The sequence below is a fragment of the Acinetobacter sp. 24-47-66 genome (assembly GCF_056779755.1).
Map to the genome: position 1 here is coordinate 57,672 of NZ_JBWYIL010000002.1, position 57,671 is coordinate 115,342.

The 57,671-nt window shown below is 38.7% G+C and carries 55 protein-coding genes, 4 tRNA genes and 1 other RNA gene (2 of these 60 cut by a window edge); 29 read left to right on the plus strand and 31 right to left on the minus strand.

What is annotated here, in order from left to right:
- The 4 genes from lon to AC1M84_RS02595 all read left to right on the plus strand — a co-directional run.
- Positions 1 to 886, plus strand: partial view of an endopeptidase La gene (gene lon / locus AC1M84_RS02580; protein WP_035269773.1) — the final stretch only. It extends 1,541 nt beyond the left edge of the window; the window shows 886 of its 2,427 coding nt (coding positions 1,542–2,427); its start codon lies beyond the left edge, outside the window; its stop codon occupies positions 884 to 886.
- Between the two features lie 155 nt (positions 887 to 1,041).
- Positions 1,042 to 1,524 (plus strand): 23S rRNA (pseudouridine(1915)-N(3))-methyltransferase RlmH, encoded by a 483-nt coding sequence (gene rlmH / locus AC1M84_RS02585; protein WP_035268469.1) that lies wholly within the window; start codon positions 1,042 to 1,044, stop codon positions 1,522 to 1,524.
- Between the two features lie 100 nt (positions 1,525 to 1,624).
- Positions 1,625 to 2,401 (plus strand): DODA-type extradiol aromatic ring-opening family dioxygenase, encoded by a 777-nt coding sequence (locus tag AC1M84_RS02590; RefSeq protein ID WP_481593066.1) that lies wholly within the window; start codon positions 1,625 to 1,627, stop codon positions 2,399 to 2,401.
- Positions 2,402 to 2,554: 153 nt separating this feature from the next.
- Positions 2,555 to 3,331: an META and DUF4377 domain-containing protein gene (locus AC1M84_RS02595; RefSeq protein WP_035268475.1), complete on the plus strand. Its 777-nt coding sequence runs from the start codon at positions 2,555 to 2,557 to the stop codon at positions 3,329 to 3,331.
- A gap of 50 nt (positions 3,332 to 3,381) precedes the next feature.
- Here AC1M84_RS02595 and gdhA read toward each other — a convergent pair whose 3' ends face one another.
- A complete protein-coding gene (gdhA, locus tag AC1M84_RS02600; protein ID WP_481593067.1) occupies positions 3,382 to 4,725 on the minus strand; it encodes an NADP-specific glutamate dehydrogenase in 1,344 nt (447 codons plus the stop codon).
- A gap of 340 nt (positions 4,726 to 5,065) precedes the next feature.
- Here gdhA and AC1M84_RS02605 point away from each other — a divergent pair, with 340 nt between their 5' ends.
- Both AC1M84_RS02605 and nth read left to right on the plus strand, forming a co-directional pair.
- Positions 5,066 to 5,857 (plus strand): RnfABCDGE type electron transport complex subunit B, encoded by a 792-nt coding sequence (locus tag AC1M84_RS02605; protein ID WP_481593068.1) that lies wholly within the window; start codon positions 5,066 to 5,068, stop codon positions 5,855 to 5,857.
- Positions 5,858 to 6,559 (plus strand): endonuclease III, encoded by a 702-nt coding sequence (nth, locus tag AC1M84_RS02610; RefSeq protein WP_481593069.1) that lies wholly within the window; start codon positions 5,858 to 5,860, stop codon positions 6,557 to 6,559.
- On the opposite strand, the gene AC1M84_RS02615 is transcribed toward nth, so the two are convergent.
- The 4 genes from AC1M84_RS02615 to AC1M84_RS02630 form a co-directional block, all read right to left on the minus strand.
- On the minus strand, positions 6,556 to 6,708 hold the full coding sequence (locus tag AC1M84_RS02615; RefSeq protein ID WP_481593070.1) for a hypothetical protein: 153 nt from the start codon (positions 6,706 to 6,708) through the stop codon (positions 6,556 to 6,558). The two genes, nth and AC1M84_RS02615, sit on opposite strands and share 4 nt — an antisense overlap.
- A gap of 76 nt (positions 6,709 to 6,784) precedes the next feature.
- Positions 6,785 to 7,444 (minus strand): adenylate kinase, encoded by a 660-nt coding sequence (gene adk, locus AC1M84_RS02620; RefSeq protein ID WP_035268488.1) that lies wholly within the window; start codon positions 7,442 to 7,444, stop codon positions 6,785 to 6,787.
- Positions 7,445 to 7,519: 75 nt separating this feature from the next.
- Complete coding sequence (locus AC1M84_RS02625; protein WP_481594371.1) at positions 7,520 to 8,836, minus strand: hypothetical protein; 1,317 nt, start codon at positions 8,834 to 8,836, stop codon at positions 7,520 to 7,522.
- A 64-nt stretch (positions 8,837 to 8,900) separates the two neighbouring features.
- Positions 8,901 to 9,416, minus strand: a complete 516-nt coding sequence (locus AC1M84_RS02630) for a hypothetical protein (protein WP_035268492.1) — start codon at positions 9,414 to 9,416, stop codon at positions 8,901 to 8,903.
- 236 nt (positions 9,417 to 9,652) lie between these two features.
- Between AC1M84_RS02630 and mrdA the strand changes: the two genes are divergently transcribed.
- Positions 9,653 to 11,698 (plus strand): penicillin-binding protein 2, encoded by a 2,046-nt coding sequence (gene mrdA / locus AC1M84_RS02635; protein WP_481594372.1) that lies wholly within the window; start codon positions 9,653 to 9,655, stop codon positions 11,696 to 11,698.
- Positions 11,699 to 12,250 (plus strand): 16S rRNA (guanine(966)-N(2))-methyltransferase RsmD, encoded by a 552-nt coding sequence (rsmD, locus tag AC1M84_RS02640; RefSeq protein WP_481593072.1) that lies wholly within the window; start codon positions 11,699 to 11,701, stop codon positions 12,248 to 12,250.
- A 4-nt stretch (positions 12,251 to 12,254) separates the two neighbouring features.
- On the opposite strand, the gene AC1M84_RS02645 is transcribed toward rsmD, so the two are convergent.
- From AC1M84_RS02645 to sdhC, 10 genes are all read right to left on the minus strand, one after another.
- Positions 12,255 to 12,734, minus strand: coding sequence for a hypothetical protein (locus AC1M84_RS02645; protein ID WP_481594373.1), 480 nt, complete (start codon positions 12,732 to 12,734; stop codon positions 12,255 to 12,257).
- Positions 12,735 to 12,810: 76 nt separating this feature from the next.
- The gene (sucD, locus tag AC1M84_RS02650; RefSeq protein WP_481588922.1) at positions 12,811 to 13,701 is read right to left on the minus strand and encodes a succinate--CoA ligase subunit alpha; all 891 of its coding nucleotides are present in this window, start codon (positions 13,699 to 13,701) and stop codon (positions 12,811 to 12,813) included.
- 12 nt (positions 13,702 to 13,713) lie between these two features.
- Positions 13,714 to 14,880 carry an ADP-forming succinate--CoA ligase subunit beta gene (gene sucC, locus AC1M84_RS02655; protein ID WP_035268500.1) on the minus strand — a complete coding sequence of 389 codons (1,167 nt, stop codon included), beginning with the start codon at positions 14,878 to 14,880 and terminating at the stop codon, positions 13,714 to 13,716.
- A 167-nt stretch (positions 14,881 to 15,047) separates the two neighbouring features.
- Entirely contained in the window at positions 15,048 to 16,481 is a 1,434-nt protein-coding gene (gene lpdA / locus AC1M84_RS02660) for a dihydrolipoyl dehydrogenase (RefSeq protein ID WP_035268502.1), read from the minus strand.
- Positions 16,482 to 16,541: 60 nt separating this feature from the next.
- Positions 16,542 to 17,762, minus strand: coding sequence for a 2-oxoglutarate dehydrogenase complex dihydrolipoyllysine-residue succinyltransferase (gene odhB, locus AC1M84_RS02665; protein WP_035268505.1), 1,221 nt, complete (start codon positions 17,760 to 17,762; stop codon positions 16,542 to 16,544).
- A gap of 17 nt (positions 17,763 to 17,779) precedes the next feature.
- Positions 17,780 to 20,602 (minus strand): 2-oxoglutarate dehydrogenase E1 component, encoded by a 2,823-nt coding sequence (locus AC1M84_RS02670; protein ID WP_035268518.1) that lies wholly within the window; start codon positions 20,600 to 20,602, stop codon positions 17,780 to 17,782.
- Between the two features lie 737 nt (positions 20,603 to 21,339).
- Positions 21,340 to 22,050 carry a succinate dehydrogenase iron-sulfur subunit gene (locus AC1M84_RS02675; protein WP_035268507.1) on the minus strand — a complete coding sequence of 237 codons (711 nt, stop codon included), beginning with the start codon at positions 22,048 to 22,050 and terminating at the stop codon, positions 21,340 to 21,342.
- A gap of 14 nt (positions 22,051 to 22,064) precedes the next feature.
- Positions 22,065 to 23,963, minus strand: a complete 1,899-nt coding sequence (sdhA, locus tag AC1M84_RS02680; protein ID WP_035268510.1) for a succinate dehydrogenase flavoprotein subunit — start codon at positions 23,961 to 23,963, stop codon at positions 22,065 to 22,067.
- Positions 23,964 to 23,975: 12 nt separating this feature from the next.
- Positions 23,976 to 24,341: a succinate dehydrogenase, hydrophobic membrane anchor protein gene (sdhD, locus tag AC1M84_RS02685; RefSeq protein ID WP_035268511.1), complete on the minus strand. Its 366-nt coding sequence runs from the start codon at positions 24,339 to 24,341 to the stop codon at positions 23,976 to 23,978.
- Positions 24,341 to 24,739 (minus strand): succinate dehydrogenase, cytochrome b556 subunit, encoded by a 399-nt coding sequence (gene sdhC, locus AC1M84_RS02690; RefSeq protein WP_179997761.1) that lies wholly within the window; start codon positions 24,737 to 24,739, stop codon positions 24,341 to 24,343. Before sdhC ends, sdhD begins: the two co-directional genes overlap by 1 nt.
- 1,041 nt (positions 24,740 to 25,780) lie before the next feature.
- On the opposite strand from sdhC, the gene gltA reads away from it, so the two are divergent.
- Complete coding sequence (gltA, locus tag AC1M84_RS02695; protein ID WP_035269948.1) at positions 25,781 to 27,055, plus strand: citrate synthase; 1,275 nt, start codon at positions 25,781 to 25,783, stop codon at positions 27,053 to 27,055.
- 158 nt (positions 27,056 to 27,213) lie between these two features.
- On the opposite strand, the gene AC1M84_RS02700 is transcribed toward gltA, so the two are convergent.
- From AC1M84_RS02700 to AC1M84_RS02710, 3 genes are read right to left on the minus strand one after another with little or no spacing between them, the layout of a single operon-like run.
- Positions 27,214 to 28,791, minus strand: coding sequence for a flavin-containing monooxygenase (locus tag AC1M84_RS02700; protein WP_481594374.1), 1,578 nt, complete (start codon positions 28,789 to 28,791; stop codon positions 27,214 to 27,216).
- Positions 28,792 to 28,806: 15 nt separating this feature from the next.
- The gene (locus AC1M84_RS02705) at positions 28,807 to 29,631 is read right to left on the minus strand and encodes an SDR family NAD(P)-dependent oxidoreductase (RefSeq protein ID WP_481594462.1); all 825 of its coding nucleotides are present in this window, start codon (positions 29,629 to 29,631) and stop codon (positions 28,807 to 28,809) included.
- A 37-nt stretch (positions 29,632 to 29,668) separates the two neighbouring features.
- A complete protein-coding gene (locus tag AC1M84_RS02710; RefSeq protein ID WP_481594375.1) occupies positions 29,669 to 30,622 on the minus strand; it encodes a metal-dependent hydrolase in 954 nt (317 codons plus the stop codon).
- A 282-nt stretch (positions 30,623 to 30,904) separates the two neighbouring features.
- Between AC1M84_RS02710 and AC1M84_RS02715 the strand changes: the two genes are divergently transcribed.
- The 3 genes from AC1M84_RS02715 (at position 30,905) to AC1M84_RS02725 (ending at position 34,372) form a co-directional block, all read left to right on the plus strand.
- Complete coding sequence (locus AC1M84_RS02715; protein WP_092766833.1) at positions 30,905 to 31,393, plus strand: hypothetical protein; 489 nt, start codon at positions 30,905 to 30,907, stop codon at positions 31,391 to 31,393.
- A gap of 341 nt (positions 31,394 to 31,734) precedes the next feature.
- Positions 31,735 to 33,360: an NAD+ synthase gene (locus AC1M84_RS02720; protein WP_481594376.1), complete on the plus strand. Its 1,626-nt coding sequence runs from the start codon at positions 31,735 to 31,737 to the stop codon at positions 33,358 to 33,360.
- Positions 33,353 to 34,372 carry a hypothetical protein gene (locus tag AC1M84_RS02725; protein WP_481593079.1) on the plus strand — a complete coding sequence of 340 codons (1,020 nt, stop codon included), beginning with the start codon at positions 33,353 to 33,355 and terminating at the stop codon, positions 34,370 to 34,372. The genes AC1M84_RS02720 and AC1M84_RS02725 overlap by 8 nt, the downstream gene beginning before the upstream one ends.
- 35 nt (positions 34,373 to 34,407) lie before the next feature.
- On the opposite strand, the gene AC1M84_RS02730 is transcribed toward AC1M84_RS02725, so the two are convergent.
- Positions 34,408 to 34,484: transfer RNA gene (locus AC1M84_RS02730), tRNA-Met, on the minus strand.
- Positions 34,485 to 34,740: 256 nt separating this feature from the next.
- On the opposite strand from AC1M84_RS02730, the gene AC1M84_RS02735 reads away from it, so the two are divergent.
- Positions 34,741 to 35,049 (plus strand): hypothetical protein, encoded by a 309-nt coding sequence (locus AC1M84_RS02735; protein WP_481594377.1) that lies wholly within the window; start codon positions 34,741 to 34,743, stop codon positions 35,047 to 35,049.
- Positions 35,050 to 35,106: 57 nt separating this feature from the next.
- Here the strand turns inward: AC1M84_RS02735 and AC1M84_RS02740 are convergent.
- The 4 genes from AC1M84_RS02740 to coaD form a co-directional block, all read right to left on the minus strand.
- A tRNA-Met gene (locus tag AC1M84_RS02740) sits at positions 35,107 to 35,183 on the minus strand.
- Between the two features lie 72 nt (positions 35,184 to 35,255).
- Positions 35,256 to 35,637, minus strand: an RNA gene (gene rnpB / locus AC1M84_RS02745) — RNase P RNA component class A.
- Between the two features lie 28 nt (positions 35,638 to 35,665).
- Complete coding sequence (locus AC1M84_RS02750; protein ID WP_481593080.1) at positions 35,666 to 35,929, minus strand: YfhL family 4Fe-4S dicluster ferredoxin; 264 nt, start codon at positions 35,927 to 35,929, stop codon at positions 35,666 to 35,668.
- A 1-nt stretch (position 35,930) separates the two neighbouring features.
- Entirely contained in the window at positions 35,931 to 36,422 is a 492-nt protein-coding gene (gene coaD / locus AC1M84_RS02755; protein ID WP_035269911.1) for a pantetheine-phosphate adenylyltransferase, read from the minus strand.
- 139 nt (positions 36,423 to 36,561) lie between these two features.
- On the opposite strand from coaD, the gene smpB reads away from it, so the two are divergent.
- A complete protein-coding gene (gene smpB, locus AC1M84_RS02760) occupies positions 36,562 to 37,038 on the plus strand; it encodes an SsrA-binding protein SmpB (RefSeq protein ID WP_035269908.1) in 477 nt (158 codons plus the stop codon).
- Positions 37,039 to 37,067: 29 nt separating this feature from the next.
- Here the strand turns inward: smpB and AC1M84_RS02765 are convergent, their stop codons facing one another.
- The 4 genes from AC1M84_RS02765 to rluD all read right to left on the minus strand — a co-directional run bounded on the left by AC1M84_RS02765 (position 37,068) and on the right by rluD (position 42,062).
- Positions 37,068 to 38,363 carry a hypothetical protein gene (locus tag AC1M84_RS02765; protein ID WP_481594463.1) on the minus strand — a complete coding sequence of 432 codons (1,296 nt, stop codon included), beginning with the start codon at positions 38,361 to 38,363 and terminating at the stop codon, positions 37,068 to 37,070.
- Positions 38,364 to 38,623: 260 nt separating this feature from the next.
- Positions 38,624 to 39,919 (minus strand): hypothetical protein, encoded by a 1,296-nt coding sequence (locus AC1M84_RS02770; RefSeq protein ID WP_481594378.1) that lies wholly within the window; start codon positions 39,917 to 39,919, stop codon positions 38,624 to 38,626.
- Positions 39,920 to 40,251: 332 nt separating this feature from the next.
- The gene (pgeF, locus tag AC1M84_RS02775; RefSeq protein ID WP_481594379.1) at positions 40,252 to 40,992 is read right to left on the minus strand and encodes a peptidoglycan editing factor PgeF; all 741 of its coding nucleotides are present in this window, start codon (positions 40,990 to 40,992) and stop codon (positions 40,252 to 40,254) included.
- Between the two features lie 17 nt (positions 40,993 to 41,009).
- Positions 41,010 to 42,062, minus strand: a complete 1,053-nt coding sequence (rluD, locus tag AC1M84_RS02780) for a 23S rRNA pseudouridine(1911/1915/1917) synthase RluD (RefSeq protein WP_481590212.1) — start codon at positions 42,060 to 42,062, stop codon at positions 41,010 to 41,012.
- A gap of 71 nt (positions 42,063 to 42,133) precedes the next feature.
- Here rluD and AC1M84_RS02785 point away from each other — a divergent pair, with 71 nt between their 5' ends.
- Positions 42,134 to 43,150 carry an outer membrane protein assembly factor BamD gene (locus tag AC1M84_RS02785; protein ID WP_481594380.1) on the plus strand — a complete coding sequence of 339 codons (1,017 nt, stop codon included), beginning with the start codon at positions 42,134 to 42,136 and terminating at the stop codon, positions 43,148 to 43,150.
- 129 nt (positions 43,151 to 43,279) lie between these two features.
- On the plus strand, positions 43,280 to 45,175 hold the full coding sequence (locus AC1M84_RS02790) for a DNA primase (protein ID WP_481594381.1): 1,896 nt from the start codon (positions 43,280 to 43,282) through the stop codon (positions 45,173 to 45,175).
- 23 nt (positions 45,176 to 45,198) lie between these two features.
- On the opposite strand, the gene hemA is transcribed toward AC1M84_RS02790, so the two are convergent.
- Entirely contained in the window at positions 45,199 to 46,482 is a 1,284-nt protein-coding gene (gene hemA, locus AC1M84_RS02795) for a glutamyl-tRNA reductase (protein WP_481594382.1), read from the minus strand.
- A gap of 76 nt (positions 46,483 to 46,558) precedes the next feature.
- On the opposite strand from hemA, the gene AC1M84_RS02800 reads away from it, so the two are divergent.
- The 9 genes from AC1M84_RS02800 (at position 46,559) to panD (ending at position 52,462) form a co-directional block, all read left to right on the plus strand.
- Positions 46,559 to 48,271 carry a tetratricopeptide repeat protein gene (locus AC1M84_RS02800; RefSeq protein ID WP_481594383.1) on the plus strand — a complete coding sequence of 571 codons (1,713 nt, stop codon included), beginning with the start codon at positions 46,559 to 46,561 and terminating at the stop codon, positions 48,269 to 48,271.
- A 6-nt stretch (positions 48,272 to 48,277) separates the two neighbouring features.
- Complete coding sequence (gene lolB / locus AC1M84_RS02805) at positions 48,278 to 48,862, plus strand: lipoprotein insertase outer membrane protein LolB (RefSeq protein WP_481593087.1); 585 nt, start codon at positions 48,278 to 48,280, stop codon at positions 48,860 to 48,862.
- Between the two features lie 12 nt (positions 48,863 to 48,874).
- Positions 48,875 to 49,705: a 4-(cytidine 5'-diphospho)-2-C-methyl-D-erythritol kinase gene (ispE, locus tag AC1M84_RS02810; protein WP_481593088.1), complete on the plus strand. Its 831-nt coding sequence runs from the start codon at positions 48,875 to 48,877 to the stop codon at positions 49,703 to 49,705.
- 5 nt (positions 49,706 to 49,710) lie between these two features.
- A tRNA-Gln gene (locus tag AC1M84_RS02815) sits at positions 49,711 to 49,785 on the plus strand.
- A gap of 91 nt (positions 49,786 to 49,876) precedes the next feature.
- Positions 49,877 to 49,951: transfer RNA gene (locus AC1M84_RS02820), tRNA-Gln, on the plus strand.
- Positions 49,952 to 49,987: 36 nt separating this feature from the next.
- On the plus strand, positions 49,988 to 50,941 hold the full coding sequence (locus AC1M84_RS02825; protein ID WP_035269283.1) for a ribose-phosphate pyrophosphokinase: 954 nt from the start codon (positions 49,988 to 49,990) through the stop codon (positions 50,939 to 50,941).
- 98 nt (positions 50,942 to 51,039) lie between these two features.
- Positions 51,040 to 51,336, plus strand: a complete 297-nt coding sequence (rplY, locus tag AC1M84_RS02830) for a 50S ribosomal protein L25 (RefSeq protein ID WP_179997745.1) — start codon at positions 51,040 to 51,042, stop codon at positions 51,334 to 51,336.
- Positions 51,337 to 51,355: 19 nt separating this feature from the next.
- Entirely contained in the window at positions 51,356 to 51,934 is a 579-nt protein-coding gene (gene pth / locus AC1M84_RS02835; RefSeq protein ID WP_035269278.1) for an aminoacyl-tRNA hydrolase, read from the plus strand.
- Between the two features lie 147 nt (positions 51,935 to 52,081).
- Entirely contained in the window at positions 52,082 to 52,462 is a 381-nt protein-coding gene (panD, locus tag AC1M84_RS02840; RefSeq protein WP_035269276.1) for an aspartate 1-decarboxylase, read from the plus strand.
- A 57-nt stretch (positions 52,463 to 52,519) separates the two neighbouring features.
- Here the strand turns inward: panD and AC1M84_RS02845 are convergent, their stop codons facing one another.
- Positions 52,520 to 53,026: a DUF1289 domain-containing protein gene (locus AC1M84_RS02845; protein WP_180027954.1), complete on the minus strand. Its 507-nt coding sequence runs from the start codon at positions 53,024 to 53,026 to the stop codon at positions 52,520 to 52,522.
- Between the two features lie 91 nt (positions 53,027 to 53,117).
- Between AC1M84_RS02845 and trhO the strand changes: the two genes are divergently transcribed.
- From trhO to AC1M84_RS02860, 3 genes are all read left to right on the plus strand, one after another.
- On the plus strand, positions 53,118 to 54,050 hold the full coding sequence (gene trhO, locus AC1M84_RS02850) for an oxygen-dependent tRNA uridine(34) hydroxylase TrhO (RefSeq protein ID WP_481594384.1): 933 nt from the start codon (positions 53,118 to 53,120) through the stop codon (positions 54,048 to 54,050).
- Positions 54,051 to 54,244: 194 nt separating this feature from the next.
- Positions 54,245 to 54,586 (plus strand): hypothetical protein, encoded by a 342-nt coding sequence (locus AC1M84_RS02855; protein ID WP_481594385.1) that lies wholly within the window; start codon positions 54,245 to 54,247, stop codon positions 54,584 to 54,586.
- Between the two features lie 67 nt (positions 54,587 to 54,653).
- Positions 54,654 to 55,262 (plus strand): DedA family protein, encoded by a 609-nt coding sequence (locus tag AC1M84_RS02860; protein WP_481594386.1) that lies wholly within the window; start codon positions 54,654 to 54,656, stop codon positions 55,260 to 55,262.
- A 26-nt stretch (positions 55,263 to 55,288) separates the two neighbouring features.
- Here AC1M84_RS02860 and AC1M84_RS02865 read toward each other — a convergent pair whose 3' ends face one another.
- Positions 55,289 to 55,813: a YecA/YgfB family protein gene (locus AC1M84_RS02865; RefSeq protein ID WP_179997742.1), complete on the minus strand. Its 525-nt coding sequence runs from the start codon at positions 55,811 to 55,813 to the stop codon at positions 55,289 to 55,291.
- Between the two features lie 66 nt (positions 55,814 to 55,879).
- The gene (locus tag AC1M84_RS02870; protein ID WP_092766845.1) at positions 55,880 to 56,086 is read right to left on the minus strand and encodes a PA3496 family putative envelope integrity protein; all 207 of its coding nucleotides are present in this window, start codon (positions 56,084 to 56,086) and stop codon (positions 55,880 to 55,882) included.
- 297 nt (positions 56,087 to 56,383) lie between these two features.
- Here AC1M84_RS02870 and rpoD point away from each other — a divergent pair, with 297 nt between their 5' ends.
- On the plus strand, positions 56,384 to 57,671 hold the 5' portion of the coding sequence (gene rpoD / locus AC1M84_RS02875) for an RNA polymerase sigma factor RpoD (RefSeq protein ID WP_228133303.1). 650 nt of this gene lie beyond the right edge of the window; the window shows 1,288 of its 1,938 coding nt (coding positions 1–1,288); it begins with the start codon at positions 56,384 to 56,386; its stop codon lies off the right edge, out of view.

Genomic DNA, 57,671 nt, shown 5'->3' on the forward strand with positions numbered 1-57,671 from the left:
TGAGCGTTACTTAGTACCTAAAGCAATCAAGAATAATGGCTTACGTGCTAAGGAATTAAGTGTACACGAAGAAGCAATTCGAGATATCGTACAACGCTATACACGTGAAGCTGGTGTTCGAAGTTTAGAGCGTGAAGTCTCTAAAATCGCACGTAAAGTGGTTAAAGAAGCGGTTAGTAAAAAAGCGAAAAATCTTCAAATTGAAGTTAATTCGGCAAATCTACCTGACTACTTAGGGCCGCATAAATTCGATTTTGGTATGGCGGAAGAAGAAGCTCAAGTCGGTCGTGTTAATGGTCTAGCTTGGACTTCAGTTGGTGGTGAACTACTGACAATTGAAGTTGCAGCAATGAAAGGTAAAGGCAAATTTGTAACCACTGGTTCTTTAGGTGATGTTATGAAGGAGTCTATTACTGCAGCGATGACCGTAGTGCGTACACGAGCTGATGCTTTGGGTATCGATTCTACTCGCTTTGAAGAAACCGATATTCACGTGCACTTACCTGAAGGCGCTACGCCTAAAGATGGTCCTTCAGCTGGTCTTGCTTTGACGACAGCATTAGTTTCAGCGTTTACTGGCATTGCGATTCGACCTGATATTGCAATGACTGGTGAAACTAGCTTGAGTGGCCGTGCAATGCGTATTGGTGGTTTAAAGGAAAAATTACTGGCTGCACATCGTGGCGGTGTAAAAATGGTCTTTATTCCACAGGAAAATGCACGTGATTTAGTCGAAATTCCTGATAATGTGAAAGAAGGTTTAGATATCAAAGTTGTAAAATCAATTGATGAAATTTTACCACTAGCATTAACCTCTATGCCTAAACCATTAGTAAAAACACCCATTGTGAAAGCAGTTGACGAATCAAAATCTGCACGACACTAATCGGTCTTTTAAGTGAAGAAAGAGAGCTTAGGCTCTCTTTTTTATAAGATGTCAATGGATGCAAAATTAACAACCCATTATGTTTTAACTTTTGAATTTATAAATTCATCACTTTGAAATGTATAATATCGTGAAACTTCTAGTGACACATTTTCATGAAAATTCGTATCTTGACCATTGGTCAAAAAATGCCAGCATGGGTTCTTACTGGTTTTGAAGATTATTTCAAAAGAATTCAACCTTTTGTACAAACTCAAATTGTTGAGCTTCCTATGGCGAAACGCGGAAAGAATGACTCTGAAGCTGATATTTTAAAATACCGTAATATCGAAGGCGATAGCATTTTAAATGCACTGAAAGGAAATGAACTTTTAATTGCACTTGAAGTGGGAGGAAAAGAGTTTAGTACAGAAAAATTAGCTGAAACCATGAAAGGTTGGATGCTTGAAGGGAATGATGTTGTACTCGCGATTGGTGGACCTGATGGACATTCTGATGCAGTTCGTAAAGCTGCTGCTTGGCACTGGTCTTTATCTAAATTAACGCTACCCCACCCTATGGTTCGCATTCTGTTGATTGAACAACTTTACCGTGCCATGAGCATTAATCATAACCATCCGTACCATCGTGCTGGATAATCGTTCCGAATTTGCAACATGATGTTCAAATTTAAATGGTTACTCTGACTTCTAAAATTTGCGATGATCACCTCATACACCTAAGAATGGAACCAACCTCATGACTATTCAAACGCTACCTGGCTTATTCATCTCACATGGCTCTCCAATGCTGGCTTTGAATCCTGAACAGGTTGGTCCAGCTTTACATCGCTTGAGTCTCAATTTGCCCAAACCTAGAGCGATAATCGTCATGTCTGCACATTGGGAAAGCAATGCACTCGAAGTAAGTACGGGGGCTAGACCTGAAACATGGCACGATTTTCGAGGTTTCCCAGATGAACTGTATGAAATTCGCTATCCTGCCCCTGGTGCTCCAGATGTTGCTGAACAAGTTTTAAATTTATTCGCTGAGGCACAAATTACTGCACATGCCAATAGTACACGACCTCGTGATCATGGCGTATGGATGCCTTTATTACATATGTATCCAGAAGCTGATATCCCCGTAGTCGAAATCTCTTTACCCATGACGATGTCTGCTGAAGCGATATTTAAAATTGGTCAAGCTCTCGCTCCATTAAGAGATCAGCAAATATTATTAATTGGCTCGGGAAGCATTACTCATAATTTAAGAGAGCTTGCTTGGCATGGTGAAACGAGTGAAGTTCCAGAATGGGCATCAACTTTTAGAAACTACGTGGTGCAGCAGCTCACTCATTCGGATTATCCTGCTATTTTAGCGTGGAATACGATTCCTTTTGTTCATCGTAACCACCCTACGATAGAACACTTTGCACCTTTATTTTTCTCTATGGGCACTGGTGATCGTTTTAGCATTGTACATAGTAGTTTTACCATGGGTGCTTTAGGAATGGATATTTATCGCTTTGATTGAGAGAAAATAAAATATCATTTTTTAAATGACCATCACGAAATAATCATCGATCAATGGATACATTTTGATACTGAAAAGTGCAGAATGTATCCATAATTTTTTAGATCTCCTGCGTTATCCTTCCTCGGATCAATACAATTTAGAAAACTTGTTATGAAATTAAAATTAATTGCCTTGGCTATTTTGCCTATCACACTTGCTGCGTGTCAGACTTCCGATCTACAAAAAGCTGGGGATTTAGCTGTGTCTGTGCTTCAACAACAAAATGCTGATCAAACTCTCTCTGCATACCAATGGCAAGCCAATCCACAAAATGCGCCTCAACCAATCACTTTAAACTTCACCACTGATAAAAAACTTTCAATTCATACGAGCTGCAATACTTTATTTGGCGGGTTTGAGCTAAAAAACAATACTATCGTAGCTGCTCAACTTGCATCTACCATGAAGGGATGTAATGGTTTGGCTGCCGAACAAGAACGCTTTGCTGGAAATCTATTTTCCCAAGCTGCTGTTCCTTTCGTGCTTAATTTAAATGATCGTGATAATCCAACGTTGACTTTGGTACAGCCGAATGGTGAAAAGATTATCTTCACGGGTAAAATGACACCTGAAACCAAATACAAAACTCAAGGTGAAACCATATTTCTTGAAATTTCGCCAGAAACTAAACAATGTACAGGTGTAGCTCCCCAAACTTGTCTACAAGTCAGAGAAATAAAATACAACGATAGTGGTATTAAAACGCAAGTCGATAAAGACTGGACTTTATTCTACGATCAAATTGAAGGTTTTTCTCATAGTCCGAATGAACGTCAAATCATTCGTGTAAAACGCTATGAAATCAAAAATCCTGCTGCAGATCAGTCTAAGTATGCTTATATTTTTGATATGGCTGTAGAGCGAGAAGCTGTAAAAGGTTCTCTATAAATAATAAAAAACCGAGGCTAAGCCTCGGTTTTTTATTCTTGAATATATTCTTAGAATACACCCTGAGCTAACATCGCATCAGCAACTTTTACGAAACCAGCAATGTTCGCACCATCTACGTAATTCACAGTACCATCTTCTTGAGTACCAAATTTTACGCAGTTACGGTGAATTTCTTTCATGATTGCATGTAAACGCTCATCTACTTCTTCGAAAGACCAACCTAAACGAAGCGCATTTTGAGACATTTCAAGACCAGAAGTTGCAACACCACCTGCATTGGATGCCTTACCTGGAGCATAAAGAATTTTTGCTTCAACGAATTTTTCAACTGCTGCAAGTGTAGAAGGCATATTTGCACCTTCAGCTACGCAAATCACACCATTTTCAAGCAATTTATCCGCATCATCAGCATCTAATTCATTTTGTGTTGCACATGGAAGTGCGATATCACACTTAATACCCCAAGGACGTTGCCCTTCAAGATATTCAAAGCCATGTTTCGCTGCAAACTCTGAGATACGACCACGTTGAACGTTTTTAAGCTCCATTACTTCAGCTAAAAGCTCTGGAGTTAAACCATCTTTAATGTATACAGTACCAGCTGAATCTGAAAGTGAAACAACTTTTGCGCCCAAATACATTGCTTTGTCAGCAGCAAACTGTGCAACGTTACCCGAACCAGAAATTGTAACTACCTTGTCTTTGAAACTGTCGTTACGAGTCTTAAGCATTTCCTCAGCGAAATACACTGTACCGTAACCAGTTGCTTCAGGGCGCGCTAGTGAACCACCAAAAGTTAAACCCTTACCTGTAAATACGCATGAAGTGTCATTGCTGAGCTTCTTCATCATACCCGCCATGTAACCAACTTCGCGGCCACCAACACCAATATCACCCGCAGGAATATCTGTGTCAGAACCTAAGTGACGGTATAACTCGATCATGAGTGCTTGGCAGAAACGCATGATTTCGCCTTCTGATTTACCTTTAGGGTCAAAATCAGAACCACCTTTACCACCACCCATTGGTAGTGTAGTTAACGCATTTTTGAAAGTCTGTTCAAAACCTAAGAATTTTAGGATTGAAAGGTTCACTGAAGGGTGGAAACGCATACCACCTTTGAATGGACCAATTGCTGAGTTGTACTGAACACGGAACGCACGGTTAACGTGTGTTTGACCTTGATCATCAACCCAAGAAACGCGGAATTGAATCGCACGTTCAGGTTCAACTAAACGTTCTAATAAACCATGAGCTGCATACTTAGGGTTCTTTTCAATAAAAGGCCATAAGCTTGTCATCACCTCTTCAACAGCTTGAAGAAATTCTGGTTGATGTGCATCACGTGTTTTAACGTAGTCTAGGAAGTCGTTAAGGCTGTTGTATTTCAACGCTTAATCCTCAGCAGAAAATGGATCAAAATTGGTCAAAATTTCAATATATTGATAAGTTTTGGCGCAAAGTATTAAATATCTTTTACAGGCACTGTACAATAGTTTTCATAATTTTTTTTAATATTTTTTTAATTTCAATTACTTAATTATAGTATTTAATAATTTTAAATTATCAAATTCATTACTTTTAATTATGTATTGATGCTTATTCAGCGCTTTTATTGCGCAATAAATGACCCATAACAGCGCACCCCAAACTAATACTAATCATGTTAAAATCATTCATATTTCGCACCTATGATCGATCTCCTTTTCGCTTGATTAAGTTTTAACGTACATGCACGCACAAATCTCATTGATACAACAAGTTGATGCTTTCCTACCTCAAACCCAATGTGGCCTATGTGGCCACCGTGATGGTTGTTTACCTTATGCTAAAGCTATTGTAGAAGGAGAAGACGCAAATAAATGTGTACCTGGCGGTCAACCTGTTGCTGACGCAATTGCTCACGTACTGAATCGCCCTAAGCTTAAAGCTGAAGAAAGCGTTTGGCCAATTCAGTCTGATGGTCGTCCACAGCGTATGAAAGCAATCATACGTGAAGACGAGTGTATTGGTTGCACTAAATGCATCAGTGCTTGCCCTGTTGATGCCATTATTGGATCAGGAAAATTAATGCATACTGTGTTAACTGATCTTTGCACTGGATGCGAATTATGTATTCCTCCTTGTCCAGTCGACTGTATCGATCTCGTTGAAGATTTACAGCCCATACCAAATGAGCAAGCCCGCATCCTAGAACAAAACGATCTTAGAAATCGATATTATGCTCATATTCAACGTGAGGAAAATCGCAGACTTCATCGCAAAGGTCCTGTCGTTAAAGCTGAAATTGATACTGCACTTTTTGCTCAATTTTCAAAACAATTACAATCCGTACCTACTATTCAAACAATAGAAAAAACAGCACTTCATAAGACATTAGATGCAAAATCTACAATCGAACTTGCCAAATTACGTACACAAATTAAAAAGCTTGAAAAACAACTTTCTTTACGTGAGAGCCTCGATAAGCGAGAGCAACTCAATACTTTATATGAAAAACTCAATTCAATTGAGGGTGTTTAAATGACCGTTAAAACACCTAAGACAGTAAAAAACATGACAAAAAAGCAAATTCAAATTTTTTTTGAAAGATTAAGAGCTCAACGCCCAAACCCTAAAACAGAGCTGAATTATTCTTCACCCTTTGAATTGTTAGTTGCAGTGACATTATCAGCACAAGCCACTGATGTAAGCGTAAATAAGGCCACAGATAAGCTTTTCCCTGTAGCAAACACACCTGAAGCAATCTATGCCTTAGGTGTAGAAGGATTAAAATCTTATATTAAAACGATAGGTCTCTATAACTCTAAAGCTGAAAATGTCATCAAAGCTTGTGAAATATTGATTAAACAACACAATAGTATTGTTCCTAACAACCGTGCTGATTTAGAAGCACTTCCAGGCGTAGGTCGAAAAACTGCAAATGTGGTATTGAATACGGCTTTTGGTCAACCAACCATGGCAGTTGATACCCACATCTTTCGATTAGGTAATCGTACTGGACTTGCTGTAGGAAAAAATGTACTCGAAGTTGAACACCGTCTAGTGAAAGTGATTCCAAAAGAGTTTATTGTAGACGCTCATCATTGGTTAATTTTACATGGACGTTATTGCTGTATTGCGCGGAAGCCAAAGTGCAACGAGTGTGTTGTAAGTGATGTGTGCAATTGGCCTGAACGTTTCGAATATGGAGCGATAAGACAGATCGATTTAAAACAGATTTAACGATCAATAGATTTTTTTTGATCTTTTTTCTCTTTATCTAATTTCATCTGTTTTTGACTATCGCGAAGTAATTTAAAACTTATAAATACCAAAAAAGACAATACTGCCAAGCATGCAAGCATCAATAAAATAATGGCAATATTTTGCACTTGTTTACCTTCACATCATAAAAAAAGAAGCCCTAATATGACTTAGGGCTTCTTTTTTGTCAAAGCTGAATAATGATTATTTAGTTTGATCTAAAATTGCAAAAAGTTCTTTTTGAACTTCTTCAATAGGACGAAGTCCATTCAGCTTATCATACGTTGGCGCATTTTCACCTGAAGCTGCACGCCCTTGGTAAAAGCCAACCAATTGTTCAGTTTCAGTATGATATGAACCTAAGCGCTTACGAATTGTTTCTTCTTGGTCATCTGGACGCTGAACTAAATCTTCACCAGTTTCATCATCTTTGCCTTCCACTTTTGGTGGGTTGTAGACGATATGATAAACACGACCTGATGCTGGATGTTGGCGACGACCCGATAAGCGTTTAACGATTTCTTCATCAGGCACATCAATTTCGATCACGTGATCAATATCAATGCCTTCTTTTTCCAAAGCTTCAGCTTGAGGAATCGTACGAGGGAAACCATCAAAGATACAACCATTTGCACAATCTGGTTGTGCAATACGCTCTTTAACCAGACCAATAATCAGTTCGTCAGAAACTAGACCACCATTGTCCATTACAGATTTTGCCTGTAGACCGAGTTCAGTTCCTTCACGAATTGCAGCACGGAGCATATCACCGGTTGAAATTTGTGGGACATTGTAGCGCTTGCAGATCAACTGAGCTTGAGTACCTTTACCTGCTCCAGGTGGTCCGAGTAATATAATGCGCATAAATAAACATCCTCATTTTAACTATATCGACGATACTTGGTTAATGTCTTTGGTAGGCACCAATCCAGCATCTATTTATAAGAAAGCCACAAATAAATGAATCAGACCCGCGAAGAAACCTGTTACCCCACCTAGCACAATTAAGATCCATTCGTCTTCCTGGAATGCAGGACGTAATAGATTTTGAAACTCGCGCGGCGTTAATTCACGGATACGTTCTTTAAACATTTGATAGATTTTCTGTGCACGGCTCGCATTAAAAGCTGGGTCGCATACAGGCACCATCGTAATTTCAATTGAGCGATCGATCAAGTCTGTCTTGAGTTTTGCATACTCTTTTGGACCTAAAGACAGCTGTAATGATGTACGAACCAATGGTGTTTCCATGATTTCATTGATATGACGTTTGACAATACGGCGTGTTTTGTCTTTTTTTCCACCATACATCATTTCCATCATAATAGATTTCAATGTAATCAAATCTTCAGTCACTACACGGGCAAATACATCTGATACTTCTTCTTGGCGCTTCATAAACGCACCTTGAATATTATAAGAACCAATGCGTGGAGTAACAGGTTTTATCCAAGGGAATTTACGATCTTGAGTTAACTCAAAGAATTGTGGATAACGAATATAATGTGGCTCAACTGGATTAAATACCATCCAAATTGCAATCCAATTCGTTAAAAAGCCCCAAATTGCTGCCCAGAATGGTACGGTCCAATGCCAAGGCACGACAAACCAAACGATCATTTGGAAGATACCGAAGAACATACCGATTAATGCACTGATATGCCAAATGAAATTAATTTCTTTTTGACCCACTTTTAAGAACATATTAACCATCAATTGACGGTCGCCTTCCATTTGACTCACTACCATCGCACGCATATCCACGAGCGACTCAACATTTAAAGTTAATTCAGTTACGAGCTCTTTCAAAACATTTGGAAGTTGCTTATGTGCTTGCGCATAAATACGTCGCTTGATTGAGTAAGGTAAGTTTTCCCATAGAACCGCATTGCGATCCATCATCACTTCATCAATTAAGTGCTCTAACTCAAAGCCAACCTGTTCACCAATGATACGAGCAGTATCCTCGGGATCCATCGCATCTAAGAACTCTCGTAAGGAGCCAAGTTTTGATAGTGTATTGTCGGTAATAATACCCGATATACGTCCTGCCTTACGTGGAACAATTCCTTGCCATCCCACCGGAAGCGGACCTAAGTGAAAACCCCAAAACTTAATTGGATAAAACACCATCTTGAGTGCCATCCAGACGTGAGCCCAAGTCACAAATGCGGTTACTGGGATAATACTCAGTACTGCATAAAAATCAGGTCGATTGACGAAGGCTTGCCACAAATCACTCACATATCCAAACATTCATGACTCTCATATTCATATATCTAATTGCAGTCGAACTTGAGGTATAAAACCATAAAGCTTTCTAAAATCCTACACTTAAGGTGTAGGCAAACTGTAGTTCTGGTTTAGTTTCAAAAATCACTTGGTTTCCTTGCGTGATTTCCTCTCCTGCTTTTATCCCTACACTAAATGTACTAATTCTTTCTTTATTCAGCATGACATAAGATAAATCTATACCACCACCGAGTTGAGATTCCTTTTCACCATTGACTGTTTTTGATTTTAGATGACCAGCAAATGCACCTAAATAAAATCCATTTAAGTCCTTAGTTCCGAGAATTATTGGGTAACGAAAACCGACTTGAGCACCCACATCGTGGTCGTCATTTAAGAAAGCGCCAAGCTTTCCGTATCCAATACCGTATGGAGTGACGTATTCTAAATTCCCATGCGCTAACCGTTGTGTAACACCAGCACCCACATTTATTTTAGAAAATTGTTCTGGTTTCAATTTTGCTTCAGGATAAAACGATGAAAAATCTGCGTATGCTAAATTCCCTACCCACATCATGACAGCAAAGGAAACGATTTTTCTCATTATTTTCTCCATTCTCTCAAACTGAGAACAATATTATTATTCATCCATAGTGCTTCGACTTTAACAGAATAATTTTCGTTCTTATATACAACAAGCTTTAAAATTAGTGTCTATTTGGTCAAATTTTAATTTTTATAACATACGAACTATTTATTAATTTTTCAAATTTTATAGTCAATCTGAGTTAAAATACTTTGATATAAAGTCAGCTTTTACCCGCAAAAAAGTAAAGATCTATGAAGCAGCAGTTCCCACTGAAGAATGTACAACAAGAAAAGCGAATTTTTCGTAGTCGAGTGGTGTTTGCTATTTGCGTGGTAATCTTTTTTTTACTTGTTCTATTGTCTCGATATGCTTATTTGCAAATTGTGCATTACGACCAATTTAAAGATGCATCGGACAAAAACCGAATTCGTTTACAACCGATTTCCCCTGCCCGCGGTTATATTTTTGATCGTAACGGCATTCTATTGGCTGACAATTATCCAGTTTTTACGGCTACATTAAGTAAAGCGGATGTGCCTGATATTGAAGACACGGTAGAACGCCTTAGAAAGATTATTGACTTGAGCGAAGAAGACATCGAACGCTTCATGAGTCGTGTGAAAACCGCAAAAAAGACTGAACGTGTAACGCTTAAACTAAACTTAACTGAAACAGATATCGCTAAATTTAGTGAAGTAAAGTTTAAATTTCCTGGTGTTTCTATTGAAACCCAAATGACGCGTTATTACCCGCATGGTGAATTATTTGCCCATGTTATTGGGTATGTCGGTCGTATTAACGATAAAGAACTCAAAAGCATTGATAAAGATGCTTACGCAGGTACAAACCTGATCGGTAAAATTGGTGTAGAAAAATTTTATGAAGACCTGTTGCATGGCTCACCTGGCTTTGAGTCTATTGAGACAGATGCTTTCGGTAATGTCTTACGGAAATTAGGGCGTAAAGATTCTGTACGCGGTAATGACCTCTATTTATCACTTGATTATGGTCTCCAAACAGTAGCTGCTGAGCAACTTGCGGGGCGTCGTGGTGCAATTGTTGCAATGGATCCACGTACAGGTGAAATTTTGGCACTCGTTTCGAGTCCAAGTTTCAACCCAAATTTATTCGTGACTGGTATCAGTCATACAGACTATAGTGCGCTGCGTGACAATTTAGATCAGCCGTTGTATAACCGCGCAGTTCAAGGGACTTATCCACCAGGTTCTACCATTAAGCCTATGGCTGCATTAGGGGGTATTCACTACGGTATTGTCGATTGGTCAACTGCTATTTCAGATCCAGGTTATTTCCACTTACCAGGAGATTCTCACAAATTCCGCGACTGGAAAAAAATGGGGCATGGTGTAGTCAATATGCACAAGTCCATTGTTGTCTCATGTGATACTTACTATTACGTTCTTTCTTACCAGATGGGGATCGATCGTATGAACACATGGATGCGTCAGTTTGGATTTGGTGAGAAAACGGGTGTAGACCTTCCTAGCGAAAGTACAGGATTGTATCCTTCGCCAGAATGGAAAATGCGTACTCGCAATTCTAAATGGCTCAAAGGGGAAACAATCTCAGTCAGTATTGGGCAAGGTGCGTTCACTTCTACCCCCTTGCAACTTGCGATGGCAACTGCAATTACTGCAAATCATGGCGCCCATGTTACACCGCATGTATTACGTGAAACCAAAGGAACAAAGCAATTCAAAGTCCACAATGCACCAGATTATAAAATTGCCTTCAATGGTACTGATGAAGATTGGATTAAGATGCGTGATGCCATGGTGGATGTGATCCAATCTGGAACAGGTAAAGGGATTCGTGGTGGACTGCAATATCAAATTGCGGGTAAAACAGGTACCGCTCAGGTCAAGAGTATTGCGCAAGGTAAAAAGTATAACGAAGCTTTATTAACTGAACGTCAACTCGATCACGGCTTATTTGTAGGCTTCGCCCCTGCCGACAACCCAGAAATAGCGATTGCAGTGATATGGGAAAATGGTCGTGGAGGTTCAGGAGCAACCGCGCTCGCACGTCCTGTATTAGATTATTGGTTACTCCATCGTGATCGTAAGCCAATAAAGCCGATGAATCATGTTGTCAGCGGCGGCTTAATGACAGCAGGCATTAAGCCTGGTGAATTACCTAGCGGATCTAGTAATTTATCAGCCGATCCAAATGCACTTCCTCGTGAACTCCAAACATCACGTAACAGCAACAGTGCAACGAATGCAACGAATGCAACGAATGCAAACACTGACACTCAACGTAACACGAGTCAATAAATGAAAAATCAACTCCGCATCATTGGTGGTGAATGGAAACGCCGTGTATTACCTTTTGCCACTATTGAGGGTTTAAGACCAACACCAGATCGTGTACGCGAAACTTTATTTAATTGGTTAATGTGGGATATTCAACAAGCGCAGGTGCTAGATGTTTGCGCTGGATCTGGTGCATTAGGTTTTGAAGCGCTATCTCGAGGGGCAGCTCATGTCACGATGATCGAACCTAATTTAGAGCAAAATAAATTTTTAAAATCAAACTTAGCGCTTTTAAATGTGAATAATGCAAAACTGATTCAAAGCACTGCCCAAATCGCGCTAAAACAACTCTCAAACAATCAATTCGATGTAGTTTTTTTAGATCCTCCCTATAGTTTAAATCTTTGGGAGGAGTTGGCTTCATTGATTGACCCAAAACTCAAAACAGATGCATTTATTTATGTCGAAGCCGATCAACCATTGTCATCACTTAATCTACCTTCTTCATGGCACCTCATAAAAGAAACCAAAGCTGGAACAGTTAAATCAGGCCTTTATCGAAAAATAGATTAGACATTTAAAATGTCTGATTCCAAAAAATCCGAATCAATCTGCCTCGATCGTAGGGAAACGAGGATAAAAACTCGTACCCTATCGTTTGATTCTGTTTCAGCAAATACTCAACACCATATCCAAACGTAATGCTTAATTGTTCCAGATTTGATAAGTCAAAATGACCTGTATCAAGTTTATTCTTCAATTCATTCCGATCAAAAGCTGTGAAATTAAAAAACTTAATACGTTCGGATTGAAAAATTGAATGCGTCAATACATCAAATCTCGAATATTCTTTCTCATTTAATTCTGCAATCTTGGTCTGTTCACTATTTAAATCTTCTATGGCAGGCTCATAGTGAAGTTCTTGCTGAGCTTCAAAAAAATTAAAAATGAGATTTTGATCTTTCGTATTTTCATCATGATCCAAGGAGTTCGCGTGAACAGCAGAAATAGAAAAAATCATCAAAGCTTGTAAATAAAGTTTAAAATTTTGAATCATATTAATTTTACGTTTCTATATCTTATTATTATGCATGAAAAAAGCCTCCACTCAGGAGGCTTTTTTACTTAAAGGATTAAGCTAAACCTTTTTCTTTGAGTACTTCTAACATCGTTGAACCAAGTTCAGCTGGGCTACGTGTATATGCCATTCCAGCACGCTCAAATGCAGCAAATTTTTCTTCTGCTGTGCCTTTACCACCTGAAATAATAGCACCAGCATGACCCATTCGCTTACCTTTCGGTGCAGTCACACCAGCAATATAACCAACAACAGGTTTGGTCACATTTGATTGGATATATTCTGCCGCTTCTTCTTCAGCTGTACCACCAATCTCACCAATCATAATAATTGCATCTGTGTCTGGATCATCTTGGAACAGTTTCAAAGCATCAATCTGATTCATACCAGGGATTGGATCTCCACCAATACCAATACACGTTGATTGTCCTAATCCTAACTTCGTAGTTTGTGCAACAGCTTCATAGGTCAACGTACCAGAACGCGAAATAATACCGATTCGTCCTGGCTGATGAATATGTCCTGGCATAATACCAATCTTACATTCACCCGGCGTGATAACACCTGGACAGTTTGGACCCACTAAGCGAGCACCATTTCCATTGGTTTCTAGATAGCGTTTCGCTTTCAGCATATCAATGGTTGGTACACCTTCAGTGATAACAACAATCAGTCCAACGCCAGAGTCAACTGCTTCAACGATAGAATCCAATACAAATGGTGCAGGAACGTAAATGACCGATGCATCAGCACCAGTCTCTTTCACTGCATCTTTCATTGTATTGAATACAGGTAGATTTAAATGAGTTTGACCGCCTTTACCTGGAGTCACACCCCCCACAACCTTAGTACCATAAGCCAAAGCTTGTTCTGAGTGGAATGTACCATTTTTACCCGTAAAGCCCTGTACCAATACTTTAGTGTCTTTATTAATTAATACGCTCATGATTGATACTCCTTATGCTTTTACTGCAGCAACAATTTTTTCTGCGGCATCAGATAAGCCGTTTGCAGAAATTAGTTTAAGACCAGATTCATCAAGTAATTTTGCACCTAGTTCTGCATTATTCCCTTCTAAGCGAACAACAACAGGCACTGTTACATTTACTTCTTGAACCGCTGCAATAATTGCTTCAGCAATCATGTCACAACGCACAATACCACCGAAGATATTGATCAGCACACCTTGTACTGACTGATCCGCTAAAATGATCTTGAATGCTTCAATTACACGCTCTTTGGTTGCGCCACCACCTACATCCAAGAAGTTTGCTGGTTGACCACCATAGAGTTTAATGATGTCCATGGTTGCCATTGCAAGACCTGCTCCATTCACCATACAACCAATATTACCTTCTAAAGCAACATAGTTAAGGTCAAACTCAGATGCCTTGAGCTCACGCTCATTTTCTTGCGATTTATCTCTTAAAGCAGAAACTTCTGGCAAACGATATAAAGCATTCGAATCAATACCGACCTTGGCATCAACACACAAAATTTCACCATTTTCACGGACTGACAAAGGATTGATTTCAAACAATGCGAAATCATTTTCTACGAACGCTTGATAAGCTGCAGACATAATTTTAACAAATTGATTAATCTGTTTATCTTTCAGCTCTAAAGCAAAAGCGACTTCACGAGCTTGGAAAGGAAGTAAGCCAACCAATGGATCTACTTCAACTTTAATAATTTTTTCTGGAGTTTCTTCAGCGACTTTTTCAATTTCGACACCACCTTCAGTAGAAGCCATGAAAGTAATACGACGTGATGAACGATCAACAACTGCGCCTAAATACAATTCACGCTCAACTGGATAGACATCTTCTGCAACGAGTACACTGTTAACTGGTTGCCCATTTGCATCCGTTTGATATGTAACTAAACGAGTACCAATAATTTGCGAAGCATATTCTTTTGCTTCATCAGCTGACTTAACGACTTTAACGCCGCCAGCTTTTCCACGCCCACCGGCATGTACTTGTGCTTTCATAACAGCGAATTTGCCGCCTAGCTGTTCAAATGCTTTTACTGCTTCCTCTGCATTTGTAGCGATGATGCCTTCCTGAACTGGCATACCATATTTTTTTAACAGCGATTTCGCCTGATACTCGTGTAAATTCATTGTTTTACCTTTTACTACTTTTCACTTTTTATGACACACCAATATTTAAACTTCCTTCGCAATAAATATTGGCATTTATTAAATTTAGTATTCTAGTTTTAGATGATTATTCAAACAAAAACAACCACCAAATGCAAAAAGAGCGGCCTCAGCCGCTCTTTTTTGTGTTATTTACGTTTACGCTGAATCGCGTGAATCGCTCGCCCATCTACTGCTAGCGCAGCTTCATGAACTACTTCAGAGAATGTTGGGTGACCAAATGTCATTAATTGAAGATCTTCAACGCTTGATACAAATTCAAGTGCGATCATGCCTTGGTGAACGATATCGGACGCAGCAGGTCCAATCACGTGCATACCAAGCAAACGATCCGTTTTAGCGTCAGCAACAAATTTCACGAAACCAGCATTTTCTCCAGCTGCCATCGCACGACCATTCGCTGCGAAACCGAATTGACCTGTTTTAACTTCGTGACCTTTTTCTTTCGCTTGTTCTTCTGTTAAACCAACCCACGCCGCTTCAGGGTGTGTATAAATCACAGAAATAATCGTGTCATAGTTCACTTGAGCTGCGTGACCATGAATACGTTCAACAGCCATTACGCCTTCTTCCATTGCTTTATGTGCAAGCATTGGACCACGTACTAAGTCACCAATTGCATATACACCTTCAACAGAAGTTGCACACCAATCATTTACTTCAACCAAACCACGTTCAGTTAGTTTAATGCCAGAATCTTCTGCTAATAAACCTTCTGCATACGCTTTACGACCCACGCAAACGATCAATTTGTCGAAAGTCTGAGTTTTGTCTTCGCCACCTTGAGTGTACTTTACTGTCACTTCACGACCATTGATTTCTGTACCAGCTACTTTTGCGCCAACACGAATATCAAGACCTTGCTTAGTTAATACTTTTTGGTAATCTTTTGCCAAAGCTTTATCAGCCATTGGTAAAAATGCATCCATTGCTTCAAAAACAACAACTTCTGCACCCAAACGACGCCATACTGATCCAAGTTCAAGACCAATGACACCTGCACCAATTACACCTAAACGCTTAGGTACTTCTTGGAATTCAAGCGCGCCAGTAGAATCAACGATAAGATCTTGATCTACAGGAGCAACAGGAATATTTACAGGAACAGAACCGGAAGCAAGAATGACATATTTAGGTTCTAAAATCTGAGTTTCGCCCTCATGTGGAACAAACTCAACTTTTTTACCAGCTAATAATTTACCTGTACCCTGCAACCATTCAATACCGTTACCTTTCAACAGGCCATCAATACCCATTGTAAGTTGGTTAACGATTTTATCTTTACGAGCAAGTAACTTTTGAAGATCAAATTTTACTTCGCCCGTTGTAATACCATGATCATCTAAATGATGAACAGTATCTTCATAACGATGTGAAGAGTCTAAAAGTGCTTTAGATGGGATACAACCCACGTTCAAGCAAGTACCACCTAAAGAGGGTTTTCCTTTATGAATACGCTTTTCAATACACGCAACTTTGAAACCCAGTTGTGCTGCACGAATAGCAGCTTCATAACCACCTGGACCACCGCCGATTACTACTAAATCAAATTGTTGAGACATTCTTCTCTCCAAAAATGGGCCTAGAGGATCGCTCTAAGCCCATGGATTTATTCTTTAGAATTAAAGATCAAGGATAAGTTTAGCTGGTTCTTCTAACAATTCTTTGATTGTTACAAGGAAACCCACTGCTTCTTTACCATCAATTAAACGGTGGTCATAAGAAAGCGCTAAATACATCATTGGTAAGATTTCAACTTGACCATTTACCGCCATTGGACGCTCTTGGATTTTATGCATACCCAAAATTGCAGTTTGTGGCGTATTTAAAATTGGTGTTGAAAGCAATGAACCGAAAGTACCGCCATTAGTGATCGTGAATGTACCACCTGTCATGTCTTCAATGCCCAGCTTACCATCACGTGCTTTGAATGCGTAATCACGGATACCATTTTCAACTTCAGCATAGTTCATGCGATCAGTATCACGTAATACTGGAACTACTAAACCACGGTCAGAAGATACCGCTACACCGATGTCATAGTAACCGTGATAAACGATATCATCTCCATCAATTGAAGCATTTACAGCTGGGTAGCGTTTAAGTGCTTCAGTTGCAGCTTTAACAAAGAATGACATAAAGCCTAAACGAGCACCATGACGCTTTTCAAAAGCATCTTTGTACTGAGCGCGCATGTCCATGATTGGCTTCATGTTGACTTCGTTGAACGTCGTTAACATTGCTGTTTCTTGCGTTGCAGCAAGTAAACGCTCAGCCACACGCTTACGAAGACGTGTCATAGGAACACGTTTTTCAATACGCTCACCTACAGCTACGCTTAATGGTGCAGCAGCAGGAGCAGCAGGTTTAGATTGGTGATTCGCCACATCTTCTTTAGTGATACGGCCACCACGACCTGTACCTGAAACTTCTGATGCATTAATACCAGTTTCAGTTAATGCCTTACGAACAGCTGGAGCTTGATCTTGAACAGGAGCTTGAGCGCGTTCAACAACAGGAGCAGCACCCGCTTCTGTAGCAGCAGCAGCTTGCTCAACTTTCTCTTCAGATTGAACAGCTTGAGTTTGAGAAGCACCTGAAACAGCACCTGCTTCAAATGTAGCAATTACTTCATCAGAAAGAACTGTGTCGCCTTCGCCTTTAATGATATTTGCAATCGTACCATCTGCAGGAGCAACAACTTCAAGTACAACTTTATCCGTTTCGATATCACAGATCACTTCATCACGTGATACCGCTTCACCTGGTTGTTTGTGCCAAGTTGCAATTGTTCCGTCTGCAACTGACTCTGGGAATACCGGTGCTTTAATTTCGGTTGCCATTCTTAAGATTCTCCTGATTATTCTGCTACGATCGCAAGCGCTTCGTTAACGAGTTGTGCTTGTTGTTTTGCATGTAAATATGGTGAGCCACAAGCCGGTGCAGCAGATGCTTCACGTCCTGCATAGCTGATTTGAATTTGTTGACCTGACTTCATAACACCTTCGTATAAACGTGGTGCGATGAATAACCATGCGCCTTGGTTCTTCGGTTCTTCTTGCGCCCAAACAAGCTCTTTCATATTTGGATATTGTGCAAGTACTTCCGCTAAACGTGCTTCTGGATATGGGTACAATTGTTCAACACGAACAATAGCAGTGTTGTTCAATTCATTTTCACGACGTTTTTCAAGTAAATCGTAATAAACCTTACCACCGCAAAGCACTACACGAGTCACATCCAACTTATTAATGTTATCAACTTCATCAATCACGGTTTGGAAAGTACCGTTCGCCAATTCATCAAGATTAGATACCGCTAATTTGTGACGTAATAATGACTTTGGAGACATGATAATCATTGGTTTACGAATTGGGCGAATCGCCTGACGACGTAAAGCATGGAAAATCTGTGCAGGAGTTGTAGGCGTCATCACTTGCATGTTTTCTTCAGCACATAGCTGTAAGAAACGCTCTAAACGTGCAGATGAGTGTTCTGGGCCTTGACCTTCAAAACCATGTGGAAGAAGCATCGTTAAACCACAAACGCGCTCCCACTTTGTCTCACCAGAAGCAATGAATTGGTCAATAACAACTTGAGCACAGTTCGCGAAGTCACCAAATTGTGCTTCCCAAATAATTAAGCTCTTAGGTAGAGTTGTTGCATAACCATATTCGAATGCCAATACTGCCATTTCAGACAATAATGAGTCATAAATCGCTGTACGCGGTTGATTTTCTTTAATATGGCAAAGTGGAATATACGTCGAACCGTCTACTTGGTTATGAAGCTTCGCATGACGATGCGAGAATGTACCACGACCAACATCTTCACCAGTTAAACGAACAAGATAACCCTCGTCCAATAACGAAGCATAAGCTAGAGTCTCAGCTGCACCCCAGTTCAATGGCATTTCACCAGTTTGCATTTTAAGACGATCATCGATCACCTTAGAAACTTGACGCTGCATCACGAAGCCTTCAGGAAGCTCACGCATTTTGCGACCAAGTTCTTTTAAACGCTCTTCAGGGAAAGTAGTATCCCAAACGTCAGTGTATTCATGACCTAAGTATGGCGTCCAGTCAACGAACATTTTTTTATTCGGTTCAAGTACAAGTGCATTCGCAACATGTTTACCTGCTTCTAAATCAGCACGGTAATCTTCGATCATCTGATCAGCAGTCGCACGATCAATTACACCTTCTTGTACTAATTTGTCAGCATATAATGCACGAGTTGTCGTTTTCTTATTAATGACTTGATACATCATTGGCTGAGTTGCTGCTGGCTCATCTGCTTCATTGTGACCGCGACGACGGTAACAGAACATATCGATAACAACGTCTTTACGGAAAGTATGACGGAAATCATGTGCAAGTTGAGCAACAAACAATACAGCTTCAGGATCATCACCATTCACATGGAAGATTGGTGCCTGAATCATTTTCGCGATATCAGTACAGTATTCAGTAGAACGTGCATCACGTGGATCTGATGTTGTAAAACCAACTTGGTTATTGACAACAATATGAACTGTACCACCTACCGTATAACCACGTGTTTGTGACATTTGGAAGGTTTCTTGGTTCACACCTTGACCAGCAAATGCAGCATCACCATGTACGATTACGGGTAATACGTCATCACCACCAATGTCTTTACGACGAACTTGACGAGCACGTACTGAACCTTCAACTACAGGCCCTACGATTTCTAAGTGTGATGGGTTAAATGCCAATGCCAAATGAACTTCGCCACCTGGAGTCATTACGTTTGACGAGAAACCTTGGTGATACTTAACGTCACCAGAACCTTTCTTGTGAAGTGATTTACCTTCAAATTCACCGAAAAGATCTGCTGGGTTTTTACCCATGATATTGACAAGCAAGTTGAGACGACCACGGTGTGGCATACCGATCACAACTTCTTTACATCCCACAGAACCTGCGCGTTGAATAACAGCATCAACCATCGGAATGAAAGATTCACCGCCTTCCACACCAAAGCGCTTAGCACCAACATACTTATTGCCTAAGTATTTCTCTAAGCCTTCAGCTGCAGTTAAACGTTCAAGAACATGTTTCTTTTGTTCTGCTGAAAAACCAAATTGACCTTTCACACCTTCAAGACGTTGTTGAATCCAACGTTTCTCTTTAGTGTCAACAATGTGCATATATTCAACACCAATAGAAGCGCAATACGTCGCCTCCATCGCATTGACCATTTCACCTAAAGTTGCTTCAGTTTTGCCAATTGCAAGATTACCTGTATTGAATACAGTATCTAAGTCAGATTTGGTTAAACCATGAGCCGCTAGATCAAGATCAGGCACTTCTTCTCGTTTTGCCAAACCTAATGGATCTAATTTTGCTTTTTGATGACCGCGGTTACGGTATGCAGCGATTAATTGTAATACGCCAATCTGACGACGCTCGTGCTCAGAACTAACTGAACTTTGAACGACAGGCTGAATACGGTTTGAGTTACGACCCAATAAAAGGAATTGCTCACGTACATTGCTGTGTGGTTGATCCCCTTTTGGGAACTTACCAAAGTATTCTTGCCAATCAGCACCGACTGATTCTGGAGCAACTAAATACTGCTCATAAAGTTCTTCAATATACGCTGCACTGTCAGCGGAAAGTTCAGTGTCAAGACGCAATGCGTCAGCAACTTCTTGCATTTGTGGACCCATTTCCTATTGCAAAACATTACAGGGAGCTTTCTAAGCTCGCCCATGATTGATAATGCCAAATCGGTAAATTGACATTCACCCATCTGGTACAAAAGACCATGGGGCGTATAGCATTAGAGAGTTTCTAATACCAATGACGAATCATAACGCCCTCATTGGCATCATCACTCATCTTTATACTCGATAAAATTACCGAGCAATTTTTGCAAATTGACTTAGAAAAAATTAAAAATATTAGTCTTTTCTAAAACAACTTTTCAATTTTATTATTCCTGCTTTCAGCTTAACACCAAACCACCAAAATGTTGATTTAATGTACAGATTGAATAATATTCATGCTAAAAATTTTGTTCAAATCCTATCATGAACTTCACTTCAAACTGATTTTATTGACACATACCATTCATAAATTAGCTAAATACAACTATAAACCATTGAGATAATATAAGGTGCATTTAGATAAATTCTATTAAAATTCATAATTATTAGACTAAAGCCTAAAATTATAGATTTAAATACATGCAACTTGGATCATAAAACCGATATCTTAACATTTTAAAAAGATATTTGCAGATGCAAAACGTTTTCATTTATCCCTAAAGTGCATATTTTTTTATGATTGGGGCAAATCTAACCACTTCAACCAAAATATCTCGAAAACTAAATTTAACACCAAGTTTTGATTAAAAAAAAGCACACCAAAGTGTGCTTTTTTTGGAACAGCATTAACCAGCTTGATCTAACAACATGCTACGAATGTGACCAATCGCTTTTGTTGGATTTAGACCTTTAGGGCATACTGATACACAGTTCATGATACCTTTACAACGGAATAAACTGAAAGGATCATCTAAACGAGCCAAACGGTCTTGAGTTGCAGTATCACGCGAATCAATAATGAAACGATATGCATTCAACAATGCTGAAGGCCCCAAGAATTTATCAGGGTTCCACCAGAATGATGGGCAAGACGTTGAACAACATGCACAAAGAATACATTCATACAAACCATCAAGATGCTCACGCTCTTCTGGAGATTGTAAACGCTCTTTAGGTGGTGCAGGTTGATTATTAATCAAGAACGGTTGAATTTTGTCGTACTGATCATAGAACTGATTCATGTCTACAACCAAGTCTTTGATTACTGGAAGACCTGGTAATGGACGAATAGTAATTACTTCTGGCAAATCGTTTAGGTTCCAAAGACACGCTAAACCATTTTTACCATTGATGTTTACACCATCAGAACCACAAATACCTTCACGGCATGAACGACGGAACGTTAAAGTTTCGTCTTGAACTTTCAATGCAAGTAGCGCATCAAGCAACATACGGTGCTTATCAGTCAACTCAAGCTTGAATGTTTGCATGTACGGTGCTTTATCCTTATCAGGATCGTAGCGGTAGATATTAAATGTACGAGTACCTCTACTCATCTTACTTCTCCCAATTAGAATGTACGTGGTTTAGGTGGAATAGCATCAACTGATAAAGGCTTGTAACGTACTGGTTTGTACTCAAGACGGTTATCAGCAGAGAACCATAAAGTATGCTTCATCCACTCATCATCACGACGGCCGTAAGGATATGCTGGATGATCTGGAGATTCTTCAAAATCTACAACAGTATGCGCACCACGACATTCTTTACGTGCAGCTGCAGAGATTAAGGTTGCTTTTGCAACTTCGTATAAGTTTTCCACTTCAAGTGCTTCAATACGTGCAGTATTAAATACTTTTGATTTGTCTTTTAAGTGGATATTACGGATACGAGGCTCAAGTGCAAGAATCTCTTTCACACCTTTTTCAAGAAGTTCAGTTGTACGGAATACACCTGCATGGTCTTGAACGATATCACGAATTGCATCAGCAACTTCTTGCGCATTTTCACCTGAAGTTGACTCATCTAAGCGACGGATACGCTCAACAGTTTGCTGAAGCACAGTTGTTGGAAGCGGCGCATATTCATCACCGTGATGCTTAGTCACATAGTCAATGATATGTTCGCCAGCAGCTTTACCAAATACAACTAAGTCAAGCAATGAGTTTGTACCTAAACGGTTAGCACCGTGTACAGACACACATGAACATTCGCCAATCGCATAGAAACCTTTCACTGGTTTAGTGAAATTGCGATCCGCAGCATTGGTAGAATAAGTATCGCTGTCTTTGTCGTAATGTGCTTCTAGCGGAGTAGTTTCACGCGATTCAGGAACAACAACTTGACCATGAATGTTAGTTGGAATACCACCCATTTGGTAATGGATTGTTGGCACAACAGGAATTGGCTCTTTTGTGATGTCAACGTTCGCGAACTTCTTACCAATCTCAAATACAGATGGAAGACGTTTCATGATCGTATCAGCACCCAAGTGCGTCATATCAAGAAGGATATAATCACCTTTAGGACCACAACCACGGCCTTCTTTGATCTCTTGGTCCATAGAGCGTGATACGAAGTCACGTGGTGCTAAGTCTTTCAAAGTTGGAGCATAACGCTCCATGAACGGTTCACCGTCTTTATTACGAAGGATTGCACCTTCACCACGACAACCTTCAGTTAACAATACACCTGCGCCTGCAACACCTGTTGGGTGGAATTGCCAGAATTCCATATCTTGTAATGGAATACCTGCACGAGCAGCCATACCAAGACCGTCACCAGTGTTGATATATGCGTTTGTAGATGCACGGTAAACACGACCAGCACCACCAGTTGCGAACAATGTTGCTTTCGCTTGGAATACTGCAATTTTACCTGTTTCTTGGTCAATTGCTGTAACACCAAGTACATCCCCTGCTTCGTTACGGATCAAATCAAGCGCGATCCATTCTACGAAGAATTGTGTACCCATTTTCACGTTGCTTTGATAAAGCGTGTGAAGAAGTGCGTGACCTGTACGGTCGGCAGCAGCACAAGCACGAGGAACAGCTTTTTCACCGTAGTTCGCAGAGTGACCACCAAATGGACGTTGGTAGATTGTGCCGTCAGCGTTACGGTCAAATGGCATACCTAGATGTTCAAGTTCATATACAACTTGTGGCGCTTCACGAGTCATAAACTCAATTGCGTCTTGGTCACCTAACCAGTCAGAACCTTTTACTGTGTCATAGAAATGGTAGTGCCAGTTATCTTCTTGCATGTTACCAAGAGAAGCACCAATACCACCCTGTGCAGCTACAGTGTGAGAACGCGTTGGGAATACTTTAGTCAATACCGCAACTTTCAAACCAGCTTGAGCAAGTTGGTAAGAAGCACGCATACCAGAACCACCACCACCAACGATGACAGCATCGAAAGTTTCGTGTGGAATATTTGTATAATCTTCTTTAGGGTTTATAGCGCCCATGATTGTTTCCTATCAATTCGCCCAAAAAATCTGGATTGCCCAGATCGCATATGCAAATACAGCAATAATGACTGCTGAAGTCAGTACTAGGCGTAAACCTGATGCTGATGGACCCATTTGGCGAGTCGTCACATAGTCAGTGAATACTTGCCACATACCAATCCATGCGTGTGCAACAAGAGATAAGACTGCCAATAAAGATAAAATCTTCATTGGTAATGTCATCATAAAGCCGTACCACTGTTCGAAGTTGAAACCACCATTACAAAGGATCCAACCAAACACCACAACAGTATAAACAGCTAAAACTACAGCACTTACACGCTGGATAAACCAATCGCGAGAACCTGAACCCGTTAAACCAGTAGCACTTTTCATTAGAGTACGATCCATACAAATGATGCAACGATACCAATTGCAGATAAAATTAATGCGATTGTTGCTGCTACACGACCACTTTGTAACTCTTCAGCGATACCCATATCAGCAAGCAAATGCTTGATACCTGCGATGAAGTGGTAGATTAAGCCAGCGACAAATACCCATACGATGAAGCGCACGATAAAGCTATCAAAAATAGCTTGAACTTGTGCAAAGCCCTCAGGAGAAGACAATGATTTGTCTAAGATCCATAAGAGAACTGGTACGAGTAAAAATACGATGACACCTGAAAGACGGTGTAAAATAGATGCAATAGCCACAGGGGATTTTAAGTTTACGTCTAAAACTTGACCCATGGACAAATTGACAGGTCTGTTGCTTTTCACAGCGGGCATCCTGTAGTTAAAAACTCCATCCGGAGTTTGTTGGAATTAATTCGAAGGAAAGCTGGCATTTGTTAGACAAATAAATTGTCTAAACCTTTATACGACACGGAATTATAAAACGTGCAATTTCAAATTACAAACCTACGAAGCAGGCGTCAACCATAAAATATTTTTAAATAAGAATCATTTACATCTACTTTCTTACAGTTAAGTCATCTCTCCATTTAAATACAAACACTAAGCCATTAATATTTATATCAATTTATTTTAATTTAGTGTTACTGAACTCAAATGTTCGATTTGTCTTAATTAGACTAAAGCACAACTCACTACAAAAATATATTTTTTTAAGAAATATAATATTTATTTTATTTTTCAAAAACTTAAAGAAAATTAATTCTCAAATAATTTGTACTTTTAAAACTAATTAGAAAAATGAATATTGCTCACATGGTCATTGTTTTTTTATCTAATTGAATTGAGTAATTTCAAATGTAAAAAAGGATAAAAATCATATGCACTTATAAATTAATTACAAAATGAACTTCATTTTCTAATGTTGAGCTCATCACTTAAAATGTAATGAAACATCATAAATTAGACACTTTTTAATCAATTAGTAAATAAAGTGAAAAAAAATATTTCATTGTCATTATTGGTCTATTTATTCAGTCTATCATCTTAAAAAAACAGACAAATTCTATAAACAATCGCTTTTCACAACCTTTAACATATTGATAAAAGGTATTAATAATCAAGCATTACATGGTTTAAATCATCAAAATATGCACGTTTTTGTCTTTTTTTTTATGCCACTACCGTTGAAATTGTCTTATTATACGGCGGCGCTAGTGAAAAGCAGATAAATTCCTACTGATTAACTGAGTTTAGAACCAGTCACTTTAGGTCGTCATTTTTATCCATAAGTATAATTGACAATTTTTGACTACTCACTAAGCTTAGAGCAAATTTTGAAACCGTCTAACTCACGGATTACAACAGATTATTTCGGGTTAGATAAAACATTCACCAGGACAGGAGATCTATTGAATGTCTGAAGCAACTGGCAAAAAAGCCGTATTACAGCTTGATGGCAAAGAAATTGAATTACCAATTTACAGCGGCACATTGGGCCCAGATGTAATCGACGTTAAAGATGTATTGGCCGCAGGTCACTTCACTTTTGATCCTGGTTTTATGGCTACAGCGTCTTGCGAGTCTAAAATCACATTTATCGATGGTAATAAAGGTGTTCTATTACACCGTGGTTATCCAATCGACCAACTAGCTACTAAAGCTGATTATTTAGAAACTTGCTACTTATTATTAAATGGTGAGCTTCCTACAGCTGAGCAAAAAGAAGAGTTTGACGCTAAAGTTCGTAACCACACCATGGTTCACGATCAAGTTAGCCGCTTCTATAACGGTTTCCGCCGTGATGCACACCCTATGGCGATTATGGTTGGTGTTGTTGGTGCGTTATCAGCGTTCTATCACAACAACCTTGATATCGAAAATGTTGATCACCGTGAAATTACTGCGATCCGTTTGATTGCTAAAATTCCTACCCTTGCTGCGTGGAGCTACAAGTATACTGTTGGTCAACCATTCGTTTACCCACGTAATGACTTAAGCTATGCAGAAAACTTCTTGTACATGATGTTTGCTACTCCAGCAGATCGTGATTACAAAGTTAACCCTATTCTTGCAAAAGCAATGGATCGTATCTTCACGCTTCATGCTGACCATGAACAAAATGCTTCTACGTCTACAGTACGTTTAGCTGGTTCTACTGGTGCTAATCCGTATGCATGTATCGCTGCTGGTATCTCTGCACTTTGGGGCCCTGCTCACGGTGGTGCAAACGAAGCTGTTCTTAAGATGCTTGATGAAATCGGCTCTGTAGAAAACGTTGCTGGCTTCATGGAAAAAGTGAAGACTAAAGAAGTTAAACTTATGGGCTTCGGTCACCGTGTTTATAAAAACTTCGATCCACGTGCTAAAGTAATGAAAGAAACTTGTGATGAAGTTCTTGGTGCTTTAGGTATCAATGATCCACAGTTAGCTTTAGCAATGGAATTGGAGCGTATCGCACTTTCTGATGAATACTTCATCAAGCGTAACCTTTATCCAAACGTTGACTTCTATTCAGGTATCATCCTTAAAGCGATTGGTATCCCAACAGAAATGTTCACTGTAATCTTCGCACTTGCACGTACTGTTGGTTGGATCAGCCACTGGTTAGAAATGCACAGCGGCCCATACAAGATTGGACGTCCTCGTCAACTTTACACTGGCGAAGTTCAACGCGATATCGTTCGTTAATTCGAACTGCGTCGACAGTCAAAAAACCACCCTTTGGGTGGTTTTTTATTATCTGATTAACAACAAACTATTGTTTTCAGCCCTGATGAAATAGAAACCTCGTATATCTAGAATATCTACAAACAAAAAAAAAGCCTGATTAAATCAGGCTTTTTTGATCAGTGTTGTGAATAATGATCCAAATTTAATGAGCTTAACTGCTGTTTTAATTTTGCAAGAGACCATGGCCATGCTGCAAAGTTACGACCATTTTCATCCAAATAGTAACTCTTACAGCCACCTGCATTAAATACAGTGGTTTTAAGATGTTTTTGAACCAATTGATTATGTCGCTTAACAACGTCGTCTTTAATCACAAGCTTGTTAATATTTTGCTTTTTGATCTTTAGTAGGCCATCAAGAATATAATCTAATTGAGCTTCAGCAATACCAATAAATGAGTCATAAACCAGAATATTTGGTCCTAACACCAAAAATGCATTTGGTACATTGGTAATACTTGCACCTAAATAAGCTTCCGGTGAACTATTTTTCCAGCGATCTGCTAAGAGCTTCCCATCCATATCGTAAATGCGTTTACCAATTGGCGGATGCGATACCTCAAAACCCGTACCCCAAATGATGACATCTACTTCATGACGCTCACCATTGGCCGCAACGACCGTATTCCCATCAATCTCAACCAACCCCTCATTGATTAATTTCACATTATCTTGTTGCAATGCTGGATAGTAATTGTTGGCAAATAAAAGACGTTTACAGCCAATATCAAAATTTGGTGTGACTTTTTTTCTTAATTCATCATCTTGAATTTGCAACTTCAATAATTGTTTGCTTAAGAAATTCACAGGCTTCAGCACTTTCGGATTACGCAAACCAAAGTTAATGCCATTTAAAATTTGGGCAATACTGCTCCGCCAAGTGGATTGAATAACGGGAAATTTCTGGATCAGTGATTTCGCTTGATCATTCAAATTCATATCAGCTTTTGGCAACACCCAAGGTGCTGTACGCTGAAACACAAAGAGTTCTTTCGCTAATGGCTGAACCTGAGGAATAAATTGAATCGCTGAAGCACCTGTACCAATAACAGCAATACGTTTACCTTTCAGATCGTACTCATGATTCCATCTTGCAGAGTGAAACATTTCCCCCTTGAAACTTTCTATGCCCTTAATTTTTGGAAATGATGGCTCAGTAATCGGTCCCGTTGTAAAGATTACCGTTTTTGCTAGATACTTTCCTTGAGAAGTTTCTAACGACCACTGCGCCTTCTCGTTATCCCAACGTGCTGTTTTTAATTCATGATTAAATTGGATTTTTTCAGTCAATTGATGCTTCTCAACCACTTCCTCAAGATAACTTAAGATTTCTGGCTGCTTGGCAAACAAATGACTCCATTTGTGACTTGGCGAAAAGGAAAAAGAATATAAGGCTGAAGGAACATCACATCCACATCCTGGATAATTATTATCGCGCCATGTACCACCAACTCGGTTCGCTTTTTCCAGCACAATGTAGTCGCGATATCCTGCCTGATTCATTTTATATGCCGCAGCGATACCGGAAATACCTGCACCAACAACAATCGTGTCATACACCTTTTGTGATTGTTCGACTTTAAGTTCTTTATCTGCGTTATTTTTTTTCTTTACTTTTACTTCTGCTTTTTCAGATTGATCAGCAGTTTGAATTTTTAAATCTGCATTGCTCTCTAATTCGTTATCGAGTGTCATTCTTTTATCTCTCTATTATTTTACAAAACGCTTAAACCATGGATAACCTACACCTAACATTTTGGTATATAAGGTCGGTGAAGCACGCTTCATCAACCAAAATAATTTCGCGTCTGGTTGTGGAATCGTATAAAGAATGCCTTTATCTAAATTGTTTAAGGTTTTTTGTGCAACTTGATCGCTTGTGACAAATGCATGATTCTGCAATAAATCATCCGCTAAACCCGAGTAATTGGAAGGTAATCGCCCATTCTTCATAATATTAGTAGGTACTAAAGTTGGGCAAAGCACATTCACACGGATATTATCTTGATGTAGTTCTGCAGATAACGTTTCAGATAATGCAAGTACACTAGATTTCGTCACGTTATAAGCTGTCATTTCAGGTGCAGCTGTAAATCCTGCTGCTGAAGCAACATTAATAATTGCCCCATAACCTTGTTGTTTAAACTTCGGTACAAAAAAGTGGCAACCATGAATCACGCCCCATAAGTTGACATGCATACACCATTGCCAATCTTCTAGTGTCATCTCATCAAACTTACCACCTAACCCCACGCCAGCATTATTAATAACAAGTGTCACAGGATGATTAAAAAGGTTTTCTGCTTGATTCGCCACTCGCTCAACATCTTCCTTTTTTCCCACATCGCAGGATTCAGCAAATGCTTTTTGCCCTGTGGTCTGAGAAATCAGCTGAACAGTTTCTTCAGCTGCAGCTAAATTAATATCAGCACACACCACTTGACCACCACGTTTTGCAATTTCCAATGCAAAACTGCGTCCAATACCACTTCCCGCACCCGTTACCACAGCATAAGCCTGATGGCTCGGTTTAATTTTCTTCTTAAAAAAAAAGCATGAACTATCCTTATTCTTATACCTTTAAAGCAGGCATGAATTCCTTCGTAAAGTATGGTGTTAGAATACCATCCACTGGATTTAATAAACGTTCTTTGTAGTACTCTAAAAACGCTGATGTATCATGATCATTCGGATGGAAGTCTGGTTTGAGATATTCGAGAATATGTTTGATCGAACTGCCATAAACACCATCTTTTAGACCAAAAATCAAACCTACACTTCGGTACATATCTTTGTAGTAACTTAAACTGATTAGATTTGATGGCTTACGATAAAATGGCACAACTAGTGATGCAGCAGAAATCAGCACTAAAATCGTAATAAGCGCTGGGAAAAAGCCTGCTATTCTTAAAGCATAGTTACTCGAAAGAAGTTGGAACACATCATATGCAATATCTTTATGCTCTGATTCCTCAAGCATATGCCACATCCAAATTGCGCGTTGTTTCTCATCTTGAGATTCGAAGAAAATATGCTCATGATTCATCATGTATTCAGCAAGCACTGCGGTAAAATGCTCAATCCCAGCCATAAGCGATAATTTCATTGGCTGAGGCAACCGATTAAAACCATATTCAAAAACGTGATGCGCCAGAAATCTAAACAATTTGACAGGCAAATCTGCCTTTAAAAAAGCGTCATTTAATTCTTCATGAAGTTTAGAATGTAAAGCTTCTTGCCCAATCAGCGCTGTCACTCTTTGCTTCAGTAATGGATCTTGAATAAAGTCACGATGATAACGCGCTGTATCAATAACGAGATCCTCACCATAGGTTAAAAAAATTGAAAGTGAGGCAAAGTAAGCACTTGCTAATTCCGCATTCAAATAAAATTTTGGATCAATCTTTTGATGATCAAAATCAAATTTCATATGACGAATTGGAATAGCTTTTGATTGATTCTCAGGATCAAATTTAGAATCGTTTAGAAATTTAGAAATTTTTTTTAGTGGCTGAGTTAATAACATGGCGAACCTTCTCTTTTATCTCAGTGAATAAATTCAAATAATGTGAATTCTTCGACGTTTCTAAAAAATTAAGATAAAAAGACGAAATAGCCATTTGCATAATAAATCTTTAGAGATGGCATAATTGCTCATTCATCAAGATTGTCTAACAAAATTATTAAGTTTTAATCAGTAAATACCATTTCATTATCATTAAAGGTCAACACGATTTTTAACAAGTAATGATTCCAATTAGTGATATTTTGAGTGTCACATAAACTTTAAGTAGATTAAGAAATAAGTATGATGTTGTGGATGCCACTTATTTTAAAATGGATAAAATTTGACGCTTTTAGATGTAGATCACTCACCCAAGGTGAAATCACGTTGAGCCAAAGTGTCTTTGGTGATCTTATAGATTATGACAGGGTGAAAATCATGAATCATCCGTTTCTACCGTGGCAACCCTCAGCGGTATTTATGGCACCAAAGGGCTATTTGCATATTCGTAACAAACATTTCAAAACTGACTATTCGAAAGAAAATAAAATCTATCAAGGAATTTTCATTCACGAGATGACTCATATTTTACAACACCAACAAGGACAAAATGTTTTGCTCAAAGGCGCTTTTCTGCAAAGTGCGTATTTTATTTCCTTCAAAAAGTATAATCCTTATGCCTATAAATTTGACCCTAAAAAAAATTTCAATGACTACAACATTGAACAACAAGGCGATATAGCTAGAGATATATTTTTGAAAAAGATTCCGAATATTATTTTGAATCAATAAAAATTGTAAAATTAAAAGAATATTTTTTATTCAAGCTATTGATTTGTGAATCAGAAACACCATATCAACTTTGACATCTGATTTACTGTGTCGCAAATCCATTACGATTTAATTTTTTATGTACAAACAATGGCAAAAGCTAGTATCTACTTTTATTTTAGATAGAATACATATGAATCGTAGTTTTTGCTGTGCAAGAAATAAGATCTTTTATCATGTTTTAATGATGTAAATTTGAGCCATTTGGCAGTTATGTAATATCACATACACACAGCTGAATAATTACTCCAATAAAATCAGCACGTGCTGTATATAAACCTATAGGATAGGACTTGGTTTAAATGAATAGTTTTAAAGTTTCTCTTGCTCAATTCTCTCCATTTGTCGGCAATATAGAAGCCAATGTTCAACGAATGATTGAACTCGCTAATGAAGCCAAACAGCAAAATGCCAATATCATTGTGTTTCCTGAACTTTCGACCATTGGTTATCCTGCAGAGGATCTCCTACTTCGTCCAAGCCTAAGCAAACGTACAGCATCAGCTTTCGAAAAACTGGCTGAAGTGAAAGACATTGTGATGGTATTTGGTTTTGTTAATCAAGCTGATTCGGGTGCACGCTATAACTCTGCAGCCGTTATGAAAGATGGGCAAGTATTAGGTATTTATAACAAGCAAAATTTACCAAATTATAGTGTTTTTGATGAAAAGAGATATTTCGCTGAGGGTCATCAACACCTTGTATTTGAGTATTTAGGACATAAATTCGGTGTATTAATTTGCGAAGATGTCTGGACACTTGAGAGTGTTCAACAACTTGCCAAACTGAATGTTGAAACTGTTCTTGTGTTAAATGCCTCACCATACGAAGTTGGAAAGCCTCAACACCGTGTTGTTACGCTTAAAGAGTTAGCTAAACAATTGAATCTCAATCTTGTTTATGTCAACCAAGTGGGGGGTCAAGATGATCTTATTTTCGACGGAACAAGTTTCGTTATAAATTCAAACGGTGAAGTTGTACTTGAAGCACCAAGCTTCAAAGAAGACCTTTTTCATGTTGAATATGAAGCAGAGCTTAAATCTTTTAAAGCCACTATCAAAGCACCTGCATTAGATACGATTGCAGAAATTTACCAAGCTTTGGTTTTAGCAACACGAGATTATGTACAACGCTCAGGTTTCCCTGGCGTCATTCTTGGTCTCTCTGGTGGTATTGACTCAGCGCTTACTCTTGCAATCGCTGTCGATGCTATTGGAGCAGATAAAGTTCAAGCGGTTATGATGCCTTATACATATACTTCTCAAATCAGCGTTGAAGACGCGACTGAGCAGGCAAAACGTATGGGAGTCACTTTTGGTATTGCGGAAATTCACCCAATCGTCAACAGCTTTATGCAGACATTACACCCATTCTTCGGCAATTCTCCTGCTGATGCAACTGAGGAAAATTTACAAGCTCGCGCACGCGGCACCTTATTAATGGGTCTGTCGAATAAATTTGGTAATCTTGTTTTATCTACAGGTAACAAATCTGAATTTTCTGTTGGTTACTGCACACTGTACGGTGATATGGTCGGTGGTTTTGCTGTACTTAAAGATGTTTATAAAACGATTGTATTTGAGTTAGTAAAATACCGTAATAGTTTGGAAGATACGCCTGTAATCCCTGAACGTGTGATTACTCGCCCACCTTCTGCTGAATTACGCCCTGATCAAAAAGATCAAGACTCATTACCACCTTACGATGTTCTTGATGCAATTTTATATGCATATATTGAAGAAGATCAGAGTCTTGAAGATATTATTTCTAAAGGTTTTGATCGAGATATCGTGACTAAAGTCATTGGATTGGTTGATCGCAACGAATATAAGCGCCGTCAGGGTGCAATTGGTCCACGTATATCCTCTCGTGCATTTAGCCGCGAACGCCGCTATCCAATCGTAAATGGATGGAAAGCAGGTGTCTAACTCGACACAACTCAATCAATTTGCTCAAGCACTTATGCTTGAGCAAATTCGGTTTACGCAACAGTATTTATTAAATGCTGAATCTAATGCTGTACTAGACACGTTTGTTTCAGAGGCTTATGCTCAGTTCAATCGAATCAAACTAAAAGACATTGTAAATCTTGAACAACTTCATGCTGTTGTTTCAAAATATGCTTTTGAATTAAATCTTGGACCTGATTTACTAGAGTTTATTGGCGCAGTTGCACAACGTATTTACCTTCATTTAAAGGATTCAAATGCTTTAATCGGAGATTTAATTTCTGACCAAGATTTTGGGCTATGGCTAAATAAAATTCTTGAATTAGATCAAGTACGTTATGGTTTAAAACAACAAATTTTAAGTAATGAGAAGGCGCATGCAGTAAGTCTTCAATTAGCAAATCAAATTTTAGAAAAATATACACCTTGGCTGGATAGGCTTCGAAAAAATAAAGTTCAAAATAATACGGTCAAATCAAAGATTTTTAATTTTCTCCAAGATCAGCAACACACATTAGAGTTAAAACTAGAATCCCAACTTGCAAATGCAATATTGGTTCAATTAGGCGAAATTATCACACTGCCTCAAAATGAACTTTATGAAATCATTCAACATATTTGGTCAGATCTCCAATTTCAAAAAATTTCAGCTCAGCTTGAGCAGATTGAAGCCATTGATGTCGAAGATTTTTTTATTCTGGTCTATGAAACCTGGAGAAATTTACGCCAGTCCTCTGAGATTCAGTCCATCATTTTAGAAGTGGTTGATGAGTTCTATGAATATTTTGGTGATTACAGTTTACAAGCTTTACTCACGGCTGTTGGACTAACTCAAGAAGATTTAGTGATCGAAGCACATCGTTTTGCACCTCAGCTTATCAGCATGTTAAATGATTTTGGCGTTCTAGAACAATTAATTCAAAGTTTGATTCAGCCTTTTTATCAAGCACAATCTACACTTGATATTATCTCAAAACATTTTGAGAAATAAAAAAAAGACCATGCGGTGAGCATGGTCTATAAAAATGGTGGCTATGACGGGACTTGAACCTGTGACCCCCGCATTATGAGTGCGGTGCTCTAACCAACTGAGCTACATAGCCGTAAACTGTGTGCGCATTATCTTAAGTTATCGTTGTATCGTCAAGCATACGAAAGCACTAATGATCACCCTTTATACAAATAAACCTTATTTGAACAAAATTAATCCATAATTATATGATTTTATTGTAATAGTAAGGTTTCAATGACATCAAAATCATGCTCAATCCTCAATATTTCATTCTCATATGCTCTTTAAGCCTTGTGAGCGGATGCCAAACGATTTATCCCATATTTGTGAATTATCACGGTGTACGCATGGATGTCGCTCAATGGATCAATGCTCAAAACTTTATAACCATGCAACAAAAACGAACTCTAGTTCAATTAAGCCGTGCTCAACAAAAGCTCGTGCATATTGATGTCATTCCTGAAGATCGTAAACTTGCCGTGAGTAAAGAGAATGCGGTTGCTCTTCATTGTGCACAGCTTTATTTGTCTGAGCAAAAAATTGAAAGCTTGCAAAATATTGTGTTTTCAAATGTAAATCAGACAGCCGTTTTAGCACAATTTGAACAAGAGTTTCCAAAAATTAAGTTAGATTCTCAGCTTATTCAGTGCCAATGAAAACTCAAGATTTCACACATAAAAAAAGACCACACTAGTGAGTGTGGTCTATAAAAATGGTGGCTATGACGGGACTTGAACCTGTGACCCCCGCATTATGAGTGCGGTGCTCTAACCAACTGAGCTACATAGCCGTAAACTGTGGGCGCATTATCTACTTGATTGATGTATCCGTCAAGTAATATCGGCACTGTTTGATCAAAATTTGTTGAAGTGAGCCGATAAGCCGGGTTCTGTCTAGAACGATCATTCCTCTAGGCATACAATCACTCATATGCTCAAGCGACCTACCCGAATCCAGTATGGGCCATACCTTAAGGATTCCTATTTGGTCTTGCTTCAAGTGGGGTTTACCATGCCATGAACTGTTACCAGTCATGCGGTGCGCTCTTACCGCACCCTTTCACCCTTACCATTCTCTAGGCTAAACCGAAGTTCAGTTGCAAAATGGCGGTCTACTCTCTGCTGCACTTTCCGTAGGCTTACGCCTCCCAGGCGTTACCTGGCACCTTGCCCGATGAAGCCCGGACTTTCCTCCCCTGCTTTAGTCACGAAGACCTCCACAGCAGCGATCGTCTGGCTCACTTCAAGTGGCGCATCTTAACAAACTTTGAGATCAATTGCTCGTGCTTTTTTGAGCAATTAGTTTTTTATACTTTTCCAACAATTCATCCTCAGATTCCACATGATTAGAATCTTTAGGAATACAGTCTACTGGGCAGAATAATGAACACTGGGGTTGGTCATGATGACCAACACATTCAGTACATAGGTTTGGATCAATTTCATAGATCAGTTCACCCATATAAATCGCTTCATTTGGGCATACAGGCTCACAAACGTCACAATTGATGCACTCATCCGTAATAATTAAAGACACTCTACCAACCTTGCTGATGCTTACGTTCAAATGCCTCAACAACTGCTTTTGGCACAAATTTCGTCACATCACCTTTCAAACGTGCAATTTCACGAACTAACGTGGATGAAATAAACGAGTATTGCTCTGACGGCGTTAAAAATACAGCTTCAAAATTTGAATCTAATTGACGATTCATATTTGCAAGTTGAAACTCATATTCAAAGTCAGATACTGCTCTTAAACCTCTGAGTACAGCTGTTGCCTTTTGCTCTTGAAAAAAATTCACCAACAAACCATCAAAACCAACAAATTCTACGTTATCTAAATGGCTTAATGATGATTTTGCAAGCGCAACTCGCTCATCTAAACTAAACACTGGATTTTTGTGATGACCAATTGCAATCGCAACTACAACTTCATCAAACATTTTTGCAGCACGAGAGACAAGATCAATATGACCATTGGTAATAGGATCGAATGTTCCCGGATAGATGACACGAGTTTTAGACATCCATTTATACTCTAAGATTATTATGTAGGCGCATAGTTTAACAAAAACTCAATTCACACGCACACTTGTTGACAGTGAAATGACTTCACCTCAAGCCAAGTTTGAGGCAAAATAGGCCTAATCTTGGAATATTTGTATTATGTCGAAATCGATTGTAGTTAAAAAAAATAATAGTGGCACTATTGCGCTCAACAAACGTGCACGTCACGATTATTTTATTGAGGAAAAATTTGAAGCTGGTTTAGCGTTACAAGGTTGGGAAGTAAAATCTCTTCGCGCTGGACGCATGAGTATCACGGAAAGCTATATTATTTTCAAAAATAATGAAGCTTATTTATTTGGTGCTCAAATTCAACCTCTTCTTTCTGCTTCAACTCATATCGTTCCCGAAGCAACACGTACTCGTAAGCTACTTCTTTCACGTCGTGAACTCGAGAAACTCCAAGGGGCGATCAATCAAAAAGGTTACACATGTGTACCTTTGGCGTGCTATTGGAAAGGTCGTTTAGTCAAACTCGAAATTGCGCTTGTTAAAGGTAAACAGTTACACGACAAACGTGCCACTGAAAAAGACCGCGATTGGCAGCGTGATAAAGCAAGAATTTTTCATAAATAAAAAAACCGCTCATATGAGCGGTTTTTTTATTAACAGAACCTTAAACTTCCATAACAGTTTGGAGCAAAGGTTTGATTTTTAAGTTGTAGATCTTTTAATGGAAAATTTACATTGGTATTCGGCAAATGAACATTTCCAACACCAAGTTTGTCACCAAACAGACAATCAAGTGCATTACAAGATGGAGGATTTCGACTGATATAATCACTGATTGGTCCAACCACTTGTTTTAACACATCATTTGTAATATCAATACGCTTCTCAGGTGTAACATCTCCAATATTGATCGAATCATTAAATGCCATCCACCAACCTTGCTGTGCAGCAACATCAGCATTTGGCCACCAGATCTCACTATTTTGAACAGAGAGTGAGAATGGATTGTTTACAGGGATTTTATGAATTAAACCTAGATTTTGATCTACCGTAATGTTGGCTTTTAAGCCCGTAATGTTACCACTGACCTCTTTTTGCAAATTCAGCAATCCTACCCCTAGCACTTGGATATTAGCCTTGAGATCACCACCAAAATTCAACTGATTAATATTGGCAACACCTGTCAGCTGTGCAGAACTCATTCGAGTACCAGAGACCGTAGTTCCATTAATTTGAATTGGTGCCGTCGTTTCTTGTAATGCTAAATTGTAATTATTCGATTTAAAATCGAGTGTCAAAGTAGGTGCGATAATACAAATTAAACAAATTCTTGCATTCACTTTTCCATCAATAGTTTGACCAGTATCAGCATAAGTCATACTTCGAGCATTAGTATAGCCCATACCCTGAGTGGGATTAATTTTTAAATAACCACTGAGTGAGTTAATACCATTCGGTTTGTCAGAGTTTTCATCACCAAGCGTCAGTAAACCTAATACTTTTTCAGCACTGAGACGCAAACCCACAACTTCTCGAGTTGATGCAGATGTTGGATTTTTTACCGCGAACTCTAAAAATGGATTGGTTAACTTGGCTGAAGAACCCGCACGACCTTCTCTAGTGTCTGACATACCGCTCAAACTCAGATTTTCGATATCAATATCACATCCACCTGCTCCATTAATACCACCACAGCCAAGTTGTAAATGCTTAATATTTGCATTGAGTTCTATATCTGCTTCCATTCCAAGCTTATAAAAGCCAACACCTTTACCTCGCATATTGTTTGCCCCATCATTGGGATCAATATAACTCATACTTAACAAAGCTTGGCCATTTGTCGCTGATAACTCTTCATCACTCATCATTTTTAAATCATTATGAATGTTATTAGCCGTTGCATACAAAGGAATCAACACTAAGCATGATGTTGATAAAATCAATTTGATAGAACCAAGTAAACTCTTCAACATTAGAGTCTCCATATTATTTTTATTCAGGCTTAATCCATAAGCAACATCATTACTATCTATAAATTAATGAAAAAAATAAAGAGGCTTAAAACTTGCTAAATGAATTAAAATATAGAAATTAAAATAAAATTGAATATTTTCTAGAGACTTACATCACATTATTAATTTTTAAAATGTGATGTATATTCCAATTTATCCGATGAAATGCAAACTTAAAACTCAAGTATATCTATTATTTAGCAGAATTTTAAACTTCCATAACAGTTTGGGGCAAAGGATTGATTTTTTAACTGTAAGTTTACCAAATCCATATTCACTCTTGAATTTGTTAATGGAACCTCACCTAATCTAAAATTACCTGCTAAACAACTTGTTGCTAAAAAACCACATTCGATTGGATTAGCCTGTAAATAATTACTAATTAGCGGTACAACTTGTTTAATCACTGCATCTGTCACAATCACTTTTTGACTCGGAGTAACATTACCTATATCAATTGGGTCCTCGATTGAAAGCCACCAACCTGTCTGAGCAGCAACACTCGCTCCAGTCCAATGTATATCTTGTTTTTGCATCGATAGAGAAAATGGATTGCTCAAAGGTAAGCGGTGAATATATCCAAGGTTCTCTGAAACTTTAACATCTACATTTAGGTTTGAAACATTACCCGTAATGTCACCAGATAGTGGTATAGGCACAAGCCCCCAGAGTTTAGCATTTGCAGAAATTTTACCTGACAATGCAATGTTATCTATTCGAGCAACACCTGTTAAATAGACATTTGATATTCTGTTACCACTAATAGTTTGGCCATTAATTTTTAAAGAGCCGCTTCCCTCAGCTAAATTTAAAGCATAATCATTAGACGTAAAGTCTGCACTTACGAAACCTGTTGTACTCTTTGCTTTTCCGTAAACTAATTCTCCAAGATTGTTAAAATTTACACCAGAACGAGCTGCTGTTGTCGCAGTTCCAACAGCGTCCTTAATCTTCAGATAACCACTTAAACTATTGATACCATTTGGTTTTTCAGAGTTCTCACTACCAAGCGTTAATAATCCTAGTACTTTTTCTGCACTTAAACGAACACCAACCATTTCACGTGTTGAAGCTGAATCTGGGTTTTTTATAGCAAACTCTAAAAATGGATTGGTTAGTTGGGCACTTGATTGGACGCGTCCTTCACGAGTTTCTGCAACCCCTGACAAACTTAAGTTATCGATATCAATATCACAACCGTTTGCACCATTTACTCCACCGCATCCAAGTTGCAATCTTTTGATGTTAGCATTTAAATCTAATTGGGCTTCCATTCCCATTTTATAAAATCCAATATTTTGACCAGGATTCTTATTGACGGAATCTGCAGGTGAAATATAGCTTAAGCTCATGAGTGCTTTACCTTCAACATGTGAAAGTTCAGCGTCAGTCAGTTCTTGCATTGGAGCAGCATACGCTAATGTTATTGAAGTCAATCCATAGATGACAGGAATACAAAAATTTCTTGATTTCGCTAATCCTATTAAGATCATCATTGTCTCCACAATTTTTTATTTTTATGTCTTGTCTAATAAAAAGACAATGTAATATTCACTATTATATAAATTTTTTCTATCAAATTGTGATTGATCTAACATTTTTTGTATTTAAATAATTCATATTTCAAAAAAATGGTCTAGTTATGAATCACTTATATCAACTTAGCAACTTGTAAATTAATGTATTTTTATTTAAATCTTTCATTTAAATAAACAACAGATCGAAGTGATTAAATAAAATCTCAAACATAAGTAAAGATGATGAGCTTTAAGAAAGTCATCACTTAAATACCCAGACGATCTGATCGAAACTAAATAAATTCTGTTCACTCCATGAAGACAAATGTCGCCATACGTCCAGTTTTGGAATTACGGCGATGAGAATAATATGTTTGATCCTCCGTGTAGCTACATCGCTCACCTCCAAGAACCTGTTCCACCCCTAAACTTTTCAATATATGGCGAGCAATCGCATACAGATCTGCGTAATACTTACCCTCTAGATCTCCCTTTTGAAATGCTGAGCTCAATTCTGGAATCCTATCGCAGAATGTGTGCATTACTTCCACACCCACTTCAAAGCATGGCTGACTAATTGCCGCACCTAACCACGCCCATGAGGGTTGAGTGCTCATGGCATTGACTGTATTTTCAATAATACCATTTGCCAATCCTCGCCAACCTGCATGCAAATTAGCGACTTCAGTACCATCTTTATTACCGAGAACCACTGGCAAACAATCTGCCGTCATCATCATTAATGCATGATGTTTTTGTTGTGTCACTAAACCATCGCCATTTAGAGCGTGTAAGCTCATGTCATCATTTACAACATGACAGATTGTACTGTGCGTTTGGTTCATCCAAGTCAATCGATTCACCCCATAGACCGAGAAGTCATTTAACAAGTACATTCGATGCTGATGAACACGTTCTGGCTGATCATTTACATGCAACGCCAAGTTAAAACCTTCTAAGTCAGTCTGTGGTGTTTTAAGTGCGTGAGGGTGACTTAATTCTGTTTGTCCTACCACAACACCTTCGGGCAAACCTTGCACAATTTGCATGTCAACTTTCCTTTAATTTAGTAAGCCTTATTTTCCGTACGAAGAGTATCAAGTAATGCTGTGAAATCTTCAGGCCATGGTGCTTCAAACATCATTTCTTCACCTGTACGTGGATGTACTAACCCCAATTTTGATGCATGAAGTGCTTGACGTCTAAACTCTCGTAAATGAGTAGCAAGTTTTTCCGAAGCACCCGCAGGTACTTTGACACGACTGACATAAACTGGATCACCGACCAAAGGGAAACCAATATAAGTGAAATGCACACGAATCTGATGAGTACGTCCAGTTTCTAATTGTGCTTGAACACGTGTGAAATTTTGGAATCTTTCTTTCACATTATAGTGAGTCACGGCATCACGACCACCTGGTAAGATCGCCATTTTTACACGATCTACAGGATGACGTTTAATCGGCTCATCAATTTTACCGCCTGCAATAATATTGCCATAACAAATTAAATCATAAATTCGATAAACTGATTTTTTCGCTAACTGTTTACTTAAGGAAAATTGAGCTTCTAAATTTTTAGCTACAACCAAGAGACCACTAGTATCTTTATCGATACGGTGTACTAGACCAGCTCGAGATAATTCTGCTGATTTAGGAAAATGATATAAAAGTGCATTAACCAAAGTACCATTCGGGTTTCCTGCGCCAGGATGTACAACCATCCCCACTGGCTTGTTAATGACTAAGATGTCATCATCTTCATAAATAATATCTAAAGGGATATTTTCAGGTTGACTGGTGACTTGGGCTTCAAGCTCTACATCAAGCGTGAGTAGCTCATTCCCTTCACTTTTATATTTTGGTTTCACAACTTGACCATTTACCAACAAATGACCATCCTTCAACCATTGTTTCAATTTTTCACGCGAAAATTCGTTCCAAGCGAGTGCTGCAACTTGATCTATTCGCTGACCAAGAGAACTCTCATCCACTTGAAATTGCAACGATAAACGTGTTGCAGTTGGGGCTGAAGTATGGTTATCTGCATCCTCAGAATCTTCAAGTAAATTGATGTCGATTTCTGGGAAATTAGAATTAGAAGTTTGTGCTGAAGTCATTTGCTCATTCGGACAAAAGTGGTTTAATAGTGCAATTGTAGCCTATTGCCCGTATAAACAGAGGAATTTTTATGTCGCTACCACGTTATAAAGTTACAATGCTTGCTTTATCGCTAGGCTTAGCAGCAACATTTGTGGGCTGTAGCAGTAATCCCAAGAAGGATGTTGTGGATACTGGACCTAAATCAACCGAACAATCTTATTTCGATAAAGCACAAAAAGCATTAGATCGTGGTCAATATAGCGATGCAGCACAATCATTAGAAGCAATTGAAACTTATTACCCTACAGGTCAATATACTCAACAAGCTCAACTCGATCTTTTATATGCTCGTTTTCAACAAAAAGACTATGAAGCTGTTATTGCGCTAGCAGACCGTTTTATTCGTTTAAATCCTCAACATCCTAATGTTGATTATGCTTACTATGTTCGTGGTGTGGCGAATATGGAGCAAAACTATGATGGTCTCATCCGCTATACATCACTCCAACAGGCTCATCGTGATGTCAGCTATTTAAAAGTTGCATATCAAAATTTTGTTGATTTCATTCGTCGTTTCCCAAGTAGTCAGTATGCTGTAGATGCTGCTCAGCGCATGAAATTTATTGGTCAAGAACTTGCTGAAAGTGAAATGAATGCGGCTCGCTTTAACTTAAAGCGTAAAGCTTGGCTTGCAGCAGTTGAGCGTGGACAATGGGTTGTGGAACATTTTCCTCAAACACCTCAAGTACCAGAAGCGCTTGCAACGATTGCTTACGGATACGATAAACTCGGTGACAAGGCAACATCTCAACAATACGTTGAAGTGCTAAAGCTAAACTACCCTCATCTTGTGAAGTCTAATGGTGAGGTCGATTTACGCGCAGCACGTAAAGATGGAAGTTGGTTAAATCGTGCAACCTTGGGTATTTTAGGTCGTGAAGCACGCAGCCAAACAACGGCAGAAGTATCAGCAGAGCAATCTGGCAACACCAATACACAACCCGGTTTATTGAATCGCTTAAGCTTTGGCTTGCTTGGTAATAAAGATCACAATGTGGAAAGTGCGCCAGCAAATGAAAGTATGTACGACCCACAGCGTCAATAATCCATTCTTATGAATCAAAAAAGGTGGGATTACCCACCTTTTTTATTGCATGGCTTTATTTATCGTCTTAAGTGTTTAGGATAGACTTAATTCAATCACTTTATTCCTCATTCTTCTGGCTTTTTAATTATGGCAATTCCACAACATACGATTGATCAAATTTTAGATCGAACTGACATCGTCGATCTTATTGGCCAACGTGTGAAATTAAAAAAGTCAGGTCGTACCTATTCAGGCTGTTGTCCTTTTCATCAAGAGAAAACGCCTTCTTTTCACGTCTACCGTGATAAGCAATATTTCCACTGTTTCGGTTGCCAAGCCAATGGAAATGCAATTCGCTTTATGATGGATATTGATAATCGCAATTTCATCGAGGTGATTAAAGACCTGGCAAGCCAAACCGGTATCGAATTACCTAAAGACAATCAAGACAATAAAAAACTCTCATACAAGAGAGAACCTATTAAACCTAACCCAGAAAAGCAACCGCAGGCACCCATTGAAGCAGATGCAGGAGAAATCATTTCTCCGCCTGCTTCAGCTTTTGATGTAGATCCTTTTGAAGCATTTCAAAACTATGAATTCGATGAGTATCAATTTAATTCAGATGACTTGAATTCAGTTGAGGTCGCACCTGAAGGTAATTTATACGATCTTCTTGAAAATGTTGCTTTATTTTATGAAAAACAACTTCCAAATAGCCAAATTGCGCAACAGTATTTTCAGCGACGCGGACTAAGTGATACCACGATTAAGTATTGGCGATTAGGTTATGCGCCAGAAGATTGGCAACATCTTGAAAAAGCATTTCCGCAAGATATTGAAGGATTAAAACTACTCGGTTTGATCAGAACCAGTGATTCTGGTCGTGATTTTGATCTACTACGAGAACGTGTCATTTTTCCTATACGTGATGCAAAAGGTCGCGTTGTCGGATTTGGTGGACGAGCATTGAATGACGAGATCAAACCCAAATATATCAACTCGCCTGACTCTGAAGTTTTCCATAAAAACCAACTACTCTATGGCTTATATGAAGGTCGTAAGCTCAAAGCCAATCATTGGTTAATGGTTGAAGGTTACATGGATGTCATCGCATTACAGCAAGCTGGCATTCCTGGCGCAGTTGCCACCTTGGGGACGGCGAGCAATGCTGATCATTTGAATCTATTATTTAAACAAAACAATCAGTTAACTATTGCTTTTGATGGTGATTCGGCTGGTCAAAAAGCAGCTCGACGCACTTTAGAAATTGCACTTCCCCTCTTAAATGATGGTCGTGAACTGAAATTTTTTATTCTACCTGCGGAGCATGATCCTGACTCATTAGTTCGTAAGGACGGTGTTGAAACTTTCAATCGACTTTGGCAACAATCACCACTCTTATCAGAGTTTGCTTTTTCTCTTCTCAGTCAACAATATCAAATTAATACACCTGAAGGTAAAAGTCAGGTCATGGCTGAGCTAAATCAACTCACCAATCTGATGCCTAAGCAAGGTTCGTATCGCTATTTGATTCGTCAATATTTCAAAGAGAAATTAGGATTCAATAAAAAGTGGCAGCCTCAAGTGAGTCTTGACGCTTCATTATCATTTAATATTCGCACACGAGATGAAGATTTCGCAGTGGCAATGTTATTGTACCATCCTTTTCTTTATATTCATTTTGAAGTATTACGCGCAGTGATTCCTGAAGATGAATTGCTTGCAAAAGTATTAAAAATCTTTAATGTCATTTTTGATGATCTGCCAGATGACCAAGAGTTGGCGAGTTATTATATTTTGGGTGCATGTAGCCCATTTCATCATGAACTCTCTGAGATTTTAAAACGTACCAATATTCAAACACTCACTGAAGCCCCTGAAATGGCTGATAAACTTGCCTCAGAATACTCGCTTTCACTTCAAGAAAAATATCTGAGAATCAAATTTAAAGCAGCAAAATCATTAAATGAGTCTAAAAACTTAAGACAACAACTGAATGAGCTAACCAAAAAAATTGGACTACGCTTACTACATGAATAAATAAAAGCGGTCAGTGACCGCTTTTATTTTTTTAGTTTTCGCTGAGCACTAAAAATATCTTCTAAATGTTCTTTAATCGTTTCATAGACATCAGGATTTTCATCTTTAGCGACTTCTCTGAGTAAGATAGATGTAGGATGTAATAGCTTTTGCGTCAAACGATGCGCCATTTCCTGCATGACAATGGCTGCATCATCGCCAGAGGCTAAACGATCTAATGCATGGTTTAATTCAAATGCTTTAACTTTATCTCCATGAGCACGATACTCACTAATTGTCGCTCCAGCTTGTGAAACTTTCTGCTGAGTCACCAATTGTGTTGCTAGTTGATTGACCATCACTTCAGCTTCAACAGCGGCTTGGCGTCGCTGCGCTAAGTTTTCATCAATAACACCTTGAAGATCGTCCACCCCATAAAGGTAAACACCATCCAAATTTTCAACCTTAGATTCAATATCGCGAGGAACAGCCAAATCCACCATCAACATTTGACGGTAACGACGTTTTTTGAGTGCTGACTTAACATCTTGATAGGAAATGACCTGATGTAAACTTCCTGTACAGCTTGAAATCACATCTGCGCGATGTAAATTTTGAGCTAAGTCAGCAAAAGGAATAATTTCAACCGCAACGCGATGTGATATTTCTTGCGCTAAAATTTCCGCCCGTTCCTGACCACGGTTACAAATTAAAATTTTAGCAACGCCCATTTCGGCTAAATGCTTTGCAACCAAGCTATTCATTTCACCTGCTGCAACCACCATGACAGTTAATTGTTCAGGCTTACTAAAAACTTGTAGTGCTAACTGTGCTACCGCATAACCCATGGATACAGCATGACTACCGACCGCTGTTTCTGAACGCACTTTCTTAGCAGCATAAAATGCATATTCGAAAATACGATTTAAATTTTGTGAAACAACTTCAGACTCTTTTGCTAGATTAAGTGCAGACTTAACTTGCCCCATAATCTGAGGCTCACCAAGCATAAGTGAATCTAATCCTGATGCCACACGCATCAAATGTGTCACAGCATCTGTATTTTCATAACGGTAAATATGATTTTGTAATTGTTTTACATCAATGCCATTTTTTTGAGCGAGCCAATCTAATACCATGTCCGCATTTTCGGCGATGGCGTAGACTTCAGTACGATTACAGGTTGACACCACAACCATATCGTTAAGTTGGTCATGGTGACTTTGTTCAGTCAACAACAGTTTTAACTTTTCAGGGTTAAAAGCAACTTGCTCTCGTAATTCAACTGAGGCTGTTTGATGGTTGACACCCAATGCAAAGAAAGACATATCAGATCATCAATTCGCTAAATTTATGCTATTGTGCAATAACGGTGTCATAAAAAGCAGTACTTGGATAAAAAAATTGCGTCAAACAATGAGCCGCATAACCGGCATGACAATTCGACAGTATTCTACCACACTCTTGTTGGTGAGTAGCATGACTTACAGTGCTCATATTAGAGCATCTGGAGAATTTTACCACGCCAATTTAAATCATAAAGTTTTACAACAGGCGATGGTTGCAGAATTTGCTTTAGCGGCACATGACACACAGACTGCCTTACACAACTATACCGTACTTGCGATCCAAACTAGCTCAACGGCTTTAAAACAACGTGCACTTAACGTCGCACTCGAACAAAACGATTTACAAGCCGCTTTAGATATTGCAACCCATTGGGTCGTGCAAGAACCCAAAGATGTACCAGCAAAATTCTATCTTGCGCATATCGCATTAAAGTCACACGAATATGAACTTGCTGCGGATGTGCTCGATGATATTTTAAATTTAGATCCTGAGTCAGATTTAGAACAAATTCTTGAAGGCATTTCTCCTGAATCACCTGAGGATCGAGCATATTTATTAAATACTTTACATAATAGTAAAACGCGTAACAATCCTTCGATTCTCGTCTTGATTGCGAGTTTACAAGCACAAAATAATGAAATCGAAAATGCCTTAATTACTTTAAATAAAGCATTAAAAAAACGCCCCAAATCAACTGGGTTTATCTTACTTAAAGCCAACTTACTCATGGCTTTAGGCAACGAAGAAGAGACGCTAAAATGGTTTGAAAAAAGTGCTCGTAAAAATCGTAATAATTTAGAGCTCAGTCTGGCTGAAATCCGCTACTTAATTAAACTGGATAAAAATGAACAGGCTTTAAGCAAATTAAAACGCATCATAAAAAAATGGCCAGATTCGGAAGAAGCACTTTTTATCGCAGGTCTAACCTCAATTGATCTCAAAGAGTATGAGCTTGCTGAACAGTATTTGGTCGAACTACGTGCATCTGGACAATATCAAAATGATGCTTATTTTTATTTGGCATTGAATGCTGAACGAAAACAACATTTTGAAACAGCTAAAGCTTATTATCGACTCGTAGATGGTAATTTATATATGGTTTCTAGACGAAATCTAATTTCAATCTATGACAAACAAAATCGCTTAAGTGATGCGCTGCGCTTTCTGACTCAGGAGCGAGTGAATTACCCTCAACATGCGAGTTTCTTATACCAAGCACAAGCTGAAATACTCAAAAAAATGGGCAATAACAAAGCTGCTTTGGGCTTACTCAAAGAAGCTGCTAAAAACTTAACTGATGACCCTGAAATTTTATATTCTCAAGTCTTATTACTTGATCCATTTACGGATCGCGATCAATTAGATGAATTACTTAAAAAATTACTCACGATTGAACCCAATAGTCCAACTTATCTAAATGCGTATGCATATACTCTGGCGTTGCAAAATCGTCGTTTAGATGAGGCGAGACAATATGCCGAACAAGCTTTAGACAATGCCCCAGAGCAAGCATCTATCTTAGATACCTTAGGCTATATCTGCTTTCTTCAAAACGATTTTGACACTTCCACCCGTGTACTTGCGAAAGCATATCAACTCAGCCAAAGTCCAAATATCGGCATTCGATATGCTAAATCGCTTTACATGCTGGGTTCACTGGAAGAATTTAGCCAAGTGTTACATCAACTCCATCAAAATCATCCAAATCATCCTCAATTGGATCAACTCGATAGTTTATTGTTGCCACAAAATATCAAAAAGAGTTAATACTGTATGATCTTAAATTTAAAATCCTTATTGCTGATTGCCACAAGTAGTGCGCTTCTTGGGTTAGCTGGCTGTCAATCAATTCAAACTCAACCATCACTGCCAACAACGCAAAACCTTGAACAATCAAATCAATTTAATCTTCAGGGTAAAATTGGCGTTAAGACCCCCAAGCAATCAGGCAGTGCTTTTTTTACTTGGCAACAGAAAGATGAACAGTTTGATATCGAGTTAAGCGGAATTCTTGGAGTCGGTAAAACTCAAATCTCAGGTCAACCTGGTCAAGTGACACTGAACAGTGCCAAAACTGGTGAAATTACAGCCAACTCACCTGAAGAGTTATTGTTTCGTGCAACAGGTTGGGAAGCACCAATTACTTATTTAGTCGATTGGGTACAAGCTAAGCAAGCAACAGAAGAAGCTGAAATTCAAAAAGACGAATCGATGCGAATCAGTGAAATTAAAGAACAAGGTTGGCATATTCAATTATCTTACAACGGTCAATCTACACAACCAAACCGTTTGATTTTGAAGCAACAACTTGAAGATGGAACTGAAAATCGTATTACAATGGTAATTCAAAATCGTTAAGTTTGATTATTTATGATTCGTGTACCCTCCCCTGCAAAACTGAATTTGTTTTTACACATTACGGGGCGCCGTGAAAATGGTTACCATGAATTGCAAACCATTTTTCAGTTGATAGATCTTTGTGATTGGATGGAATTTACACCAAGCTCTAATCAATCTATCTCCATTGCAGGCTTATCAGAAGTAAGTCTTGAGCAAAATTTGATTTATCGTGCAATTATGATGCTGAAACCTTATGCCAAAAGTGAAAATTTAGGCATCCATGTCAACATCGAAAAAAATATACCGATGGGTGCAGGACTTGGTGGTGGTTCTTCAAATGCGGCTACCGCATTATTAATCATGAATCAAATTTGGCAATGTGGCTTAAATCGTGATCAATTAGCAGAAATTGGTGTACAACTGGGTGCTGATGTTCCCATCTTTATCCATGGTCGTAATGCATGGGCAGAAGGTATTGGTGAACACTTAACATTCATAGACTTAGATCAAAAACAATACATTGTGTTAAAACCTGACTGTTTTATCAGCACTCAACTGCTTTTTTCACAAAAATCGTTGACAAGAGACACGAAGACCTCTAAATTTTGCGCCTATCAGATAAAGCCATCTGATTTCAGAAATAACTTTGAACCTCTGGCAAGAAGTCTATATGCTGAAGTCGATGAAGCAATGCAATATTTAGATCAGTTCGGTGTTGCAAAACTTACAGGTACAGGTGCTTGTGTTTTTACTGAAGTAACGACTGAAATGAACATTGATGACATTCTTGCTCATTCACCTTGTAAAGCTTACTTAGTGAATAGTTTAGAACAATCACCATTGAATCAAATCATCGTTTAAATGATAGGGGCGTCGCCAAGTGGTAAGGCAGCGGGTTTTGATCTCGCCATCCGTTGGTTCGAATCCAGCCGCCCCTGCCAATTTAGTTCAAAAAGACAGAACATTGGTATCATGAGTTGAGTCAAACAACCTTGACAAACCCATATAAAACCATTAAAGTTCTGCCGCATTAGGGGCGTCGCCAAGTGGTAAGGCAGCGGGTTTTGATCTCGCCATCCGTTGGTTCGAATCCAGCCGCCCCTGCCATCTCATTCTATACATTTCAACCGCCAAGGGTGCTTCATGCCCAATCTTGTCGTTTTTAGTGGAACTGCGCATCCACAATTCGCCCAAAAAGTCGTTAGCCACTTGCATATCCCTCTAGGTGCTGCATCTGTAGGTCAATTCTCTGATGGTGAAATCGCTGTCGAAATCACTGAGAATGTCCGTGGTAAAGACGTATTCATCGTTCAGCCTACTTGTGCTCCAACTAATGATAACCTTATGGAAATCTTAGTGATGGCAGATGCATTGCGTCGTGCAAGTGCTGGTCGTATCACTGCTGTGATTCCTTATTTCGGTTATGCTCGCCAAGACCGTCGTCCTCGTTCTTCACGTGTTCCAATTACCGCAAAAGTAGTAGCAGATATGCTAACAACTGTAGGTATTGACCGTGTTGTGATGATCGATCTTCATGCTGACCAAATTCAAGGTTTCTTCGACATCCCTGTAGACAACATTTACGGTACGCCAGCGCTTTTAGCTGACTTACGTCAACAGTCTCATGACAACCTTATGGTTGTTTCGCCAGACGTTGGTGGTGTTGTTCGTGCTCGTGCTGTTGCGAAACAAATGGGCGATATCGATTTAGCTATCATCGACAAACGTCGTCAAAAAGCAAATGAATCACAAGTGATGCATTTGATTGGTGATGTTAAAGATCGCGACTGCGTGATCGTTGATGACATGGTTGATACAGCTGGTACTTTATGTAAAGCCGCTGATGCATTGAAGACTTTTGGTGCGCGTCGTGTCGTAGCATATGCTACTCACCCTGTTTTATCTGGTAAAGCGATCGAGAATTTGAAAAACTCTGTTATCGACGAACTTGTTGTGACAGATACAATTCCGCTTTCAGAAGAAGCTTTAGCTCTTGGTAAGATTCGCCAAGTTTCAGTTGCGAGTATGGTTGCTGAAACAATTCGTCGTATTAACAACGAAGAATCTATTAGCGCAATGTTTGATTCTTATCTATAATAGAGCGCTAAAATTTTAAAGCCCTGCCTTTTGGTAGGGCTTTCTATCACTAGATCGGTCGCAGATCTAGTTCACTTAACTTAAATAGGATGTCTCTCATGGCAAACTTCGTATTAAATGCAGTAGCACGTGAAGAAGCAGTACAAGGGAAAGGTGCGAGCCGCCGCCTTCGTCTTCAATCTAAAGTTCCTGCTATCATCTATGGTGGTGATGCTGCACCTGTAGCAATTACACTTGAGCTTCGTCAGCTTGTTAAATTCTTAGAAGACAACGCTTTCTTTGAAGAAGTAATCGAAATTGATGTTGATGGTAAAGTTGAAAGCGTTAAAATCCAAGCTTTACAACGTCACCCAGCTAAAAACACTCCAATGCACGCTGACTTCAAACGCGCATAAGTGTTGATGGTGTAAATTAGTGTCTCATATTTCACTGATTGTTGGTTTGGGCAACCCTGGTAAAGAGTATGCTCAAACCCGCCATAATGCAGGCTTCTGGTATGTAGAACGTCTTGCAGAACAATATGGCATAACACTTAAAAATGACCCTAAATTTAATGGATTAAGTGGTCGTGGTAATGTGGAAGGACAAGACGTTCGACTTTTATTACCTTCAACCTTTATGAACCGTTCTGGTCAAAGTGTTGTACCCTTTGCAAAATTCTACCAAATCTCTCCAGAAGCAATGCTTATTGCTCACGATGAACTTGATATGGACCCAGGCATTATTCGCCTTAAAACGGGTGGTGGTCATGGTGGTCATAACGGTTTACGTGACATTGTTCCTCATACAGGTCCCAACTTCCATCGTTTACGTATTGGAATTGGACACCCTGGATCAAAAGACCGTGTATCAGGTCATGTTCTAGGTAAAGCACCCTCAAGTGAACAAACGCTCATTGATGATGCAATTCATCATGCACTAAGTCGTACAAAATTATTAGTGAATGGTGAAATTCAGCAGGCAATGAATCAAATAAATGCCTACAAACCGTAGTTGATAAATTTAATTTTTGTTCAACAATTTTTCTTGCCACGATGAAAATTTGAGGGCAAAATGCGCTTTCAAATGCTTCACCCAAATTAAAAAACTGTTGTTTCTAGATAATAAAACAATCTTAGAACAACTCAGGAGACGCTTCCCATGCTATCTCGTTTATTAAAAGCTAAAATCCACCGTGCAGTTGTAACACAAGCTGAACTTCATTATGAAGGTTCATGTGCAATTGATGGTGTATTACTAGATTTAGCTGGTATTCGTGAATATGAAGAAATTCATATTTGGAATGTAACTAATGGCAAGCGTTTTACAACTTACGCAATCCGTGGTGAAGAAAACTCAGGCATTATTTCTGTAAATGGTGGTGCTGCTCACCAAGCAGATCTAGGTGACATTATTATTATCGCGACTTTCGGTGATTTTACTGTTGCAGAAGCTGATGCACATAAACCACGTTTGGTTTATGCAAATCCAGATAACACTGTGAATCACACAGCAAATTGTATTCCTGTCCAAGTTGCTTAATGATTGACTAAAACTCGCTTACTTGAGCGAGTTTTTTTATAACAAATTATCATAGAATTACTCTTCATCCACCAACTGCAAGCTCTGGCTAATCCCATCTGCTCTTAACCAAGCTAATTCATAACTGGCATTCGCCAAAGCTAGAACCCGACGTTCAAACTCAGTCCAGATCGGTTTAACATGTGGAGCTGAAATACCTAAACCACTCTGCTCTGCTAAATGCTTGTTTTTTTCACAAATTTTAAGCGCATGATATAATTTTCGGCCTTTTGAAGCATTCTCCAATACTCGGATTCTTTTTGATTCAATGAATTTTTCCACCTCAGAAAGTTGAGCATGAGGAAGCATTGGAACCAAAATTTGATCCAGTTGTTGATCTAAACGTTTCCAAATACTCAGTCGTTGTTCCTCATTATAAGTATTCCATTGAATCACTTCATGATTAAAACGTCGACAACCACGACATACCGCATCACCAAACACTGTTGAACAACGTCCCGCACATGGTGTTAATGAAGGGATTCGACGCGCTGTATTCAAAACATTTTCCTCATATAAAACCATAAATTTTCTATGGCTTTCTCGCATATTTTCAAAAATCGCGTTAGAATACGCGCCTGATTTTATCCCTATATTAATACATTTGGAGTACTCCATGAACGCTACTGTAGAACAGCTTGCACCTGTAGAACAGCAAGCGACCACTGGTTGGGTTGTTGCGGCACTTTATCAATTTAAAGAAGTTGTAGATTCTCTAGCACTTCAACAAAAATTACTTGAGTTGGTAAAAACCATCAACCTATGCGGTACTCTTATTGTTGCCCATGAAGGGATTAACGGAACAGTTGCAGGTGACCGCCATGCAATTGATGTCATTCATCAATTCCTTTTAAATGAAGGATTTAATGACATGGAATATAAAGAGTCACACAGTGACGAAAAACCATTCCGTAAAATGAAAATCAAACATAAAAAAGAAATCGTGACTTTAGGTGTTCCAGTGAAGCCACGCGACTTAGTTGGTCACTATCTAGACCCTAAAGAATGGAACGAACTCATTGCACGTGATGACGTGATCTTAGTCGATACAAGAAATGATTACGAATACAAAGCAGGCACATTCAAAGGGGCAATTGATCCGAAAACTGAAACGTTCCGCGAATTCCCTGAATATGTAAAAAACAATCTTGAACAGCATAAAGATAAAAAGATTGCCATGTTTTGTACAGGTGGAATTCGTTGTGAAAAATCAACTTCACTACTTCTTCAAGAAGGCTTTAAAGAGGTATATCACCTCAAAGGTGGTATTCTTAAATATTTAGAAGAAACCCCTCCTGAAGAAAGTTTATGGGAAGGTGAATGCTTTGTTTTTGATGGTCGTACTGCGGTTACACACGGAGTGGAAGAAGGTCAAAATGTGAAGTGCCATGCTTGTGGTTGGCCATTAACCCCTGAAGAAGTAGCATTACCAAGTTACGAACATGGCGTATCATGTGTTTATTGTATCGATAAAACAACAGAAAAGCAGAAAGAAGGTTTCCGTATGCGCCAGTCTCAGATTATTGCTGCAAAACGTAAACGCCTCTAAACAAAAAATATTTTATTTAACTTACAAAAGCGTTGTCTACATTACAGTGTAGATGACGCTTTTTACATTGAACAAACAAAATTTCAATTCTGATATATCACCATTACAAAGTTATTTGAGAACAACACAAAACACATGAAGTCATTCAGATAAATTTAATACGAGGAAATAAATTTAGCTCAAGGATGAAAGTCATGAATCGAGTGCCATTCAAATATCTTCCTGTTCAACGGAATTTTGCTCACCATAATCATTTAGATCGTGTATCAGCTGTACCGACACATTTAAAATTTATATATATCGATTCACATAATTCTGATGTTAAATTGCATATACGTAACCAATCCCATTATTTTATCGTAACGTTAGGTGCTTGTATCGGCGCAATTATTGCTTTAGCAATCGGTTTTCAGATGAGAAATTCAATGAGTCTTATCTTCATCATCAGCATAGCTCCCCTTCTCGTCAGCTATATCCTACGAGAAGTCTATGTTCATACACTTATACAAATTCAACACCCTGAATTAATGCATTAACTTAATTTCACTGTATTTTTTCTTAAAAACCTCTAGCATAGGTTTAACTTTAGAATACAAATCACTTATGAAAGATTGGATCATTTCAGTGATGGAGCAATTGGGCTATTTCGGCATTGCTCTATTGATGTTTCTCGATAATGTTTTTCCACCTATACCCTCAGAGATTATTATGCCTTCAGCTGGCTATACCGCTTCTCAGGGTCAATTACTTTTGATTGGTGTCATTATTTCAGGAAGTATAGGTTCGCTCTTAGCTGCCGCTACGCTGTATTGGTTAGGACGTAAGATCTCTGATCAAAAGCTCTATGCGTTCGTTGAGAAATATGGCAAGTATTTATTTATTAAAGTAGCTGATGTTGATAAATCATTAGAATGGTTTGAAAGATATGGACATCGAATCGTTTTTTTTGGACGTATGGTTCCAGCAGTACGATCCCTGATTAGCATACCTGCAGGCATGAGCAAAATGCCTTTTGCAAAGTTTATGTTTTATAGTGGTTTAGGCACGGTTATATGGACCACCTTTTTAGCATATGTGGGTTATTATTTTGGAAATAATACTGAAATGATGCACAAAATATTTAGCCAAGTAAGCTATCTAATTATTGCTATTGTGATCAGCATAATCATTTGGATTGTGTACCGCAGACAAAAAAGAAAGAACTCAAAATAAAAAAAGCACCTTACGGTGCTTTTTAATTAGTTCGGCGTATGATACATCAAATACAATTCATTCAAGTTATCTGGAATTTCTTCTGCAAGCTCATCCATCAATTGACCGTTACGGCGGAAAGACTCCATTTGAGGATCTTCTTCGTCAACTCCACTAAACACCATAATTGGCAGAGTGAGATCAACCAATTGCTCTTCAAACTCAGGTGTGAACCATGCATCTTCATTTAAGAACATTGCATCGACAAAGCCTACACTCCAATCCCCAAGGCTTGACTCTACATCTGCTTCTTCAATTTCAAAAGGAAATTCAATACCTTCTTCATTGGCAAGTTTTTGACGTAAATCTTCTAACCAAAGTTTAATTTGAGCTACGATCTCTGCAGGCACTTTCTTTTGATTATTGTCAAATAACTCATCCAACCAACGATCAAATTGAGGACCTACAGCTGTCGCACACAAAAAACCATGAGTTGCAGCAAAATCTAGACCATGCTCATTTTGGTCGCCATCTAAGTAGTCACTTAACAAGTCTAAATCTAATGCACTCATTATATTTCCAAAGGTTGTATCTTAATTTCGTAGAATAACACTTTAGATCAGGATACCCAATCTAATTTAGTCTTCATCATCGTCGAAATCATCATCGTCAAAATCATATTCAAGATCTTTCAATTCACGATCTAAACGACGCTGTGCAAGTAAGTCATCAATCAAGCGACGCTTTTCTAATGATTCTTTGGCGCTAATTTTGCTCGTAGTTTCATCAAAACTAACATCATCATCACCGTAGTTATCATCTAGTTCAAAATCTGTAGAAGACACTAAAACTACCTCATGTGTGAAAAAATGAATGGGGCTAGGCGCTATTTATCTTTGTTCAGAATACTTGTCAAGTTTTATTTTATTTTTCGCTGATATTTATACAAATTTTAGTTTTTTTTGGACAAAAAAATATGTCATTATTTAATCAAGGATCAGAGCCTTATTGTTGGTTTAAAATAAAAAGCATGATGTGCTTGAAATGAACAATTTTGACCCAATATTGACTTAAATAGCTTAATTCATTGGTTTTCAAAACCAATTATACTGAGTTAATACGATACTAAAGATAAGTTAATTGTGCTAGAATGCACGGTTTTTCCCCGCCACAGATTCAACGAGAAGAGAGCAAAGATGAGCGATATGCATTCCCCTACTTCACAAGTAGCGGCTCTGATTAGCCGAGGCAAAGAACAAGGTTACTTAACCTACGCTGAGGTTAACGATCATCTCCCAGACTCGATCACTGAAAGCGAACAGATTGAAGATATCATCCAGATGCTTCAAGACGTCGGTATTCCTGTACACGAACGTGCGCCAGAATCTGACGATGCAATGTTTGATGGTAGTAGCGCAGAAACTACTGACGAAGTTGCTGAAGAAGAAGCAGCTGCAGTTTTAGCATCTGTAGAAAATGAGCCTGGTCGTACAACTGACCCTGTTCGTATGTATATGCGAGAAATGGGAACAGTTGAACTGTTGACTCGTGAAGGCGAAATTCAGATTGCAAAACGTATCGAAGAAGGTATTCGTGACGTTTTAAACTCAATTGCTTATTGGCCAAATGCGGTTGAAGTTGTATTACAAGAATATAAAGATTACGAAACTGGCGAGCGTCGTTTAGCCGATATCCTTTCAGGCTATTTAGATCCAGAGTCTGATGAAGAAATTCCAGAAGTTTTAGAAGAAGTTGATGCTGATCTTGAAGAAGAAACAGAGACTAAACCAACTAAAGATGTAAAACTTGATGACGATGATGAAGAAGAGTCTGAAAGTGATGATGATTCTGAGGGTGATTCAGGTCCAGACCCTGAAATCGCAAAAGTGCGTTTTGCAGAGTTAGAAGCTGCGTGGAATGCGACTAAAGATGCGATCGCAAAACATGGTCGTAACAGTAAAGAAGGTAAAGCAGCTCTTGAGTCGCTCGCAACCGTCTTTATGATGTTTAAGTTCACACCACGTTTGTTTGACATCATTTCTGAAATGATTCGTGGCACGCATGAACAAATTCGTACAGCAGAACGTGAAGTAATGCGCTACGCAGTTCGTCGTGGTCGTATGGATCGTACTCAATTCCGTACAACGTTCCCTGGTCAAGAATCAAACCCAGCTTGGTTAGATGAGCAAATTGCTAAAGCCACTGCTGACCAAAAACCATACTTAGAGAAAGTACGCCCTGACGTTCTTGCTTTCCAACAAAAAATCGCTGATATCGAAAAAGATCTCGACCTTACTGTACGCGAAATTAAAGATATTTCTAAACGTATGGCGATTGGTGAAGCAAAAGCACGTCGTGCTAAAAAAGAAATGGTTGAGGCGAACTTACGTTTGGTCATCTCCATTGCGAAAAAATATACCAACCGTGGTT

What these genes read in the sequence shown, in the direction of transcription:
- AC1M84_RS02700 (WP_481594374.1), bottom strand. Translation starts at nt 28,791, where the DNA reads ATGACACTCGATAACGAATTAGAGAGCAATGCAGATTTAAAAATTCAA.
- rlmH (WP_035268469.1), top strand. Translation starts at nt 1,042, where the DNA reads ATGAAAATTCGTATCTTGACCATTGGTCAAAAAATGCCAGCATGGGTT.
- sdhA (WP_035268510.1), bottom strand. Translation starts at nt 23,963, where the DNA reads ATGGGCGCTATAAACCCTAAAGAAGATTATACAAATATTCCACACGAA.
- AC1M84_RS02845 (WP_180027954.1), bottom strand. Translation starts at nt 53,026, where the DNA reads ATGGTTTTATATGAGGAAAATGTTTTGAATACAGCGCGTCGAATCCCT.
- AC1M84_RS02670 (WP_035268518.1), bottom strand. Translation starts at nt 20,602, where the DNA reads ATGCAAGAAGTTGCTGACGCATTGCGTCTTGACACTGAACTTTCCGCT.
- AC1M84_RS02605 (WP_481593068.1), top strand. Translation starts at nt 5,066, where the DNA reads ATGCACGCACAAATCTCATTGATACAACAAGTTGATGCTTTCCTACCT.
- AC1M84_RS02855 (WP_481594385.1), top strand. Translation starts at nt 54,245, where the DNA reads ATGAATCGAGTGCCATTCAAATATCTTCCTGTTCAACGGAATTTTGCT.
- AC1M84_RS02790 (WP_481594381.1), top strand. Translation starts at nt 43,280, where the DNA reads ATGGCAATTCCACAACATACGATTGATCAAATTTTAGATCGAACTGAC.
- AC1M84_RS02625 (WP_481594371.1), bottom strand. Translation starts at nt 8,836, where the DNA reads ATGTTTGGATATGTGAGTGATTTGTGGCAAGCCTTCGTCAATCGACCT.
- ispE (WP_481593088.1), top strand. Translation starts at nt 48,875, where the DNA reads ATGATTCGTGTACCCTCCCCTGCAAAACTGAATTTGTTTTTACACATT.
- AC1M84_RS02595 (WP_035268475.1), top strand. Translation starts at nt 2,555, where the DNA reads ATGAAATTAAAATTAATTGCCTTGGCTATTTTGCCTATCACACTTGCT.
- AC1M84_RS02710 (WP_481594375.1), bottom strand. Translation starts at nt 30,622, where the DNA reads ATGTTATTAACTCAGCCACTAAAAAAAATTTCTAAATTTCTAAACGAT.
- coaD (WP_035269911.1), bottom strand. Translation starts at nt 36,422, where the DNA reads ATGTCTAAAACTCGTGTCATCTATCCGGGAACATTCGATCCTATTACC.
- mrdA (WP_481594372.1), top strand. Translation starts at nt 9,653, where the DNA reads ATGAAGCAGCAGTTCCCACTGAAGAATGTACAACAAGAAAAGCGAATT.
- trhO (WP_481594384.1), top strand. Translation starts at nt 53,118, where the DNA reads ATGAACGCTACTGTAGAACAGCTTGCACCTGTAGAACAGCAAGCGACC.
- rsmD (WP_481593072.1), top strand. Translation starts at nt 11,699, where the DNA reads ATGAAAAATCAACTCCGCATCATTGGTGGTGAATGGAAACGCCGTGTA.
- AC1M84_RS02630 (WP_035268492.1), bottom strand. Translation starts at nt 9,416, where the DNA reads ATGAGAAAAATCGTTTCCTTTGCTGTCATGATGTGGGTAGGGAATTTA.
- AC1M84_RS02645 (WP_481594373.1), bottom strand. Translation starts at nt 12,734, where the DNA reads ATGATTCAAAATTTTAAACTTTATTTACAAGCTTTGATGATTTTTTCT.
- AC1M84_RS02720 (WP_481594376.1), top strand. Translation starts at nt 31,735, where the DNA reads ATGAATAGTTTTAAAGTTTCTCTTGCTCAATTCTCTCCATTTGTCGGC.
- AC1M84_RS02735 (WP_481594377.1), top strand. Translation starts at nt 34,741, where the DNA reads ATGGATGTCGCTCAATGGATCAATGCTCAAAACTTTATAACCATGCAA.
- rluD (WP_481590212.1), bottom strand. Translation starts at nt 42,062, where the DNA reads ATGACTTCAGCACAAACTTCTAATTCTAATTTCCCAGAAATCGACATC.
- smpB (WP_035269908.1), top strand. Translation starts at nt 36,562, where the DNA reads ATGTCGAAATCGATTGTAGTTAAAAAAAATAATAGTGGCACTATTGCG.
- pgeF (WP_481594379.1), bottom strand. Translation starts at nt 40,992, where the DNA reads ATGCAAATTGTGCAAGGTTTGCCCGAAGGTGTTGTGGTAGGACAAACA.
- odhB (WP_035268505.1), bottom strand. Translation starts at nt 17,762, where the DNA reads ATGGCAACCGAAATTAAAGCACCGGTATTCCCAGAGTCAGTTGCAGAC.
- lolB (WP_481593087.1), top strand. Translation starts at nt 48,278, where the DNA reads ATGATCTTAAATTTAAAATCCTTATTGCTGATTGCCACAAGTAGTGCG.
- AC1M84_RS02825 (WP_035269283.1), top strand. Translation starts at nt 49,988, where the DNA reads ATGCCCAATCTTGTCGTTTTTAGTGGAACTGCGCATCCACAATTCGCC.
- lpdA (WP_035268502.1), bottom strand. Translation starts at nt 16,481, where the DNA reads ATGTCTCAACAATTTGATTTAGTAGTAATCGGCGGTGGTCCAGGTGGT.
- AC1M84_RS02865 (WP_179997742.1), bottom strand. Translation starts at nt 55,813, where the DNA reads ATGAGTGCATTAGATTTAGACTTGTTAAGTGACTACTTAGATGGCGAC.
- nth (WP_481593069.1), top strand. Translation starts at nt 5,858, where the DNA reads ATGACCGTTAAAACACCTAAGACAGTAAAAAACATGACAAAAAAGCAA.
- AC1M84_RS02590 (WP_481593066.1), top strand. Translation starts at nt 1,625, where the DNA reads ATGACTATTCAAACGCTACCTGGCTTATTCATCTCACATGGCTCTCCA.
- gltA (WP_035269948.1), top strand. Translation starts at nt 25,781, where the DNA reads ATGTCTGAAGCAACTGGCAAAAAAGCCGTATTACAGCTTGATGGCAAA.
- hemA (WP_481594382.1), bottom strand. Translation starts at nt 46,482, where the DNA reads ATGTCTTTCTTTGCATTGGGTGTCAACCATCAAACAGCCTCAGTTGAA.
- AC1M84_RS02770 (WP_481594378.1), bottom strand. Translation starts at nt 39,919, where the DNA reads ATGATCTTAATAGGATTAGCGAAATCAAGAAATTTTTGTATTCCTGTC.
- sdhC (WP_179997761.1), bottom strand. Translation starts at nt 24,739, where the DNA reads ATGCCCGCTGTGAAAAGCAACAGACCTGTCAATTTGTCCATGGGTCAA.
- AC1M84_RS02785 (WP_481594380.1), top strand. Translation starts at nt 42,134, where the DNA reads ATGTCGCTACCACGTTATAAAGTTACAATGCTTGCTTTATCGCTAGGC.
- sucC (WP_035268500.1), bottom strand. Translation starts at nt 14,880, where the DNA reads ATGAATTTACACGAGTATCAGGCGAAATCGCTGTTAAAAAAATATGGT.
- AC1M84_RS02715 (WP_092766833.1), top strand. Translation starts at nt 30,905, where the DNA reads ATGATGTTGTGGATGCCACTTATTTTAAAATGGATAAAATTTGACGCT.
- sucD (WP_481588922.1), bottom strand. Translation starts at nt 13,701, where the DNA reads ATGAGCGTATTAATTAATAAAGACACTAAAGTATTGGTACAGGGCTTT.
- sdhD (WP_035268511.1), bottom strand. Translation starts at nt 24,341, where the DNA reads ATGAAAAGTGCTACTGGTTTAACGGGTTCAGGTTCTCGCGATTGGTTT.
- AC1M84_RS02860 (WP_481594386.1), top strand. Translation starts at nt 54,654, where the DNA reads ATGAAAGATTGGATCATTTCAGTGATGGAGCAATTGGGCTATTTCGGC.
- adk (WP_035268488.1), bottom strand. Translation starts at nt 7,444, where the DNA reads ATGCGCATTATATTACTCGGACCACCTGGAGCAGGTAAAGGTACTCAA.
- rplY (WP_179997745.1), top strand. Translation starts at nt 51,040, where the DNA reads ATGGCAAACTTCGTATTAAATGCAGTAGCACGTGAAGAAGCAGTACAA.
- AC1M84_RS02675 (WP_035268507.1), bottom strand. Translation starts at nt 22,050, where the DNA reads ATGAGTAGAGGTACTCGTACATTTAATATCTACCGCTACGATCCTGAT.
- panD (WP_035269276.1), top strand. Translation starts at nt 52,082, where the DNA reads ATGCTATCTCGTTTATTAAAAGCTAAAATCCACCGTGCAGTTGTAACA.